A 48794-nucleotide genomic window follows, 5' to 3' on the forward strand; every position below is an offset into this window, starting at 1 on the left:
AGTATTCCACCGCGCTAGCGGAATCCGGAATCCGTCCGAGTGTGGGAACAGTCGGCGATTCTTATGACAATGCTCTAGCCGAAACAGTCAACGGTCTCTACAAGGCGGAACTGATTCATGCCCAAGGCCCGTGGACGTCGGCCGGAGAAGTCGAATTGGCTACCTTGCGGTGGGTGCATTGGTGGAACACCAAGCGACTTCACGAAGCATTGGACTACGCCACCCCACAAGAACTAGAAACCGAGTACTATCTCACCCAGCCCATCAACACAGGGGCGTAATAGAAGCGGAACTAAACCCAGGACGCTTCACAGAACGAGCTGTGGGAGTGCGCCCTGCAAGCACACGGGCCCTTAGATAGGGATAATGGGCAGTAGCTCAGCTGCCGGTTTCGTAGGCGGCTCTCAGATAAGGAGTTCTGCTATGTGCCGACCAGTCACCTGCCGGGTGTGCAGCAAAACCACGTGGGCTGGATGCGGTCAGCACGTGGCCGATGTCAAAAAGCAGGTGCCGGCCTCGCAGTGGTGCGACGGCAAACACTCGGACGCAGAAAAAGGGCAAGCGGGTTCGGGCGGAGTCTTCGCTCGCCTATTCGGCCGCTGATCCCCAGCCGGTCGGCTGGCGGTGAGCCGACCTCCACCTCGGTCGCTTTCGGGGCTCGAGGTGGAAGGTGAGGGAATAAGGCTCCCTCACCTTTCGTTCCCAGTTCAGCAAGACACCACGAGACTCTGCGTAAGGAGTGTTCATGTCCGACATCACCGAACCTTTCCTTCCTGAAGCCGGCGCAGTGACCATGTTCACCACATCGTGGTGCGGCTACTGCAAGCGTCTGATGCCTCAGCTGAAGCAGCAGGGCATTGAGTTCCGCGAAGTGAACATCGAAGAGATCGAAAACGGTGTTCAGGTCGTCGAAGCCGCCAATGACGGCAACCAGACCGTGCCTACTCTTCTCTATGCGGACGGCACCACCCAGACCAATCCGAGCATCGGCGACGTCAAGAAGAAGCTTGAAAGCCTCGCCTGATATGTGCGACTGATTCTTCTGCAGCCGCGCAGATCAGCCGCAGCGACCAGGGTCCTGGCGCTGCGGCTTTTCAGTGCCCGCAGCTTTGTGCGTCCACTTTCTGCGTCCACGTCAGCAAAACGCGATGTCCCAACTGCCGTGTCAGTGGCGCTTAGTACCCTAAATGCATGCGCTCCAATGATCGTTCCTCTGGTTCTGCGGACTCCAAGCGAGCTTCATCAGCAGCCGTGCTCGCACGCCGCTTGGCTATTCCGCTCTTCACGGTCATCGGGGCTGCGTTCGGCGCTTGGGCGCTGATCTTCACCGGCGCTACGAACCCTCTGCTCGTCGGCGATTCCGGTCCGCTTGGTCGCATTGGCCTGCCCATTGCCGAATTCTTCTTCCAAGCGGCTTCTGTTGTCGTCATCGGCGCCATCATCCTTATGATGCTCGTTCTGCCGCGCTCCAAACCACGGCGCCGTCGCGGGGCAGGGGCCCGGCGGGCAGAAAAGAAAGCCAAACAGCAGGCGCGGAAAGAAGCCGCCGCCGCAAACCGCTCTTCCGGTGCGAGCCCTGATTCTGAGACTTCTGCGTCATCCACAGCGGCCTTCAGCCTGGCAGTCGATGAAGCGACAACCGCCGCCGCTGAGGCTGAGCACGAGGCTTCAAGCTCGGCTGACCACAAAGCAGATGGCAATGCTGAACTTGACCCATCGTGGGCTGCGGCGCTGGTGGCAGCGCAGATCGGCTCGGTTGTCCTCGTCCTGTCCTCAGTTGCCACGCTGATCCTGCGCTATGTCAACACCGCGGGAACGGCGGCGACAAACGCAACACAGGCCGAATTCTCCGCCCAGCTGGGCGCCTACATCACCCAAATTGATTCGGGGCGACTGTGGTCGCTCGTTGTGATCTCCGCGATCATCATGTCAATGGTGCTCTTTGCCACCCGCAGCTTCGCGGGCATTGGCTGGTCGGCGCTTCTGACGGTGCTCATCTTGCTGCCGCAGGCGCTCATGGGGCACGCGGCAGAAGCCAAAGGGCACATTGAAGCCGTTAACAGCCTGGGCCTGCACCTGGTGGCGGTCATGGCGTGGGTCGGCGGGCTCTTAGTCCTCGCGCTCATTTCGCCCACACTCACGGCGCGCCCAGACCTCGGCGAAATCATCAAGCGCTATTCGACGATCGCACTGTTTTCGATCGTCATCATGGCCTACTCGGGCTTTGTCAACGCAACCCTGCGCGTCAAAACCTTCGATGACTGGATGACTCCCTACGGGCAGTTGGTCATCATCAAGGCGGTGCTCACCGTCATCCTCGGCCTGATCGGCTTCTGGCACCGCGAACGCATCATTGACCGTCTGGGTTCGAGCATGCGCGCCGCCGCAGAATTCTGGCGTCTGGTTCTTGCCGAGATCGCCATTTTCGGTGCTGTTGTGGCTATTGGCATTGTGCTGGCCAGTTCACAGCCGCCGGTCCCACAGGAACTTCGCGCCGAGCCCACCCCCTCGGAAATCCTGTCCGGCGAGCTCCTCCCACCGGAACCGCTGTGGTACAACTACTTCCTCCAGTGGCGCTTTGACCCACTGTGGGTGGTTGTCGGCATAGGTGCCTCGGTTCTGTACATCATGGGCTACCGCGAACTGAAGAAGCGCGGCGGACACTGGCCGCTGTGGCGCACCATTTCGTGGGTGGGCGGCATGGCCATGCTCATCTACGTCACGTGCGGCGGCCCGATGGTCTATGGTCGCACCCTGTTCTCCGGCCACATGATTCAGCACATGCTGATCGTCATGCTCGTGCCCATCCCCATGGTGGTGGGTGCGCCCATCACGCTGCTCATGCGCGCCATTCACCCGCGCCAGGACGGTTCACGCGGGGTGCGCGAATGGATTCTCATTCTGGTGCACTCGAAGTACATTCGCTTCTGGGCCCACCCGATCGTCGCTTCGATCAACTTCGCCGGATCACTCATCGTCTTCTACTACAGCGGGATCATGTGGTATGCGCTGAAGTACCACCTGGGCCACGAACTCATGCTCATCCACTTCCTGGCAGCGGGCTACTTGTTCGCACAGGCCATGATCGGCGTGGACCCGGGTGTCAAGCGCTTCCCCCACGCGGTGCGGTTCGTGGTGCTCCTTGTGACCATGACCTTCCACGCGTTCTTCGGCATTTCAATCATGACCACTGAAGTGCTCATCGAACCGGACTGGTACGGCAACATGGGCCAAACGTGGATCAGCGCGCTGGACGACCAACAGCTGGGCGGCGGAATCGCCTGGGGCATCGGCGAATTCCCCACACTTATTCTGGCGTTCATTGCGGCGGTCCAATGGTCGAAAGCCTCCGACCGTGAAGCCAAACGCAAAGACCGCGCCGAAGCACGCTCCGGCGACGCCGAACTGCGCGCCTACAACGACTACCTGGCCTCGCTCAGCCGCAAGCGGTGAGCGCCGGATTCATCACACGAGGCGCCGCCCGGCTCCACTGCGAAAAGTGCTCGCCACGGCTCACCACTCCCAAGTGGGTCGGCGGCTGCCTTTGCCCCGTGTAGGCAAGTAATGCTCACCGCCCCTGTGCGTCCTGGCACAGGGAGAGTGCGCATTCTTTCAGCGCCTCATTGCGATTCCTGGCCGTCCAATGCTCCGCCGCAGGCATATAGTGAGTCATCCCACAAATGCGTGAGCGACAGCCGCACGCAGCGTGGCGAATGCAACATGAGGCAAAGGAGCCGTTATGTCACAGGACGTTCAGGAGCGTCGCAGCCTGCAGAAGGTCGTCGCCGCTTCGATGGCCGGAACGGTCGTCGAGTGGTATGAATTCTTCCTCTACGGTTCAGCCGCAACCTTGGTGTTCAACCACATTCTGTTCCCACCGTCGGACAACCCGCTCACCCCGATTCTGGCGGCGTTCGTCACCTACGCGGTGGGCTTTATCGCCCGTCCCGTCGGCGGTATCGTGTTCGGCCACTACGGCGACAAGCTCGGCCGTAAGAAGCTGCTGCAGCTGTCGATCATCCTGGTGGGCGTGTCGACCTTCCTCATGGGCTGTCTGCCCACCTATCAGACGATCGGCATCCTCGCACCCCTCTTGCTGGTGTTCCTGCGCTTTGTGCAGGGCTTCGCCGTCGGCGGCGAATGGGGTGGCGCTGTGCTCCTGGTCGCAGAGCACTCGCCCAAGGAATCCCGCGGATTCTGGGCCTCTTGGCCCCAGGCCGGTGTTCCGTTGGGCAATCTGCTCGCCACCGCTGTCCTGTGGGTGCTTTCGACCACGCTCGATGAAGCCCACTTCATGTCGTGGGGTTGGAGGATCGCCTTCTGGCTGTCGGCCGTCATTGTGCTCATCGGCTGGTACATCCGCACGCAGGTCTCAGATGCACCGATCTTCCACGAAACCAAGGACGCCATCGACGAAGGCGCAGCTGACTACGGTGTTTTCTCGGTTCTGAAGAAGTACCCGCGCGGCATTTTCTGCGCTATGGGTCTGCGCCTGATCGAAAACATTCACTACTACCTGGTGGTGACCTTCACGATCACGTACCTGTCGGTTGAAGTGGACATCAAGTCCAGCGACATCCTCGGTTTGCTGTTGGGTGCACACGCCATCCACGCCTGTCTGGTGCCGCTTGTCGGCAAGGTCACCGACATTGTGGGCCGAAAACCGCCCTATATGGTGGGGATTCTGCTGTCGGCCTCCTGGGGCTTCTTCGCCTACCCCCTGTACTCGACGGCCGACCCGTTCAACATCTTCATCGCGATGCTCGCAGGCCTGGTGTTCCACGCCCTCATGTACGCCCCACAGCCGGCGATCATGTCCGAGATGTTCCCCACGCGCATGCGCAACTCGGGTGTTTCGTTCGGCTATCAGGTCACGGCTATCGTCGCAGGCTCCTTCGCACCGATCATCGCCGTGTTCCTGTTGGACACGTTCAAGTCAGCTGTTCCAATCGCCATTTACGCTGCCATCGCCGCGGTCATTTCGCTGATTGCACTGGCGTTCACCAAAGAGACCCGCGGCATCGACTTCGCGGATATCGACCGTGCCGACGCCGAGCGCTTCGGAGTCAAGCGCTGACCAAGTTGCACAATCGGGCACAGCCGACCGGCGCCTCCTTCTGCGGATAACGGACCCCGGTACTCGGTTCCCGGGTGACGAGGCGCCGGTTGGCATATCCGGGGTATGCCCGGTGTGGCTGCCGGGCGAGTACCGTGGGCTGCGGGCCCAGCCGGGCCCGCACTGTGCGGGCGCCGCTCGGCGCGAACCGAACCCCGAAAGCAGGAGGAGTACACGATGGCAGAAGCTCGACTGAATGGACGAAGAGCCCTTGTGACCGGGGGAGCGTCCGGCTTGGGCCAGGCGATCGCGGAAGCCTTTGCCGCCGAAGGCGCGACCGTTACGGTTGCCGACATCAACGGCGATGCCGCGAAGGACATTGCGGAAAAGATCGGCGGCAAGCACTGGCAGGTGGATCTGGCCGACACTGAAGCGCTCGATGCCCTCAATCTGAACTTCGACATTCTGGTCAACAACGCCGGAATCCAACACATTGACGCGCTTGAAGAGGTTTTCCTTGGACATTCGGCTGTGCCTCGTCTGCCCGAAGCCGACGAGGTGGCACAGCTGGCCGTCTTCCTGGCCTCTGAGGCCGCTGGGGTCATCACGGGATCGGCACATTCGATTGACGGAGGATGGTCTGCCGCGTGAGGTCTGACAAAGCCCCCAGACTGAAGCCCCAGCCCTGAAAGGGCGGGGCCCAGCCCTGAAAAACCCTCCATGGGCTCCAACCCAAGCTCAGCTGCTATCCGGCACTCTGAGGGCGCGCACAACAGCCTGCACGGCGGTCCGTCGCAGTGCTTCGGGCCTGACAACAGCCCAGTAGTGCACGGGCAGCGAAAAGTCGGGGATCACCCTGGTGAGGCCTTCACCGGCGAAGGTGGGCAGAAGAGCTACCCCAACGCCTCGGCGGCATGACTGAACATGAGCCAGTGCCGAGTTCGAATAGAAGTGCCCGGCTGGTTCCGGCAGGACGTTCCACGCGCTTTCCAGGCTGGCTACGCCCAGTGAGTGCTCGGCGTAGTAGATCAGCCGGTGCGCCCGCAGATCCTCCGTGGTCTGCGGTGCCTGTGCTGCCGCCAAGTAGCTGTCCGCGGCGAAGAAGCCCAGCTCATAGGGCCGCAGGTGGTGCACCGTGGCATTGGAAACATCCGGTTTCTCCACCACGATCTCAACATCGAAACCCGACCGGTGCTGGCGGGCTCGCTGCGTGGAAGTGGTCATTTCAATGTTGAGGCGCTTGTGTTCTGCCTGCAGCTGGGCGAGTGCATCGACCGCATAGAACATGGCAAAAGCCTCGGGACAGGCAATGCGCACATTGCCGTACATCGATGTGTCCGGTGAATCGACCTGTATTGAGCCGAGAGCCTTCTCGATCATTTCGGCCCCCGGCATGAGCCTGCGGCCAGCCGCACTCAGTTCCCACCCGTCCGGGGTGGCGGTCAGAAGGGTTTCGCCAACCGCCTTTTCGAGGTTCGCAATGCGCCGCGACACGGTTGTGTGCGTAACTCCCATACTCGCCGCGGCCGCCGTGTACTTGCCCAGGCGAGAAACCGCCAGCAGGGCCAGCAGATCATCTGGCGACACCGGGGGACGGGAGACGTTCATAGCGCCAGTCTACTGAGCGGCATGTGCGCTGACGCACTCCCACGGTGCGCAAGTGCCGTCCGAAAACCGGGCCGAACAGTGTGATCTGCGCAATTCTCGGCGCTATGCTGATCATGAATTTTCAGGAGTGTGTACTCACCATTTGCAAGGAGGCATGATGGCAATCATCGGTTGGGTAGGTCTGGGCAACATGGGACGGCCCATGGCCGCAAACCTCGTCAAGGCAGGCCACACTGTTCAGGGATTCGACGTTGTCGAAGCCGCAGTCACAGCGGCAGCAGAAGACGGCGTCACTCCGGCGAAGTCAATTGAAGAGGCCGTGAAGGATGCAGAAATCGTCTTCACCATGCTTCCCAAGGGCGAACACGCCCGCTCGGTGTACCTCACGGAAGGCGGCGTGCTCGAAGTCGCGGCAAAGGACACGATCCTCGTGGATTCGTCCACCATTGACTTCGACACCGCCCGGGATCTCCACAGCGCGGCCCGCGAAGCCGGCTACGTATTCCTCGACGCGCCCGTATCCGGCGGTGTGACAGGTGCGGCTGCGGGCACCCTGACCTTCATGGTCGGCGCAGAAGACGCAGACTTCGAAGCAGCCAAAAAGTACATCGAACCGATGGCCGGAAACATCTTCCACGCCGGTGGCGATGCCGCCGGTCAGGCCGCGAAGATCGTCAACAACATGATGCTGGCCATCAGCTCCCAGGGTGTTGTCGAAGGTGCTGTGCTTGCCGACCGCTTCGGTCTGTCGCCCGAAACGTTCCTCAACATCGCCAAGGTGTCCTCCGGGGATTCCTGGCCGCTGCGCACCTGGTACCCGATCCCCGGTGTAGTCGACACCGCCGCTGCCAACAACGGCTTCAAGCCCGGTTTCGCGGTTTCGCTCATGCGCAAGGACCTCGGCCTGGCGCTCGCCGGTGGGGAAACCCAGGGTGTTCCGCTGGATGCGGCACAGCTTGTCGCCGACAAGCTCGACAAACTCATTGACGACGGCTGGGAGCTGGCCGACACCATGGCTCTGATCCGCAACGTCGACCCCGACGCTGAAGGCCTTCCGAAGAACTGGAGCTGACGGGCTCCTACCTGACTCACTCCCGAGGTGGAGGTCGGCACTGTGCCGACCTCCACCTCGTTGTCTGTGGGCAAGTCAGCGGTCCAGGATGCAGCGGGGCAGGGTCGACCGTGGACCAGCCCCGCTGTGGCGGGCCCGGCTACCCTTAGAGCGGATTTGTCTGTCTATTCGAGGAGTGCCCGTGGAGAATGCTGACGAGTTGGTTCTGACTGATTCTGAGCGCGATGAGATTCGCGCACGACTGGACGATGTTGCCGAGCGTGCCTCAGCTGCTGCAACAACGGCAGGGCGCGAATACCGCGGCGGTGATCCAGAAGCTGATGCCGAAGCAGTCAAAGTGCTCCTGGCAGTGAAAACACAGCCGGTTGCGAAGATTCGGGCTGCGATTGAACACGGATACCGGCTGATCGGCGAGAATCGACAGCAGGAGCTCACTGCAAAGGAAGAAGGGCTGGCCGATCTGAACCCGGTGGCGCACCTCATTGGGCCGCTGCAGCGCAATAAGGTCAATCACACGCTGGCCGTTGAATCGTGTGCGTGCATTGAATCGCTTGACAGTATGCGTTTGGCCCAGCGGATTGACAACCGCCTGGAACTGCTGGAGCGCAGCAGCCTGGATGTCTTCGTTCAAGTCAACACTTCGCGCGAAGACAGCAAGTTCGGTGTTGCCCCGGAAGAGGCCGAAAAGCTCATTGAAGAAGTGCGCGGTTTGGAGCGACTGCAGATTCGCGGGCTTATGACCATTGGACTGCCCGGCACAACAGCCGACGAGATTCGGCCTTCCTACGCAGAGCTTCGACAGCTGTCAGAAGACTTCCGTGCGCGGGGAGTGTTGCCGGCGGATGCAAGTGAACTGTCGATGGGCATGTCCGCTGATTTCGAACTTGCTATTGCAGAAGGCGCCACAATCGTGCGCGTCGGTTCCAGCGTCTTTGGGGCGCGCAGCTGATTTCGGGCTGAAAGCCTTTCGATAACAAAGAAGTGCCCTCGCCGGTCAGTTTGACCAGCGAGGGCACTTCTTATGGGTTGAGCCTGTCAGCTCATGCCCTTATCACTTCTGCATGCGCTTGCGAGAAATGATCAGGGTTGCGGCACCAGCAGCGATCAGCAGCACGGCAGCGCCGAGAGCTACGCCGATGTTGGCACCGGTGCGCGGAAGCGCGGGGTTGTTGGTTTCGGTTTCAGGCGTGTTCGGAGTGTCCGAACCACCCGGAGCCGGGGTTTCCGAAGGCTCTTCGGAGGGCGCTTCAGAAGCACCAGGCGTGGGCTCTTCCGAAGGTTCATCCGAGGGCTCCTCAGACGGTTCTTCGGAAGGCGTTTCTGAAGGTTCGTCGGAGGGTTCCGGAGTCGGCTCTTCAGAGGGCGTTTCTGAAGGTTCGTCGGAGGGTTCCGGAGTCGGCTCTTCAGAGGGCGTTTCCGAAGGTTCGTCGGAGGGTTCCGGAGTCGGCTCTTCGGAAGGCGTTTCTGAAGGCTCGTCGGACGGTTCCGGAGTCGGCTCTTCGGAAGGCGTTTCTGAAGGCTCGTCGGACGGTTCCGGCGTGGGCTCTTCAGAGGGCTCGTCGGAGGGTTCCGGAGTCGGGTCTTCAGAGGGTTCCGGAGTCGGTTCCGGCGTGGGCTCCGGCTTCTCAGCTTTGTTGACGAGGTTGAGCTTGACCGGCTCATTCGTCTCGGGAGTCACGCTGAAGGATCCGTCGTCGTTCTTCGAAACACCTTCGCCGGTGATTTCGTAGTCGCCCCAGTTGATGCCGTCAATTTCCGGAAGGTTGACTTCCGTGATCTTGAACTCGGTGCCGATCTTGTAGCGCTTCGAGTTGACGCGGTTTTCTTCGCCAGCTTTGAGTTCGAGAGTGTCTTCTTCGTCGCCAGCGGTGTACTTCACGGTGTACTTGGTGTCAGCCGGGACCTGGTCTGCACCGTCGCCCTCAACCGACTTTGCGATCGAGAAGCGGGTGTATTCCTTACCGGAACCGGTGCCACCGCCGATTGCGGTGTACTCGTACTCGGCGTCGACGTCTTTTCCGTTGACCTTGGCGGTGTTCTTGTAGACGTCGCCTTCGAATGCCTTGCCGTCCATCTTCGTCCAGTAGAGGACGCGGTACTGAACGCGCTTATCGGTAGGAACGTTCTTCACCGTCACGGTGAAGTCCTTATCCCCTTCTTTAACGTCAGTCTCGAAGTCAGCTGGGTCAACGGATGTCCAGTCTTCACCTTCGACGAAGTTGCCATCGGCGTCGACGTTGCGGTACTCAACTTCAACGTCAAAGTCGTTGACCTTGTGGCGTTCGAATTCAGTGTCATCGACGAGCGCATCGGTGACCGTGACGGTGCCGTCTTCAGCGATGGTGTTGGGGAACTGAATGCCCCAAGCAATCAGGTCGCTGCCAAGCTTTGTGCGAGCGCTGTACTTGAGCGGGTCATTGGATGCGTGGCCAGGACCAACGGGACCGATGCCGCCGTCACCCGGAACCGGGACCGGGACAGCTTTGCCGTCGATGGTGAAGTCGACCGTGTTCTTGTCGGTTGTTTCGTCCAGGGTTGCGAGGAACCACAGTTCGCCGCCGACGTCTTCCTTGCCGTTGACAAAGTCAGTCAAGGTGCAGGTAACAGTCGGTGCAGGGTCGTTCGTGACTTTGCACTCAGCAACAGTTTCGCCGGTTTTTGTGTCCGGAACCGCAAATTCGCCGTTGGCGTAGTTGGAGAACTCCTTGGGCAGGGTCATGCCGAAGGTTTCGCCAGCTTTTGCTCCGTTGGGAACGTTCCACTTGGCCGTGACCTTGACTTCGTCATCGACCTTTGCTTGGCCGCCGTCCTTGCCGTTGAAGGTGACGTTGACTTCCGAAATAGCGCCAGGGTAGGTGAGGTCGTCCGCATTAGCCGGGGCGGCGCCTCCAACCAGGTATGACGCCGTCAGAAACAATGTTAAGAGCAGGCCGCCAAGGCTGCGCTTCTTTGTTTTCATACGTTTATCTTTCTGAGGTGACGAACCCTTCAGATGCTGGGACTTATGTGATTCGCCGAGCAGCTGAGGGGCGTGTTTAACTCATGGCAACAAGTAGCAGGCGATTCCTGTCAACGTAACTTGTTACCGCTTACAAGCGTACAGACTACTGTAAGTTTCATGAAGATGCACTAAATGTGCTGTGGGATACGGTATCCCGCGATCGTTACAGCTTCCGCAGTGCTGCGGCCATAGATTCGAGTGCCTCCTGCACAATCGGCCGCGGCGTTCCCATGTTGAAGCGCACCCAGCCCCGGCCTGCACGGCCAGTGGTGGCGCCGTCGTTCATGGCAACCCGAGCCTCTTCTACGAAGAACTGCTGAGGGCTCACACCGTCAGGCAGGCGAGGGATCAGCGAGGTCGCATCAAAGAATGACAGGTATGTGCCCTGCGGCTTGATGTAGCCCAGTTCTGGCAGTTCAGCAGCGGCGAACTCTGCAATGAAATCCCGTGTCTGCTCCAGGTAGCCAAGAGTGTCGGCCAACCATTCCCCACCTTCGCGGTAGGCGGTGATGCCCGCAATGACACCCGGAGTTGCCGCCGACCCCGAGAACTGCGTTCCGTGCTTCTTCCATGCGGCAATGTGATCCTCGTTCGTGAAGATCAGCTGCGCGCACTTCAGACCCGGAGTATTGAACGACTTGGTGTGCGATGTGGCAGTCAGCGTGTGCCGTGCGGCAGCTTCCGAAGTCGACGCGTAGGGAATGTGCTGGAAACCGCTGTACGTCAACGGCGCATGGATCTCATCCGAGAAGACCAGCGCACCGTTCTTTTCGACGATCTGGGTGATTCGCTCAAGTTCGGCCCTAGTGAACACCCGCCCCGTGGGGTTGTGGGGGTTGCACAGCACCAGCACACCACCGGGGCCGCCATCCGGTCCCGCTGTCGACAGTGCCGCATCGATCGCATCGAAGTCCATTTCCCAGTGCCGCCCAGCAAGCGGGCCAGGAACCGGCTGCCCATCAGACGAACCGGGAAGCAGTTCAGGGGACGGTTCGTCAACAATCTTCTGGGGCACTTCGACATGTTCGCGGAAGAACGCACCGGGGATTGTGAGGAACGGCATGTACGCCGGGGTGGGCACAACGAGTTTGGCCCCGCGGGGAACAAGAATGTCGAGAAAACCGCCCATGCCCAGCAGAACATCGGACACGGGGAACACGTTTTCAGCGGAGAATTCCCACCCGTAGCGCGAAGCGTAGAACTCCGCGGTTGCCTCACCCAGTCCCTTCAGCAGAGCGGGAGGGGTGTAGCCGTACAGCTGGTCTTCGTCGATGACTTTGAGCGCTTCGCGGATGACCGGCGCAATGCCGAAGTCCATTTCCGCAATCCACGCGCCGATCGCCCCGGGGTACTCCGTCCACTTCCGGCTGCCGCGCTCTTCGATCTGCTTGCGAGTGATGCTGTCATAGGGATGCATACGGCCAGCGTAGCGCCGCAGGACACCGCGAGCATTCAACAACGACACACGCGTTCACACCTCCGGCTCTCGCCGTCTCAGCACTTGCTGAGCACTCGCTCCATGGCTGCTCGTTCAGGTTCTGTGACCCACAGTGAGTACTTTTCCTTCACCCGAATCTGCAGACCCACATACGTGCACCTGTATGACTTATTCGGCGGCAGCCACGAAGCGGCGTCCTTGTTGCCCTTCGCGGAGTTCGTCGCCCCGTCGACTGCAATGAGGTTCAACGGGTCGTTGGCGAACTCGATGCGCTGTTCTTGTGAAATCTGCTGTGCGCCGGTGATCCACGCATTGTGCAGCGCAACAATATGGTCGATCTGCACTTTCTGGCTGGTGGTCTGCCCGTGTTTGAAGTCGATCCGCTTACCCGTATAGGCATCGACAAGCGTGCCCGATGTGACCTTGCAGCGGCCATCGCGGGTGATGTTGACCAGGTCCCTGGTCAGAATGTCGTCGCGGGTGCGGCATCTGTTGAAATCGGTGTCCGTCCACGCTTTGCCGAACTTTTCGACCCGCCCATAGCCGGTGGCCGGTGCTTTGCCTTTGACGGGCAGCTTTTTCAGTGCCGCCAGTGACTGTTGGGCGCCCGGGCTGCTGGGCCCGACATCCGAACCGTCGCCCGGCTGCTTCTTGGCCTGCGGTTTCTGCAGGGGTGCGGTGGGAGGAGCGCTTTGCCCTTCGGGTTCCGTTTCGGATGCCGTAGGGCTGGTGTTTGGGACAGGTGTTTTGCCGGGTGAGGCTTCCGGCAGCGGGGCACAGCCGCTCAGTGTGAGCAGTGTGACCAGCGCTGCACAAGCCCACCTGCGCGGTGAGCGCACAGAGCGTCAGCCTTCGCGCTGGAAGAACTCTTGACGCTGAGAGCCCAGTCCGTCACCTTCGAGCTCCACGACATCACCGGCGGTCAGGAACGGATGAGTTCCGGCCATTGCCACACCGGCGGGAGTGCCGGTTGACACGATGTCGCCCGGTTCGAGCGTCATGTACTGCGACAGTCTGTACACAATGGTGCCCACATCGAAGATCATCTTCGAGGTGTTGCCGTCCTGACGCACTTCGCCGTTGACCAAGGTGCGCAGACCAACATTGTTCGGGTCGATGGAATCAGCGGTCACGACCTTCGGACCCAGCGGGGTGGAACCGGGGATGTTCTTGCCCAGGCCCCACTGTGGTGTGAGGTTCTGGAAAGCGCGTTCAGAGACATCGTTTGCCAAAGTGAAGCCGGCAATTGCCTGCAGGCCCTCTTCCGGGGAATTCAGTGCGTGGACGCGCTTGCCCATGACAAAAGCGAATTCGACTTCCCAGTCGGTCTTCTCAGAACCCGGCAGAATGCCGACCGGATCATTCGGCCCGACGATCGTGTTGGGGTGCTTGAGGAACGTGACCAGGTTGGAGGGAATCGGCTGGCCAGCTTCTGCCGCGTGGTCGGTGTAGTTCAGGCCAATGCACACAACAGCCTGCGGGGAGGCGACAGGTGCGCCGATTCGCTTGCCGTCTGCATCAAACAACGGCAGCTGACCCAGTTCTACAAGCGACTGGAGCTTGGGCAGCCCCTCCGCCCAGAAGTGCGGACCGAAGTCCCCGCCGAATTCGGTGACCGCAGAGCTTGCATCAAAGAAGCGTTCGCCGTCCGTAACAACCGGGGTTTCCTGCCCGGGCTGACCAATCCGCATAAGCTGCATGAGTTCCTCCTGAGTTTTCTACAATCTAGACCAAGGCACTGACACGAGAGCTTCCGGGGAGCCGAACTCCGCCTCGGCGGCCGCAGAACCCCAATCTGGGCCGTGAAAAGGCGCAGCCCGCGCTGCAGAGCGGGCCCACGCCGAACGAGGCGAAAACCACATCGGACCGTGCGGCAAGCACACAGAAAAACACGGCATAGTATTGGGGAACCACAGAGAAGGAAACCCATGCTCGACACTCTTGACGCCGCCTCAGCCGGGACGGCTGACATCATCGCCGCCCCGGCGTTCCTCGACCCGCAGAAGATCATCGAATCAGCCGGCCCGTGGATGCTCGCGGTCGTGGCGCTCATTGTCTTCATCGAATCCGGAGTTCTGTTCCCATTCCTGCCCGGTGATTCACTGCTGTTCGTAGCAGGCCTCATGTCCCCGGCAATGGGCGTTCCCCTGTGGCTGCTGATCCCCGTCATCTGGGCGGCCGCCGTCTGTGGTGACCAAGTCGGATACTTCCTCGGCTACAAGTTCGGCCGCAGGTTCTTCAAGGACGACGCGCGCATCCTGTCGACCGCACACCTGCGCCAGGCAGAAGAGTTCTTCGTCAAACACGGTGGGAAATCGCTGTTCCTGGCCCGCTTCGTGCCGATCGTGCGGACCTACGTTCCGCTGGCTGCGGGCGTTGCGCACTACAAGTACCGCAAATTCATCTTCTGGAACGTCGCCGGTGGGCTCACGTGGGGCTTTGTCCTGCCGCTGGCCGGCTACTACCTGGGCACCTTCGCCATCATCCGCGACCACGTGGACCTGTGGGTCATCGTCATCATCGGCCTGTCGCTCATCCCCGTGGCCATCGAAGTCATCCGCGAACGCCGCGCCCTCAAGAAAGAAAAAGCCGCTCGCGAAGCTGCCGGTCCTGCTGAGGCCGCGGACACCGCTGACGACGTAAAATAATCACCCGGAGCGGGCATACAAGCCGTTTCAGAATCTATGCGCACAAGGCGCGAAGGAGTGAAACGATGACTCAGAAGATCAATGCCGCAATCGTCGGCTACGGCAACCTCGGCAAGAGCGTTGAAAAGCTGATAGCCATGCAGCCGGACATGGAGCTCTACGGAATCTTCTCCCGCCGCGACTCACTTGAGACCGACGCTGCCGTCTACCCTGTCGCAGAGGCCGCCGAGCACAAAGACAAAGTCGACCTGCTGTTCCTGTGCCTGGGCTCGGCCACCGATATGCCCCAGCAGGCCGCGTCGTTTGCCGAGAACTTCACAACGGTCGACACCTACGACAACCACCACCTCATCCCCGCCCACCGCGAAAAGATGGACGCCGCGGCAAAGGCCGGGGGCAACATCGCCATGATCTCCACCGGCTGGGACCCCGGCATGTTCTCCATCAACCGCACCATCGGTGAAGCCCTGTTCCCCAACGCCCAGCAGAACACCTTCTGGGGTCCGGGACTGTCGCAGGGACACTCCGATGCCGTGCGCCGGGTTGAAGGTGTCAAAGCCGGCGTACAGTACACGCTGCCGAAAGAAGAGGCCATGCAGGCGGCAAAAGAAGGCCGCGGTGAGGAGATCACCGGTGCGAACGCCCACCGCCGCCGCGTCGTAGCCGTCGCAGACGAAGCCGACCAGGAGCGCATCCGCCAGGAAATCGTGTCGATGCCCGACTACTTCGAACCCTACGAAACGACCGTCGAGTTCGTCAGCCAAGAAGTCTTCGACCGTGAACACCAGGGCATGCCCCACGGTGGCCACGTCATCACCTCGGGCGACCTCGGCGGCACACACCACTCCGTCGAGTTCACCCTCGAACTTGAGCGCAACCCCGACTTCACGGCGGCCGCGCAGCTGGCCTACGGCCGTGCCGCGGTCCGCATGGCCCGCGAAGGCCGCACGGGTGCTGTCACGGTTCTCGAAGTTGCGCCCTACCTGCTGTCGACTGCAAGCCTCGACGAACTCGTAGCCCGCGACATCTGATAGCCCACATGGCTCGTATTGTTCTGGCCCGCCACGGGCAAGCATCCGCGCACGCTGAAGACTATGACGTTCTGTCTGATCTGGGCCGTCAGCAGGCCCGGCTGTTGGGCAGCGCGCTTTCCGCGCTGAAGCTGCGCGAGCCCGTGGTGGCCACCGGCACACTCAAACGGCAGATCGACACGGCGCGGATCATCTTCGGCGCCAATGCTGAGGGTGACGGCGAGGCGGGCAGTGCTGCAGAGGGCGCCGGTGCTGAGGTTCTTCGTGACGAGCGGTTCAACGAATACGATCACCGGCGCGTCATGGCCGACTACACCCCGGAGATGAAGCCGGGTGAGGCCGGGCGGCTGGACCGTGCAATGGCCCTGTGGATGGCCGATGCACAGTCGGACTTCCCGCCCTTTATGCGCAGGGTCATTGCCGCGTACCGGGAGTTCTGTGACCGGTTGCCCGAAGGTCGCGATGGGCTGATCGTCAGCTCCGGGGGTGTGTCCGCGGTGATCTTCGCCTGGCTCATGGCGGGCCGGCCGGAGGTTTTCGCAGGACACGCTCTCGAAGCGCCATCGGCTGAATCTTCCACCGCCGGAATTCTGGACTTCGGTCTGGAAGGGCGCGACTTCACCCAAGAAACAGGGCCGGCAGCGTTTCTCGACTTCGGCGCGGGCATCCCGCTGGACATTGTGGCAGGCCGTCGAAGTGGTGGGTCTGGTCGCGGCTCCGCTGGTGGTTCTGCGCTGTCGGCTGCTGAAACGGCAGACGCGGCGCGGGCTGTTCGCGAAATCGAGCAGGTGGTGCTGTTCAACAGCGAATTCGTCAACGCCTCACTGGGCCAGACGGACGGACGCAGGCTCATCACGTTCAACGAACACGCCCACCTGGGCCCACCCGAAGAAGGCCGCATCACCCCGCACTGATCGGTAAGACGGCAGCCACGTGTTTGTGTACCCCATGCTCGTCTCCTGCAAAAGAGAATCAGCCCGCGCCTTGCGGCTACGGGCTGATCATGATGGTAGAAAGCATAGCACCAAAATGGTGGTGAGCTGATAGTGACAATCGACAACGAGCTTCACTGGCGCCATAGGTCGAGCAAGTGCCGATTCACCTCGCACCAGGCGGCGCGTCTTGCCTAGCGGGTCAGCTGCACTCGGCTGTGGCGTTGTTTGGAACAATGAACGCTATGACTGACCTTTCCTCACCCCGTCTGCGCGCACCCGAACTCGTGGGGCGGCGTTGGATCAACACCGGCGGCAAAGACCTCTCACTGCAGGATCTGCGCGGCAAAATCGTTCTGCTGGACTTCTGGACGTTCTGCTGCATCAACTGCCTGCACGTGCTGGATGAACTGCGCGAAATCGAAGAAAAGTACCACGACGAACTTGTGGTCATCGGCGTGCACTCACCGAAGTTCGAATTCGAGCGCACCGTGGAGGCCGTCGACCAGGCGGTCGAGCGCTACCAGGTGGAGCACATCGTGCTTGACGACCCCGACCTCGTCACCTGGCAGGCCTACACCGCCCGGGCGTGGCCCACACTGGCGCTCATCGACCCCGAGGGCTACCTGGTGGCGAAGATGTCCGGTGAAGGCCACTCGAAGGGCATCACCAGCCTCATCGAAGACCTCGTCGAAGAACACCGCGCCAAGGGCACCCTGCGCTCCGGCGACGACCCTTACGTGGCACCGGAGCCGCGCGAAGGTGAACTGTTCTACCCCGGCAAACTCATCCGCCTGGAAACCGCCGGCCACGAAGGCAATATCCTCGTCGGCGATTCCGGCCACCACAGCCTTGTCGAATACGCCCCTGACGGTGTGACAAAACTGCGCCGCTTCGGGGCCAAAGAACGCGGCTTCGCTGGCGGCCCGGCGTTCGCGCCTGCCACCTCGACAGGCGTCTCAACAGACGCAGCCAACACTGAAACCGCCCAAGCGCGCTTTTCCGAGCCCGGCGGCATGGCTGAGCTCAGCCCAGAACTGGCCGCCAAAGTCGGCTACCACGTGGTTGTCGCCGACACCGTCAACCACGCCCTGCGCGGCCTGAACCTGGACACCGGCGAAGTGACAACCGTCGCGGGCACCGGCGAACAGTACATGGTCGGCGCTGCAGACAACACCGTCGAAGGTCGCAGCACCGAACTGCGCTATAACGGCCCAGCCCGCGGCATCAAGCTGTCCAGCCCGTGGGACGTGCAGTTTGTGCCCGCAACCGGCGACGTCATCATCGCGATGGCCGGCAATCACACCATCTGGGCGTTCAACCCGGAAAAGGCCACCGTCCGCCTGTTCTCCGGCACCATGAACGAAGGCCTCACCGATGGCGGACCGGAAGAAGCGTGGTTCGCTCAGACGTCCGGGCTGGCTCTCACTGCCGAAGGCAAGGTGCTTCTCGCAGATTCGGAAACCTCGGCTCTGCGCAGCCTCGACCCGGCAAACGGCACGGTTGAAACCTATGTGGGCACCGGCCTGTTCGACTTCGGCTTCCAGGACGGACCGTCAGCCGAAGCCCGCCTGCAGCACCCGCTGGGTGTGGCGGAACTGCCGGACGGCTCGATTGCGATCGCCGACACCTACAACGGCGCCATCCGCCGCTATGACCGCACGAGCGACGAAGTCTCCACACTCGCCCGTAACCTGCGCGAACCTTCCGACATCCTCGTGGTCACCCCGGAAGACGGCGACCCCTATCTGCTGGTTGCAGAATCTGCCAACCACTCACTGACCGCCGTGACAATCCCTGCCGAAGCGCTCGAAGTCAATGAAGGCCAAAAACAGACCAAGCGGCCGCCCACGGAAATCGGCGCGGGAGCTATCGACGTTGAAGTCCACTTCACCGTCCCGCAGGGCCAAAAGCTCGACGACCGCTGGGGTGACCCCACCTGGCTGCAGATCTCATCAACCCCACCCGAGCTCATCGCCGACGGCGCCGGGGGAGCGGAGGGACAGACACGCACCATCACCCTGGCCGAGGGGTACGGCGAAGGCGTTCTGCACGTGACGGCCCGCGCGGCATCCTGCGACGGCGAACCGGGCGGCGAAATCCCGCTGCACGCCGCCTGCCACCTGTACCAGCAGGACTGGGGTATTCCGCTGGTCATCCGCGAAGGCGGCCCAAACCGCCTCGACCTGGACCTGCGCGGGGTCTGAACACACTCCTCAATGACGAGGCGCCGCTCAGGTGAGTTAGGAAGCTCGCCTGACCGGCGCCTCGTCATTTCAGGGTTCGATCTGCTCTACCTCTACCTTGCCGTCTTCGCAGGGGGCACTCAGAGCCCGTCACGACCGTGATCACGCGGGCTCTGCGGCTTGGCCAGACCCTGCCAGAATGCAGAATTCCGCCCGTAGTCGGCAACGAGCCTCGGAAGAAGCGGGTCAGCAACTCCGGTTCGGCACGCAATATCGTCGAGCGAGGCGATCACGTCGAGGACGGACCGGGGTTCGAACTGTCCGGCTACCCGCTTTGCCTTGTTGCGCACGTTGTTCGGGGTCGGCCCGGCATCGAGGACAGAATGGTGCCACAGGCGGCTGTGGTGCGCACAGCGGTTTCGAAGATAGACCATTGCCCGCACACGGTAGGCGAATCCCGCTTTGGCGATCCCGGTGCTCGTCGCAACCGCATCGGCAAGTGTGCCTTGGCCGCCGCGTTCGATCACTTTCGACAGGGTGCCGAACGACCAGGCCTCGACGGCTGACCACACAGGCAGTTTGCTGTAGTCTGCTCGGTCGATGCCGGCCTCCCGATAACGGAGGATATGACGATCCTTGCTCCGATCGATGTCGCGCAAACAGAATTCGACGGTCGATTTGCGGTCGCCGATCTCGGTGTAGAAGTCCTCGTCGAGATACCGGCCGTAGGCGCCATGATTGTCGGCGATGACGCGGGCAACGTGTGACCGGAGCACAAGCTCAACGCGGGCGAGAGGAATAACCAGCCGGGCGCGCAGTGCTTCGTCGGCGTCGTAGATTGCCCGAATCTCGTCGAACGAGGAGCCCTGCCGAAAATCATCGTCACCGAGATGAGGGGCCCTCTGGAAATATCGAGCGTAGCCGGAGAACCGGTAGTAGTTTGTCGCTGCGAGGAATTGGGCGCATTCCGCCTTGTCAGGGATAGTGAGGCCTCGGTTGTCTAGAAGGGCGACTTGCTCGTCCCACGACAGCGAAGGTTTCATGCGGCACCCCAGAAAGATAAAGGCCCCTCCCATTTGAGCTTCCACGAGAGGCTTGGGAGGGGGTCGATCAGTCTCAGCATAGCAGGATCGTTTGACAAGTCGCCATCTACGGACGAGGCGCCACTCGGGCTAGTTCAAAAGCTCGCCTGAGCGGCGCCTCGTCATTTCAGGGTTCGATCTGTTCTACCTCTACCTTGCCGTCCTCGGTGAGGATGATGCGGGCAGAGATGAGCGCGGTGACTTCTTCGCTGAAATCGGTTTCGGTGCCGGTGACGGCGTCGCGGTAGTTGCCGGAGACTGTGAACTTCGCTTCGGCTGAGCGCATGAGCAGACCGCCCGACTGTTGGTCCTGCTGACTGCTGCTGCCAGCACTTTTGCCGTCTGTGTTCTCACCGCTGCTGAGCGAGGCCGACCCGTTCGAACTGGAATCGTTCACAAGCTCAACATCCGGGGCGGACACAAGTTCCCACTGAACATCGCCGAGGATCGTGTTGTTCGTTTCATAGCCGAAAGTGCAGCCGGTCGGCATGAGCACTTTCTGCTTTGTGCAGTCTGCAAGCTGTTTGTGCAGCTGAGCCTGAGCCTCTTCGCTCAGCGCTTGGGTGGGCTGAGCCTCGACCGTGACACTGTGCTCTTCACCGGGTTCTACGACGTCAACAGTCTCATAGTCGGCCTTCATATATTTCTGGTTGAAGCCGATCCCGTATTGCAGGGGAAAGAGAACCGGAACGGCGTTCGTGCCGTTTTCCATGGGCTGATTGTTGATGTTGGCAGCCTGCGCCTGGGGACCCCGGACCGACAGCGTGGGCCATTCGTCAACTCGGATTCTCCACTGGCTGTACAGGCCCCACGAACGCGGAAGCCTTTCGACTGTGAACACCGTGGAGTGCGGACTCGACCCGAGAACATAGTCCGCGCGGACCCTTGCCGTGTTCTTTTCAGACTCCTCAACCTTCGTTTTGACCTGGGTGGGCACACCCTGAGCGCCGTCAATGACTTCGTCGGTCATGCCGTCAGTGCTCTGCAGATCGGGTCCAATGACAAAGCCGCGGGCCCGTGCGCCGTCACCATCGGCCAAAGCGCCAAGATAGCGGCTGACAACAGTCGCGGGGGAGTAGCGGGTCAGATTGAAAACCGGCACACTCAAGCCCGCCAGAACAAACAGGACGACAGCCGCACTCAACCATCTGCGCATATCATTCCTTTGCGCTCATAACAGCGGTCGGTGCGGCGTCTGACACGGGATAGGCGCGCATCTGCGCGGTGTCCACTTCGACCCACAGGCGAGTGCCGGGGCGCACAGCCTCATTCTGCTTGGCGATGTCCGCGCCCAGGTCCGGGTGGAGAACACCCCACGCCAGCTCGGTGTTCTCAGCAGCTTCGGCGCTGAAGTCGAACAGGTCGCACTGCAGAGCCAGCCCCACCTCGGTATCGGATGGAGAAAGCGTGATCTGCACTTTCGAATCCTTGTCGTGCAGACCTACGACGAGGGCTTCGAAAACAGCCTCGCCGTCGAAAATCGGTGAGAATTCGTCAAAGGACAGACGGACAGCGCCGGTGGGAATCGTGACGAACACCTTGCCGTCCAGTTCCGTTTTGGCGCGAACCTGCGAATGCCCAATGGAAAGCCAACCGCGCCTGGCCAAACCGGAGAACACATTCACCCCGGCGAGATCCGCGGCCAGGTTAGAGCGCGGAGTGCGAAGCTGCTGGCCGAAATTACCGGCATCAGCAACCTGATCAAGTTCCAAAACGACTGTTCGGCCGCCGATGATTCCCGCATCGACGGCCGAGTCGAGAGCAAAAACAGCCCCCAGTTCGAAGTGATCCAGTGCGTCCAGCAGTCTTCCTCGTATACCTGCTCGGGCACGTGTGGGGATCCCTTCGAACGGCCGGTCTAAGACCAGCCAGGGGCTGTTCCGCGTAAGTGCGGCTGCGATCGTGACAGCTAAGCGCAGTCGACCGCGGTCCGCGGGGTCGAGTTCCTCTGCCCGCCGCCCGTCGACGGTGATGCCGAAGAAGCGGGCTGCCGTATGCACATGCTCAAACCCTGACCGGGCAGCCGCACGGCTGTAGGTCAGGGCGCGAAGCTGGTGCTTGGCATAGCGGATGAGGCTGTCTGACGCTGTGGCTTCCCCCGCCATAGCGCAGACCTCAGTTTTGGTGCAGACGGCCCGAAGGGCAGTCCCCACGTCCTCGCTTTGCCCCATTATGACGAGGCGCTCCGAGGTGCCGATCGGGCCGTCTGTCAGTGGTGTTCCCGAGAACACGACATCGCTGAGGTCAAGTTCAGTCATGTACTCAAGATACCGCTGTTTTCAGACGCCGCTCACCTTGCGTCGGGTCACGACGATCGATGCTGCACCGACTACAACGAGTCCAGCACCGAGCGCAAGTCCGGTGAGATCCCCGCCGGTGCGCGGCATCTGCGAACCTGACTGCTCCTGGGACTGTGCGTAGTCGTCACCGGGAGTGGTGTTGGGAAGTTCGCGGCCCTGCTGCGAACCCGAGGTGTCTGCCTGGCCCCAGTCGACCGCTGCAGTCTGATCGGACTGGTCAGCCTGGTCGGTCTGTTCGGCTTCCGGCACGGTGTCCTCTGCCTGGTCGTCTTCTGCCGACTTCTGTTCCGCGTCGCCTTCAGCCGCCGGCTTTTGAGCTTCCGGTGCTGCTGGCGTCTTGTTCATACCCTCAGCTTCGGACTTAGGGGCCGGGCTGGGAGATTCGGGGGGTGCGGGCTTTTCAGCGTCGGAGGTCTTCTTCTGCGGTTCCGTTTCCTTCTGTTCCGAAGCTGCCTTCTGCTCCGGACTCGTCTTCGCGGACGCCGAGGCAGATCGTGTGGCGTATACCGTGAACGTTGCAGAAGCAACCTGCGCCTTGTCTTCAATCCCGACGCCGGACTGCTCGTTCTTAGCCAGCTTCGTAGCCTCAGCCCAGTTCAGCTGCCCGCCGGACTCGGCTTTGGCTGCTTCAGGCGTGGCAGCCTTGGACTTGCTGGACTCAGATTTCTTGGCGTTGCTGGTTTCAGACTTCTTGTTGTCGGCCTTGTCAGCAGTCTTGTTGTCGGCCTTGTCACCAGCCTGTTCGGTCACGACGGCCTTCTTGCCTTCGACGGTCACCTTGTAGGTGCCCGCGGCGGCCTTCTCTGAAGCGTAGATCCACACCGAGGCATTGCCTGCCGCATCCGTCTTGGCCTGAAGCTCAAACGGCTTCGAAGCCCCGGGTTCCTGCACCTTGAAGGTGTATGTGGCGCCGGGCAGACCGTTCTTCAGGGTCAGGGCTGCACCCTTGCCAGCCTTGGCAAATTCAGCTGACTTCTTCTGAGCGGCGTCCTTCTGCTTCTTCGAAGCGCTGCCGGGCACCTTGACCTGGGCGATTTCTTCCTTGGTCAGGGCAAAGTCAGAGTCCTTGATGCGCTTAGAGCTGAACGACACGGTCGAAGTGGGCAGCTGTTCCTGAGTGACCTTCGGAGTGCTGTCTTCGGCCTTCTTGTCGTCGGACTTGTCTGCCTCAGCCTTGTCGTCCTTCTTGTCGTCTGCCTTTTCGGCAGGCTTCGAGGACTCGCTGGAAGTCGGGCTTTCGCTGGGCTTAGGCGACGGGGAAGCCGAGGGCGTCTCGGACGGAGTGGGCTGTGCCGACTTGGTGCTTTCGCTGGGAGTCGGGGAAGGCGTTTCGCTCGGCTGTGCCGACTTGCTCGTCGGGCTGGGGGTCGGCGAAGGAGTCTCAGACGGCGTCGGCTGCGAGGACGGGCTGGCCGACTTCGTCTCAGCCTTGTCGCCAGCCGGAGTCGAGGGGGATTCGCTCGGCTGGGCCTGGCTGGCCTTCGCTGCCTCGGCGGTCTTTTCGCCGCCTTGACCCGCGGGGGCCTTCGATGCGCCTGCCGGCTTTGCCGAGCCCTCCGGCTGCGGCTTCTGGTCAGACTCTGCAGGCTTGTCGGCTTTGTCCGCGGCCTTGCTGCCGACGGTGAACGCAGCCAGTTCGGTGGCTTCGTTCGTCTTCACGTCCGTGAGGAACAGGCGGTAGCTGCCTTCGGGCACCTTCGAATCCTTCTCGGTCGAGAAGAAGTAGGAGCCCTTAACCACACCGGCTTTCGAAACCGCCAGCTGGGTGTCAGGGGTGTAGGAGATTCCGTCGGTGCCGATGACCGTGACGGTTGCCTTGTCTCCGGGGGTGAAGCCCGTACCGGTGAACTTCAGACCCTGTTTGCTGTCGGCGATCTGCTCGGCAGGAATCGAACTCTGCGCGAGTGAGACGCTGACCTGGCCGGTTTGAGAGTCAGATGACGGAGTGGAGTTCTGGCCGGTTGATGTATCCGGGGCCTGATCCCCGGGAGCGGCAAAAGCGGGAACGGCTGCAAAGCCTGTAACCGCGGCCACTGCGGGGGCAAGAACAAGACTGGGAAGAGTCTTCACAGTTAGCCTTTCGGTTGTGTTGTGAACACACCCAACAAGGCGACGACACCTACCCGCCCAACGAGGTTGAAAGGGGAAGGCACCATCGGTGCGGGGTGTAGGTCAGGTTCAACTGTAAACGATTTTTGCCCCGATGTTAAGAATCTGCTCAATGCGCGTGGTATAAGGCCGATGTAGCCTGGTGACGTGAGTCTCCTATCTGATGGCGAAATCCGGGCCGAACTTGCCGAAGGCCGCATCCGCTTGGACCCGCTGGATGAAAGTCTGGTTCAGCCGGCTTCCGTCGACGTGTGCTTGGATCGCAGCTTCCGGCTGTTCGACAACCACAAGTACTCGGTCATCGACCCATCCCAGGAACAGCCCGAACTGACCCGCCTGGTGGAGACCCACGGCAATGAGCCCTTTGTGCTGCACCCCGGTGAGTTTGTGCTCGCCTCGACCCTCGAAGTCGTGACCCTGCCAACCGACATCGCGGCCCGCCTGGAAGGCAAGTCGAGCCTCGGCCGCCTGGGGCTGCTCACCCACTCCACCGCAGGCTTCATCGACCCCGGGTTCTCTGGCCACGTGACCCTCGAACTGTCGAACGTCGCCACTTTGCCCATCACCCTGTGGCCGGGCATGAAGATCGGCCAGCTGTGCTTCTTCCGTCTGGGCGCGCAGGCTCAGCGCCCCTACGGAGCCGACCCGGCAACCGCGAACCGCTACATGGGACAGCGCGGCCCCACGGCTTCGCGGTCCTTTGAGAACTTCTACCGCGCACCTATGAACCAGGAGGACCCACGCTGATGTCCCAGGTCGCTGATCCGCAGACCCTGCGAAGCCAACACCTGCTGCTTGTCGACAACACGATTCTCGACAGCGACATCGACGTTCTCCTGTCAAACGTGCTGCCGCGTGTCGAAACCGACGGCGCTGTGCGAACGCTCAGCCGATACTCCACGCTGACCGGACCGCTGAAGATCACTGCCAGCGCTGCCGCAGAAGCCCAGATCCCAACCATTTTCCGCAAGGCCTACGCGCTGTCCACTCCGCGAGAGCGCGAACCAGAGCCTCCACCGGAATGGTTCTTCCACTCCGAGGGAATCGAAAAGCTGTTTCCGAACGGGCTGCCGATTCGCGAAGAAGAGCGCGGCATCGAACTGCTCATAGCGCTCGCTCGCCGCCTGCACTCTGCTGTGCGGATAGCCGACGATGCCGAACCCGGCGGGCACGAGCGGATCATCGCGCCCGATCCCAGCGCTCACCCCGCAATCACCGTGTTCTCCCCTTACTGGATCACTTCGGACCTCCTGATGCCCCACATCAAAAACGCGGTGCCGGAAGGCAAGGTGGTCGACACCTCGGCCTATGTTCCCGAAGACCAAGAACTCGACGGCTACTCCCTCGACGTCGATCTGGGCGAGGGGCGAGGGCTGATCGAACTGGGCGTCATCGTCGAAACCGCCCTGCCGACAATCGTGGAGCGCTTCGCCGACGGCCCCCAGGTGGCCTACTCGATCCGCTGGCACGCAGATGATGACGACGATTCTTCGCGCGCGCACCGGCGGATTCGCAAAACCGCCGGAAGCATCATCGGCGACCTCGCCGCAGCGGTCGTCGAAGCCACTGGTGGGGCGGCGGTCGACCGCGACGGCTTCCTGCTCGCGGAACACCAGCTGAAGGGGTGATGCTCACGCGGCAAAGCCGGGTATGCAAAAATATTCACTGATTTTCTAACCCCGGGGGGGCGCAATGGCGACGATTCTTCTGAGTTTCTTTGCCGCCGCCCTGCTCGCCCCGATGCTGTTTCGTGTTTTCGAACGCGGGGCGTTCTTCATTCTCGCCGCAGTTCCAGCGGCAGGCTTCCTCTACACGATCCTCAATTCGGCCCCGGTGCTCGATGCTGCCGGTGCGCCGCCTGTGCGCCAGGAGTTTTCGTGGCTTCCCGAACTCGGGATGAGCATCGTCTTCCAACTAGATGCTCTGTCGTGGATCATGTCGCTCATCGTCACGGGTGTAGGCGCACTCATCTTTATCTACAGCGCGCGCTACTTCGAAGCGGACGACTGGTCGCTCAGCCGGTTTGCCAGCGTCCTCATGGCCTTTGCCGGCATGATGTACGGCCTGGTGATTGCCGATGAGCTGCTGGTCATCTTCATCTTCTGGGAAGGCACCACGGTCTTCAGCTACCTGCTGATCGGCCATTTCAACACGCGCGTGCAGTCCCGCCGTTCCGCCCTGCAGGCTCTCATCGTGACCACGTTCGGCGGTCTGGCAATGCTCGTGGGCATTGTGTTCCTCGCCGCCAGCTACGGAACCATGAGCCTCACCCGGATTGTCCAGACAGGCTACCCGGACTCCGGAACGTACCCCATGGTCATTGCGGGCGTTCTTCTGCTGCTGGTCGGAGCGATGGCGAAATCCGCCCTGCTGCCCTTCCACTTCTGGCTTCCCGGCGCGATGGCCGCCCCCACCCCCGTCAGCGCCTATCTGCACGCCGCCGCGATGGTCAAAGCGGGCATCTACCTGATCCTGCGCTTGGCGCCGGGCTTTTCGACAATGCCCGGCTGGCAGCCCGTCTTGCTGACGGTCGGCATCAGCACCATGCTTTTGGGTGCGTGGCGGGCGCTCAAACAGTACGACCTCAAACTCATTCTGGCCTACGGCACCGTGTCCCAGCTTGGACTTCTTGCCGTCATGGCAAGCTTCGGCACAGCCAGCATCACGATGGCCGCTCTGGCGATGCTGGTCTCCCACTCCCTGTTCAAATCGACGCTGTTCCTGGTGGTCGGCATCATCGACCACTGGGCGGGAACCCGTGACCTGCGCAAACTCTCCGGCTTCGGGCGCGAAGACCCACTGCTTGCGGCAGTCGGAACGATCGCGGCGGCCTCCATGGCCGGAGTGCCCCCGCTGTTGGGCTTTGTGGCAAAAGAAGCCTCCTACGGAACCCTGCTGGACGACGGTTCCACCGGGGCGACTATCGCGCTGATCGGCATTTTTGTGGGATCGGTGTTCACCTTCGCCTACGCGGTGCGGTTCGTGTGGGGTGCGTTCTTCAGCAAACCAGAAGTCGAAGCCGTCGCACCGGGCAACACCCACCCAATCCTGATTCTGCCGACCGTGGTGTTGGCCGCGGGCATCGTTTCGTTTGGCCTGTTCCCGGGTGCGCTGCAGGTCCTCCTGCAGACCTACGTGCTGTTCGTCCCACCGGCTGCCGGGGAGTCCGAACTCGTCGAACTCAGCCTGTGGCACGGCTTCAACCCAGCACTCGGCCTGTCGGCAGCGACCATCCTCTTGGGCGCGCTGACGGCCTGGATCTCCGGCCGAGACGCACGCCTGCACAAGTACGTGCCCGAAATCGACTTCAACGAGGGCTACCGTCGTGCAATCCAAGGTCTCGAACGCACCGCCGCGTTCGTCACCGCCCGCACACAGCGCGGTTCGCTGCCGTTCTACCAGGCGGTGATCCTCCTGGTGACAGTCGGATCGCTCATCGCTGCGCTCGCGCTCAACCGCACGTGGCCCGACCGGCTGACCCTCGCAGACAGCTGGCAGCAGTGGGCTGTTGCGGCCACACTGATAGCCGCAACCATCGGCGTGCTCATGATGAAGAAGCGCTTTGCCGCGGTCGTCGTCGTAAGCATCTCCGGCTACGCGATGGTGGCTTTCTTCGCCTTCCAGGGTGCTCCTGACCTCGCCCTGACCCAGGGGCTGGTCGAAACGATCACTCTCGTCGTCTTCATCCTCGTGCTGCGTCGACTGCCCGGTGACATGTCCAGCGGACAACCCAAGCGGAAGCTCAAACAGACAGTGCGCATCACCCTGGCAGTGGCCTTCGGCGCTGTTATGGCAGTCGGCACGATTGTGGCGATGGCCGCCCGCACTGAACGGCCGGTCTCATCGGACTGGGGCGTTCTGGCGTGGCTCGGCGGACACGGCAAGAACATCGTCAACGTGACACTCGTCGACATTCGCGCCTGGGACACCCTGGGCGAACTCGCCGTGGTCGTCGTGGCCGCCACCGGCATCGCCAGCCTCATCTTCATCAACAACCGGGGAGCCTCGCTGCAGCGCATGCAAGCAGACAGCGCCCGCGGCCGCCAGCGGGGCATCCTGTGGCGCTTCAACCCGGTTCACGACGCCGTGTCCAGCGAAGGCGCCGACGTGTCCCGCTACCCGCAGAACTACCGAAACGCGCCGGAAGCTGCCGATGAAGTCAGCAGCCGAGGCGCCTGGCTTCTGGCCGGCCGAACGCTCAACCCGCGCAACCGGTCAATCATCCTCGAAGTCACCGTCCGGCTGCTTTTCCACCCCGTCATGGTGTTCTCCGTCTACCTGCTGTTCGCCGGTCACAACCTGCCCGGCGGCGGCTTCGCAGCGGGGCTGGTGGCCGGCATCGCCTTCATCATGCGCTACCTGGCCGGTGGCCGCTGGGAACTGGCAGAAGCCGCACCCATCAATGCGGGAGTTCTGCTGGGCCTGGGCATGACGCTTGCCGCTCTGACCGCCCTGGGCGGACTCCTGTGGGGCGATGCAGTGCTCTCCAGCGTGTTCGTGGAAATCCCGCTGGGCTCCCTGGGCGACATCGCATTCGGCACCTCGACGCTCTTCGACATCGGCGTGTACCTCATCGTCCTGGGACTCATGCTCGACATCCTCCGCACCCTCGGCGCACAGGTGGACCGCCACCAGGAAGAAGACGAACGCCGCCTGACCCAGGCGCTGTCGGACGTTGACGAAAGCTTCGACACTTCCCGCATGCACGCCATCATGGGCCGCATCGACCGGCTGGACGGTGCCGGCCAGCACAGGGGTGATTCGCTGTGACCGTACCTCTCATCATGGCCGCAGCCATGGGCGTCATGTTCGCAGGCGGCGTCTACCTCATGCTGTCGCGCTCGCTGACCCGCGTGCTGCTGGGAATCGTGCTCTTCGGCAACGCCGTCAACCTCCTGCTGGTGCTCACCTCCGGAAAACCGGGACGCGCACCCCTGACAGACGGAGAGAACCTGTCCACGGCGGGAATGTCAGACCCCCTGCCGCACGCACTGACGCTCACCGCAATCGTCATCACCTTCGGTGTGACCGCGTTCATGCTTGCAATGATCTACCGGTCCTGGAGGCTCATGAGGCGCGAAAACCTCGACGACGACCTCGAAGACATCCGCATCGGGCTGCAGTCGCGCGCCACCATGGGCGATGAGGGAGATGTTTCCGAAGAACAGGACGACACCGAGTTCGGCGGTGACGCGGAATTCCCCGTCACCGGGGCCGTCAAACTGCTGGACCTCGACGGCGAACCAGACGATCAGCGAACAGCACACGATGAGCCAAACGGCACCTCGGCACAGCAGCGGGAAAGGGGAGAGGACTCATGACACTCGCAGCCCTTGTTCCGCTGCCGGTTGTGCTGCCGCTGCTGGGAGCCGGCATCAACCTGCTGGCGGGAATGCGCGTGCGCCTGCAGAACCTGGTGACAGTCGTGACGCTGGTGGCCATGCTCGGCATCAGCGGTGTGCTCCTCTGGGCCACAGACAACCAGGGCATCCAAGTGGTCGCAGTCGGAGCATGGGAACTTCCGTTCGGCATTGCGCTCGTAGTCGACCGACTCTCAGCGCTCATGCTGGTGGTCTCAATGTTCGTCACCCTCAGCGTATTCATCTACGCAGTCGGCCAGGAGATGACCGACGACTCCGACCAGTCACCCGTGTCGGTGTTCAATCCCGCCTACCTCATCCTTTGCGCTGGTGTGGCAGCTTCGTTCATAGCCGGCGATCTCTTCAACCTCTACGTGGGCTTCGAGATGCTGCTGGTGGCGTCATTTGTGCTCATCACAATCGGCGTGACCCCAGAGCGCGTGCGCGTAGGCGCCACCTACATCGTCGTATCCCTGCTGAGCTCGCTCATCTTCCTCGGCTCCATAGGCTTCATCTACGCGGCAACCGGAACCGTCAACATGGCCGACCTGGCCGTCAAACTCAGCATGCTGCCGGACGATGTCCAGCTGTTCCTCCACATAGCGCTCCTGCTGGGCTTCGGCATCAAAGCCGCGGTCTTCCCGCTGTCCTTCTGGCTTCCCGACTCCTATCCGACGGCACCGGCGCCGGTCACCGCGGTGTTCGCCGGGCTGCTGACAAAAGTCGGCATCTACGCCATCATCCGCACCGAAACCCTGCTGTTCTTCAGCCAGTCGCTGCGCACTCCGCTGCTCATAGTCGCAGGGCTGACGCTCATAGTCGGCATCCTCGGCGCCGTCGCCCAAACCGACCTCAAGCGAATGCTTTCTTTTACGCTCGTATCCCACATCGGCTACCTGCTGTTCGGCGTCGCCCTGGGAACGGAATTGGGACTGGCCGCTGCGCTGTACTACACCGTCCACCACATCGTTGTGCAGACCACGCTGTTCCTCGCCGTCGGACTCATCGAACAGCGGACCGGAACCACAAAGATCAGCGCACTCGGCGGTCTTATGACCCTGTCGCCAGCACTGTCGTGGATCTTCCTGATACCCGCGCTCAACCTCGGCGGCATTCCTCCGCTGTCAGGGTTCATCGGCAAGGTGGCCCTGTTCTTCGCCGGTGTCTTCGACGCAGACTGGCTGACCATCACACTCGTGGCCATCGGCGCGCTCACCAGCCTGCTGACGCTCTACGTCATGGGCCGCACGTGGAACCAGGTGTTCTGGCGCTCCCCGGTCGAAGCCCCCGAACGGCTGCCGGAAACCGAACAGCTCATCAGCCAGATCAAAGCGATCAAAGGCGCACGGGCAATCGGTGCGACTGAACCCGACCGTGAGAAGCTGCCCGGCCCCATGGCCCGGCCCGCAGTGCTGATGCTCGCGGTGTCAATTGCGCTGACGGTTTTCGCCGGACCGCTGTGGAGGACAGCCGAAAACGCGGCAGCCAACCTCATCGATCCGCGCATCTACGTGTCAGCAGTGTTCGAAGTCGGACAGGACGAAACACCGAACCCGGACGGCAAATCCGTCCCGCCGGGCTACTCCGACGACATTTCCGAAGCCTCCGACCAGTACGAAGGTGCCCACGAAAGGGGAGGTGAGCAATGACGAACCGACCCACACCCAAACCGGAAGGGACCGCGCACAGCGGCCCCGGCACCTCGGCCGGTCAGCCGCCGAAAAAACAGAAGCCGGGAAAGCAGGAGCCTAAGAGCAAGGCGGCGCGCATCGCCGACAAAAAGGCTCTGCGGTGGGCGCTGCTGCGGCAGCTTCTGCTGACCACCGGACTGGTTGTTCTGTGGATCATGCTGTGGGACGCCTGGTCAGTTGTGCACATTGTCGCCGGCATTATCGTCGCGGTCATTGTCACGCGCCTTTTCTACCTGCCGCCGATCGAACTTTCCGGCCGCATCAACCCGTGGTATTTCGCGGTGTACCTGGCATGGTTTGCCGGGCAGCTGGTTCGGGGCGCTCTCGAAGTGGCGGCCGTTGCGCTTAGGCCGCGCAAAACCGCTCCCGGCAGTGTGATCGCAGTCGATCTGCACACCAGATCAGACCTGCTCATCACAGTCATTGCGCAGACTGCCGGACTGATCCCCGGCACATTCGTCACCGAGGTTGACCGCGCTCGCGGCGTCATCTTCCTCCACGTGCTCGACTGCAACACGGACGAACAGATTGAGCGCGCCCGCGAACTGGCCTTGGAAATCGAGGTGCATGTCATCAAGGCGATCGGCTCGGAACATGACATCCACGTGCTCAACGAATCACGCATCGCCCAGGGGCAGAAGCCCGTTCTGGGTGGACGCACAATGGATGACCTCAAAGCGAAGCAGGGTGCTGAGAAGTCCGGCGCGACACACCCAGCCGACAATCCCGCGGCCGGAAAGTCAGCCGGTGCTGAGAACAGCAGAGAGGGCGGTGCCTGATGGAGTTTGATCCTCGCGTTGCAGTAGTCGTCCTGCCCGCAGCCTTTGTGCTGTTCTCCATTGCCGCAGCGGTCGCCATTGCGCGGATCGTCCGCGGCCCTGCGATCCTCGACCGCATGATCGCCACCGATGTTCTGCTGTCGACCATGCTGTGCTCTTTCGCCGTGTTCATGGCCGTAACCGGTCGGACTGACCTGCAGTTCATCCTGCTGGCCATGGCGTTCTTCGGCTTTGTCGGTTCAGTCGCGGTGTCGCGCTACGTGGCCCGCTCCGAGAACACGGCACAGCTGGCCCCTCCCGCAGACTCGGACCAGGGCGCCTCGGCCGACAGCACAGCAGACCCCAGCCCAACAGAAGAGGGCCGCCCATGAGCCTCGTCATTTCGATCATTCTGAGCGTGCTCATCCTCCTGTCCGGCGTCCTCTCGATTGCCGCGGCAGCCGGGCTCATGCGCTTTCCCGACCTGCTGTCGCGCCTGCACTCAGGATCAAAACCGCAGGTGTTCGGCCTCATTTCGGTGCTCATCGTCGTTGCGGTCACCCATCCGAGCTTCGGGCTGATCACCACCTGCCTGCTCATTGCGTGCTTCCAGATGGCAACCGCCCCGGTCGGCGCCCACATGATCGGCCGCGCGGGCTACCGGACCCGTCACCTGCGGCGTGCACAGCTGTACCGTGACGAGCTTGCCGATGCCGTGTCCCGCGCCGAAGCTCGCGAAGTGACCGCCCGCACCGAAGCCTTCGGGCAGGGGAGTGCGGATGATGATTCTTACGATGCGCCGCATGCCTCCCCGGACGAAGCCGCCGGTGGGCTGGACGTAGGCGGAACGGACCCGTCGGGCCCTGAAAGCCAGGCTGAAGCCGCTCGCGGTGAGGACCGGTCGGAGGACCGGGACGCAGGCGAACCCCGCGCTGATTTCGATGATGAGCCCAGCGAAGGAGAAAACCGTGAGTGAAGCAGACACCAGCCGCGAAAACCCGCTGCTGCGTACCGCGCGGACCCGGCCCGTGTTCGGCACTTTCGTGATCGAGTTCTTCAGTCCCGGACTGCCGACCCTGCTGAAACAGGCGGGAGCGGACTGGGTGCTGCTGGATCTCGAACATTCGGGCCTTGGCCTGGACTCTGCGCGAGCCCCCATCGCGGTGGGCCGACAGGCGGGCATCACGACGGTGGTGCGAGTTCCCGGCCCGCACCAGCACTTGGTGTCTACAGCGCTCGACGCGGGCGCTGACGCCATCATGGTTCCGTGGGTTGAATCGGCTGAAGAAGCCGAGCGGATCGCTTCGTGGACCAAGTACCCGCCTGTGGGCGTGCGCGGTTCGGCTTTTGGAATTGCCGGAGACCAGTACGTGGGCGGAACGGCGGAAGTCGCACAGCGCGCAGCAGACGCCCGCACGTTCTTCCTCCCGCAGATCGAAACCCCCGGCGCTTTGGACGACGTCAGCGCTATCGCCGCATTGCCCGGTGTCGACGTGCCGTTTGTCGGTCCGCTCGACCTGTCGACGAATCTGGGGGTGCCCGGAAACTTCACCGCTCCCGTGCTCGAACGCGCCCTCGAACAGGTTCTGGAAGCGTGTGCCGCGCACGGCAAGGTACCCGGCATCTTCGCCCCGACCGTCGAACTTGCCCGCCGTTGGTCCGACATGGGCTTTCGGATGGTGTCGCTGGCCGCGGACACGGCTCTGCTGCGCTGGGCCTTTGCCGACGGCCTGGAGGCGCTGCGCAGGGGCAGTGCTTCCGAGGGCGCTGTTTCGGAAGGGCCCGCCTCAGAGGCGTGACAAAATGGGGGCATGGATGCTCTCATGCTCATCAACACGCACGAATCAGCGGTTCCCGTCACACCGCTGATCCAGCTTCTTGACAAAGCCCGTATGGCCGACGGCGTCATTGCCTACGTGACTGCTCCGGCAGAAGAGTCCGCTTTTGCCGAACCGATTGAAGGCGCTGATCCGGTTGCTGCCGCTCCCACGGCAGACGATCTTATTCTGGCCTCACCCACCCTGGACGCCTTTGAGTCCTATGACGACCTCGCCCTGGGACTGCAGGACATGGGCATTGAGAGGCTGATTGTGGCAGGCGCCGATTCAGAGCCGGACGCAGAGGGTCGAGGCGCCGTCTGGGCTACCGCTGTTGCCGCTCTGGCGCACCAGTTCAGCGTTGTGTTCGCAGAAACGGCTGTTGTTCTGCCCGACACCGGAGATCGCCCGGCCTGGATGCACGATGCCCTCCAGCTGGGTGCTGTCGAAAAGCCCGCCGAGGATATCTGGCTCAAGATGTAGCTGCGTGCGCACACAGCAGTGGGGCCGCGGAAAATTCCGCGGCCCCACTGCTGTCTAGTAGAAGTTCAGCCTGTCGGCTGAATCAGACGTCTGCGATCAGGCGTCAGGGTTGGGTTCGCCCTTGAGCTCGCCCTTCTCCCACTGTTCGACCCAGTCCTTGTTGTCGTCCATCCATTCGCGGGCAGCCTTGTCCTGTTCCTTGCCGCCGTAGTTGTCTTCGGAGAACATGACGTTTTCAAGGCTGGACAGGTGCTCGTCGTCCAGAACGAGGTTCTTCAGCAGCTGGGCGACCTTCGGGTTCTGTTCGCCGAAGCCCTTCGACGAGAACGAGTAGATGACCTCAGCCTTGCCCATAACGCCCTTGGGGTCTTCAAGGTCGCGGACGGGGAAGGCATCGTAGGCCCAGTGCGGACGCCACAGGGTCACGGCGACGTCCTTCTTGTCTTCGGTCGACTTCTTCAGCTGAGCCAGCATTGCAGGCGTCGAGCTGAGCTTGAGGTCCATGTCGGACAGTTCGTAGTCTTCAACAGCCTGCTTGGCGGCCTTGGACAGACCGGCACCGGGCTCAATGCCGTAGATGGTGTTGCCGTAGTCGCCGCTCATCGACTTGAGGTCTTCGATGGTCTTGGCCTTGGAGTCCTCGTTCACGGCGATCGTGAGTTTGGCGTTGTTGTACCAGCAGCCCTGCTCTTCGAGCTTGTTGCCGAACTTCTTGATGTAGTCGGCGTGGGTCAGCGGCAGCCAGCCGTCAACGAGGAAGTCGACATCGCCGTTGGCAACTGCGGTGTAGCCCGGACCAGCATCGAATGCCTTGATTTCGACGGTGTAGCCGTCGTCTTCGAGCTTGTTCTTCAGCAGGTTCGACACGGCGAAGGACTCGTCCCAGCCGTTGAACGCGCCGATGGTGAGCTCTTTGTTGTCGTCAGCATCTTCGCCGGAAACGTCCTTGGCTTCGGACCCGGGAATGCAGTCGGCCCAGTTCTTGTCTCCGGCAGCGGTGTCGCCGCCGTCGCCGCTGTCCGCGCTGCCGCAGCCGGTCAGTACGAGTGCGGAAGCGGCAAGCGCAGCTCCCACCTTTGCAATTCTCGGAAACTTCATGTTTCTCTCCTTTTTCACATCAGTCCGCTTCGGTAGCGGCGCGCCGTGCGCGGCTTTCGCTCTGCACGGCTCTTTCATCGGTCGGTCTGGGTCAAACTGTGGTGTGCTCGCTGTTGCGGCTGCCCAGTGCTGCGGTCACGCGGTCCAGGAAGATGGCAAGTACGACCACTGCGACACCGGCGTCAACGCCGATGGCCACGTCCAGCTGGGAAATAGCGCCGATGACAGCGCCGCCGAGGCCTTCAGCACCGGCCATACCGGCAAGGACAACCATTGACAGGGCCAACATGATGACCTGGTTGATGCCGGCCATGATCGTTTTGAGTGCCAGGGGCAGCTGCACCTTGAACAGAATGTGGCTCGGTGTTGCACCGAACGCCTGGGCTGCTTCGACAACCTCGCCGTCAACCTGGCGGATGGCCAGTTCGGTAAACCGCACGCCGGGAGGCAGCGCGAAGATGATCGTTGCGATCGCACCGGGCACCTGACCGACGGAGAACATGACGATTGCCGGAACAAGGTAGGCCAGAGCGGGCATCGACTGCATGAAGTCGAGGATCGGCCGGACAATGGTCGAAACAACGCGGGATTTCGCGGCCCACACGCCGATCGGCAGTGAGATGAGAAGAGCGAAGATCACCGCCACAATCACGAGCGCGAATGTGCTCATGGCGTTTTCCCACTGGCCCAGAGCCAGGATGAGGTAGAAGCCGATCACCGTGACAAGGCCCAGACGCCACGTGGCGGCAGCCCAGGCGATCGCCGCGAAGATCAGGATCATGATGAACGGGTGCGGAGTTTCCAGAACCCAGTTCAGCCCGGAGTACATGCTTGACAGCACATCGGTGATGGCTGACAGAAGCCAGTCGAAGTGCTGCTGGAACCAGATGAGGAAATCGTCAACCCATTCGCCCAGCGGCAGGTGGGGTTCAAGCGGGTTCATGCTCACGCTTCCTTTCCGGTTGCGGTATCTGCGTCTTCGTCATCGTTCGTCTCTGGCTGCGGTACCGGTGCGACTGCGGGAAGTTCGCCGGTGGCGGTGGACTCAGTGCCCATTGCCTGCAGCAGCTTGACTCGGGGAACAACGCCCAAGAGCTTCCACTTGTCATCGACAACGCACAACGGCACCGGGGCTTCGGCAGACGGAGCGAAAAGGTCAGCGATCTGAGCATCCGGCTGGCAGGTGAGGATGTCCTGGGTGCGGATGATGTTGTCCAGGGTGCGTTCGCCGCGGTTGGCAGCACCGACGGCGTCCTCGTCGGTGACGAGCCCGAGCAGCTTTCCGCTGCGGTCGGTGACGAGAACGGCCGATTCCTGGGCTTCCTGCATTTCCCTGATCGCCACGTTCGGACCCGCGGTGTTGTAGATCGATTTCGTGGGCGGGCGCATGACCGACTGCGCGGTGTAGACGCGCGAACGGTCGACGTCCTGAATAAAGGAGCGGACGTAGTCGTCAGCAGGGTTGGACAGAATGTCCTCAGCCGTGCCGATCTGAGCGATCCGGCCGTTGCGCATAACCGCGATCCGGTCGCCCAGGTACATGGCCTCGTTGAGGTCGTGGGTGATGAAGATGATCGTCTTCTTCAAGGTGTGCTGGAGTTCAGCCAGCTGCTGCTGCATTTCCCGGCGAATAAGCGGGTCGAGAGCTGAGAACGCCTCGTCCATCAGCAGAATGTCGGTCTCCGCGGCAAGGGCGCGGGCCAGGCCGACGCGCTGCTGCATACCGCCGGACAGTTCGGACGGGTACTTGTCCTCCCAGCCCTTCAGCCCTACGGTCTCAAGCCATTCGTCTGCCTTCTTCAGGCGCTCATCCTTGTCCACACCCTGCAGCTGAAGCGAGTAGGCGGCGTTTTCGCGCACCGTGTGGTGAGGCATGAGGGCAAAGTGCTGGAAGACCATAGAGATATGGTCACGGCGAACCGCCCGCAGCTCGGTGGCGTTCATCTTCGAGATGTCTTTGCCCGCGATCTCAACGGAGCCGGAGCTGGTGCTCCACAGCCCGTTGAGGGTGCGGATGAGGGTCGACTTTCCAGAGCCGGAGAGCCCCATGACGACGAAGATTTCACCGCGTTCGACTTCGAAGCTCGCGTCGATGACGGCCGCGGTTCCCAAATCGCGCAGGTCGTCGCGGTCTTCGCCGTTCTCAATGCGGCGAATGACTTCTTTTTCGTGTTGGCCAAAGACTTTGTAGACGTGCGATGCACGGACTAATGCCACTGGGTGGCCACCTTCCGGTTGACTGTGCACATCCGCGCCGGGTGGCGCGGGCATTGGCGCCGACGGCCGAAAATCGGACGACGGCAACGTTCCACTGTAAACACAGAGCACTTTCAGGCGGCTGGAAGTGCGTGATCAGATTCGGCTCACTTTTTGGACAATTGTCTGAATACCCCATCTGACCAGGGGTTATGCAAGCGTTTCGTTGTTATTGAAACGTTACCCCAAGCTCCCCTCTATTCCGCGCGCACAGACGACGGGCACTGCCGCGCAGAAATGAGGCTCTGCGGACATCTGCGGACAAGAGGGGCTGTGGTCGACTGAATTCGGCAGGCCGTGGAGAGCAGTCTGCCGCTCGATAGAATGCGAGCATGACTGCTGAACAGAAGCTCAGCATGCGGCGTGCTCGCATGCTTCGCGGTTGCGCCGCGGCCTTCTTTTCTGTGTTCAGCGGTCTGGTGTTCCACACCGGTGCCGGCGGCGCAGCTTCGGCGGCAGCGTGCTTGTTCGCTTTTCTCGTCGCCGCTTGGCTGGGAATCGTCCTTTCGGCCCTCCGGCTGCGTATCTTCTCGGTCGTTGCCGTTGTCGCAGCAGGACAGTGGCTGCTGCACGTTTTCATGACCTTCGCCTCGACCGCCGCACCGACACCTCGCGGATCGGGTTCACTCCTGGAGACTTCCGCCCATGCGCTCTGCATGGGGCTTGTATCACCTGAAGGGGGCACTGCTGCGCCCTCCGCCGCGAGCCACGCAGACCACTCCGCTCCGCTCATGCTGGCCGCCCACATCGCTGCCGTTGTCCTCACGGCAGGCTTTGTGCTGTTCGGCGAACAATCCATCGAAGCGGTGCTAACCGAAGTCGTGGGCCCGCTCGTCTTCGTTCTTCTCGCCGGTGCGCTGCCCCAAGTCCGCCGCGTTCAGCGCCCCGGTGTGTTTCGCACCCGCAATCCAGGCACCTCGGAGCGTTTCAGCTCGGTGTCGGTGCGCGGTCCTCCCGCTGCCGTGTGACACGCAAGGGACTTTCTGCTGGAAGCCCTCATCCCGCCCCGCGGCAACGGACCGCGAGCAGGCCTTAAAATTCCGCGGCCGCGCGCCGCTTCCCTGGGCGTATGCCCCCCCCTATTTGTGCACCCATGAGCGGGTGCGAAAGGACAATCATGAAACTCCGCAAGACCCTTCTGGCTGCTTTCGCTGCCGCAACCCTGGCCCTGGCCGGCTGCGGTGCGGACTCTGTTGCCGCTGACGTTCTCAAGGTCGACGAACCGTGGACAAGGGCCGTGTCCAAGGACAAGGGCATGACCGGTGTCTTCGCCACAATCGATAACGAAGGCAAACAGGAGATCATCATCGCTGATGCTGAAACCGATGTTGCCGGAACCGTAGAACTGCACGAGACCACGTCCGACGGCAAGGGCGGAATGAGCATGAAAGAAAAAGAAGGCGGCTTTGTAATCCCCGCCGGTGAAAAGCTTGAGCTCAAGCCCGGTGGCGAGCACATCATGCTCATGGACCTCAAGAAGGACATCAAACCCGGCGACGAAGTCAAGATCACCCTCAGCACCTCGGCCGGCGATGTTGAGATCACCGCTGCCGCCCGTGAATTCACCGGCGCCAAGGAAGAGTACGCACCGGGCGAAAACGATCACGGTGAGCACATGGACCACGGCGACGACGAAAGCAGTGACGACAAGGGCGGCGACGACAGCCATGGCGAACACGGTGACCACGAACACGGCGACGGCAAAAAGTAACAATGACTGAGATCTCCAGACGCAGACTCCTCGGTGCCTCGGGCATTGGGGCCGGCGCTGGACTCGCAGCGGGAATCGGCGGCACCTATGGGGTCATGGGTGCCGCCGCCCGCGGCGGTGAAGACAGCGCAGGCTTTTCCGGCAAACAGACGGTGCCGTTCTATGGGCCGCACCAGGCCGGGGTGGAAACACCTCCGCAGGCGCACGCCGTCTTCCTTGCCGTCGAACTGAAAGATCACGTTGACGCAGCTGCCATGCGCCGGTGGCTGCGCATCCTCAGCGACGCTGCGGCCGCACTCACCGACGGCCGGGCACCGCTGGCGGACACGGAACCCGAAATGGCAGCCCAGCCGGCATCGCTGACGGTCACCTTCGGCTTTGGCAGGAAAGTCGTTGAACTCGCCGGTGCCGACAAGGTGCCGGGGTGGCTGAAGCCGCTGCCGAAATATCCGATCGACCGGCTGCGCCCCGAACTGTGCGGCGGCGATCTGCTCATGCAGATCTGCTCTGATGACCCGCTGACACTCGCCCACGCATCGCGCATGCTCATGAAGGATTCGCGCGCATTCTCTGAGATCGCGTGGTCCAAGGAGTGCTTCCGCCGGGCCTATGGCACCGACCCGAAGGGAACCACGGTGCGCAACCCCTTTGGCCAGGTGGACGGCACCGTCAACCCTGAAATCGACACCGACGACTTCGCCGCACTCGTATGGGGTGATCCGAACGCACCCGAAAGGCCCGGCAGTTCAGGGCGCAAGCAGGTGGAAACGCCGCGCGGTCAAGCGCCTGCGGACCTGGATTCGGCGCACCCCGACTGGATGGCAGGCGGTACGACGCTCGTTCTGCGCGACATTGTGATGGACCTGGAAAGCTGGGACTTGGCAGACGAACCGGCCCGCGATTTCTCGGTGGGTCGGCGTATGAAAGACGGCTCGCCGCTCACGGGCGAACGCGAGCACGACGTCCCAGATCTTGAGGCCGCCGGCAGCGACGGCTTCAAGAAGATCTCTCCGGCCAGCCACGTGGCACGCTCCCGCAATGACAAAAAGCCCGAAGAGCAGATCTTCCGTCGGGTGTACTCCTACCAGTCGCTGACCAAGGGGCCCATCCGGGACGACGTAGAGGGTGTCCGCCAGATCAACGATGCCGGGCTCATGTTCGCCAGCTACCAGGCGGACATCGAACGGCAGTACAAGCCGATTCAAAAGCGGCTGGCAGAAGGCGACCTGCTCAACGAATGGACGTTCCCGGTCGGTTCGACCGTTTGGGCAATTCCGCCCGGAGCGTCTGAGGGCGGCTATATCGGCGAGACTCTGTTCGGATGATTGCCTAAGCTGAGATCATGCTCAGCCTTCCGTTCATTCCCGCCACCGCGCAGAACAACAATCGGCCGAAGGTCATTGTGCCGTTTTCGCCGCGCACGCTTGATCAAGCGTGCGCGGTAGTTGATTGGGCTGGGCGCGCCCGAGAGGCTGGCGCCGATGCCTTCGAGTGGCGGGTCGACGCGCTTGTGGGCGGCGCTGGTCAGCACAGCGCCGAAAGTGCCGAGCTGTTGAAGATGGCCCAGCGTGCCATTCAAGACCAATCTGAACTTCCTGTGCTCATCACACTGCGGTCGGCAGCAGAAGGTGGGCAGGCTGACCTCGACGAAGCAGGTTACGCGGGCGTCGTCTCCGAAGTCATCAGCTGCGCCGAATCTGCTCAGGCCAGCAAAGCGCACCCGAGGATCGCTGTTGACATTGAAATCGATCGCGAAGCAGCAGATCAGCTGTGCAAGCACGCGGGGGAGGCAGGCATTCCGGTGGTGGCATCACACCACGATTTCGACCGCACCCCGAGTACCGGGGTTCTGCTGGCGAAGATCCGCGACATGATCGTCATGGGGGCAGATGTCGCAAAAATCGCCGTCATGCCCCAGGACCCGAGCGACGTTGCGCGGGTCTTGGAAGTCTGCTCGTCAGCTGTCGAAACGGCCGAGGTGCCTATCATTGCAATCTCAATGGGCGCCCTGGGTCGGACCACTCGGGTATTCGGCGGGGACTTCGGCTCCGCTGCGACTTTCGCCCCACTGGACGACGAACCGACAGCACCCGGCCAGATTTCCGTGGCAAAGCTGCGTTCAATCTGGACTGAAGTTCGCTGAAGAATCTGAAGGCACCTCGGCAGGGGTCCTGGGCGGCAGGCATCGCCAAAGCACACCCATCAGCCGGGATCTGCGCTTTAACCGTAAGAAAACTCCCGTCAGCAACAGAAACTCCCGAAAACCAGTACTGCTATCGGGTGTTTTTGTTGCTGAGCGGTGTGTGGGTGCAGACGAGGTGCCGGGTGCGGTTGGATGTTGTGGACCGAGGGGGCGAGGCGCCGGGCAGCTTGCTGGCTGGCTGATTGACGAGGTGTTCGGGCGCAGACAACGTGAAGGGCGCCACCGAAAATCGGTGGCGCCCTTCATACGTGAGTGAGCTGATCAGACCTCAGCGGGTTCCTGTTCGGATTCCGTTCCGCCCTGACCGCGCTTGACACCGGCCAACAGCATCTGCGCGACGTCGAGGACTTCGACGCCTTCGGAAGCATTGCCCTCAGACTGTTCGGCGGTCAGACCGTCAGACAGCATGACGCGGCAGAACGGGCAGCCGACCGCAATCTGCTCGGCACCGGTGGCCACGGCTTCCTTAGTGCGGTTGACGTTGATGCGCGAACCGATGGTCTCTTCCATCCACATGCGCGCACCGCCTGCGCCACAGCAGAAGCTCGTTTCCTTGGAGCGCTCCATTTCGCGGTACTCCACACCGGGCAGCGAACCGATGAGTTCACGCGGCGGTTCGTAGATCTGGTTGTGGCGGCCCAGGTAGCAGGGGTCGTGGTAGGTGACCGGGGTCTGCACCTTTTCGCCTTCGGACGGAGCGATCGGGGTGAGCTTGCCTTCGCGGACGAGCTTGTTGAGCAGCTGCGTGTGGTGGACGACTTCGAACTTGCCGTCCAGCTGCGGGTACTCGTTGGCGATCGTGTTGAAGCAGTGCGCACAGGTCACAACGATCTTGCGCGCCTTCATTTCGTTGAGCACTTCGACATTGGCCTGAGCCAGCATCTGGTACAGGAACTCGTTGCCGGCGCGGCGGGCAGGGTCACCCGTGCAGGATTCGCCGTCGCCGAGGACTGCGAAGTCGACACCGGCCATGTTGAGAAGCTCCGCAGTTGCCTGGGTGGTCTTCTTGGCGCGGTCTTCGAACGCACCGGCGCAGCCAACCCAGAAAAGGTATTCGACTTCGCCGAGGTCTTCGATGTCGGCGCCGACCTGCTTGACTTCGAAGTCGAGGTCCTTTGCCCACTCGAGGCGCTTGCGCTGGGACATGCCCCACGGGTTCTGCTTGTTTTCGAGGTTCTTGAACAGACCGCCGAGCTCGGTGGGGAATGCCGATTCGATGAGCACCTGGTAGCGGCGCATGTCAACGAAGTGGTCGACGTGCTCAATGTCAACGGGGCACTGCTCAACGCAAGCACCGCACGTGGTGCACGACCACAGGGCGTCGGGGTCGATGACGCCGAGCTCTGCGAGTTCTTCAACGTCCTGTGCGCCTACGAGCGGGCGGACTGCCTCAGCCTGTGCGGCTTCTGACAGGGTGCCCAGCAGGTCGAGGTTTTCGTGCGGGTCGGAAATGCCTTCGTAGGCGTCCATTTCTTTCTGCCACGCGCGCTTGGCCTTCTTGTCGGCGTCTTCGGCAAGAGGTGCCGGCGGCTGTGCTTCGGCCTGCGCTTTTTTGGCGGCTTCCAACCACGGTGACTTGGCCGCGGAGTGATTGCGCAGGTTGATCATCATGAGCTTGGGGCTCAGCGGCTTTTCCGTGTTCCAAGCCGGGCACTGGCTTTGGCAGCGACCACACTCGGTACAGGTGGAGAAGTCCAGCAGGCCCTTCCACGTGAAGTCTTCGACCTTGCCCACACCCATTGTGGTGGAGTCGTCCATGGCGTCGGGGTCGGAGAAGTCGAGTTCTTTGCCGTCGGAGACCATCGGCTGGAGGGCGCCGAGCGAGGTGCGTCCGTTTGCGTGGCGCTTGAACCAGATATTGAAGAAAGCGAGGAAGCGGTGCCAGGCAACACCCATCGTCGGGGTGAGGGCAACCGTGACCATCCAGGCGTAGGAGATGAGGATCTTCGCCAGTGCGATGGCGACGATGAGACCCGACACCACCGGAATCGACAGGCCGGAGAGGATCTCACCGATCCAGAAGGTCAGCGGGAAGTGCAGGATGAGGTTCGCCTGGCCTTCGTGACCCTGCAGCACGTATTCGAGGCCGCGCAGCAGGGCAATGCACAGGCAGACACCCAGAATGGTGAACTCAACGTAGTAGGCCTGCCAGAAGCTCGAACCGTAGAAGCGCGACTTGCGCTGCTCATCGAGCGTTTCGCCCTTGGGCTTCTTGGACTGGCGGACGAGGATCAGGACGATGATGCCGATCAGGCCGGTCATCGCAAACAGCTCCGTGATCCATTCGTAGGGCACGAAGTGGCCGATGATCGGCAGGGTCGCAGCCGGGTTGAACAGCTGCATGGTGGCCTGAGCAAGCGTGAGCGTGAGCACGCCGAAGGAGATCATGGTGAACCAGTGGGCGATTGCCACAACGGGCAGTCGCGCCATTCGGGTGTGCCCCAGGAACTCCTTGATGAGGGTGCCGGTGCGGGCGCCGGCGTCGCTGGTGCGCTCACCGGCGCGCGTGGGTGCGCCGAGCTTGAAGAACTGGACGAACTTGCCGATCCGGGTCAAGAACATCGTCCAGCCGACAATGGTCGCAGCAACACCGATGATCGCTGCGACGATCTGCAGGGCTGTCATGTGTGTTTTACCTCCAGGGGGCCCTTTCGCAAGGGCGCTGAAAATCCATCAGAAAGATGGACAGAAAAGGGTGCTCAGTTGGATTCCGCAACAGCTTCGTTGCCGAATTGGCTGCGGATGGCCTGAGCGGCGTAGCGCTGAACGACGATCTGGGCGATGGCGACTCCGACGCCCGAAACGATGGTCCAGGCGATGACTTCGGCCATGTCCGTGTCGGTGTCATTGGGGTCGTTCGGGGCGGGACGGCCAAGCGATTTCTCCCACGCCAGGCCGATTGCCTTGCGTGCTGCGATAGCGGCGAGTGTGCCTCCGCCGACGCCGATGACCTTCCAAGCGAGTTTGCCCATGATGTCTCCTCAGATCAGTGTGAACTTCTGTGTGTCTTCTGTCTCAACAGGATACGACACAGGCAGTTCACAGTGCGGCTTTGAGCTGCTGCCAGGAATGCTATCCCCGCCCACTGACACACGCCGAGGTTGTGAAAGCAACGCGGGGCCGCGCGGCGGAAGATCAGCCGGCAACAGATCCGAACAGCATGCCCAGCGCGTAGGTGACGGCGGCCGCTCCCAGGCCGATTGCCAGCTGCCGCAGTGCGCGCGGCATCGGGGCCTTGCCTGAGAGCACACCGACCACACCTCCCGTGAACAGCAGGGCCATGCTCACCAGCACGGCGGAGATCAGCAGCGGCAGCGTGCCGTCGAGGCCGAAGAAGTACGGAATGATCGGAATGACGGCCCCGGCGCTGAAGAAGAGAAAAGAGCTCACCGCCGCGCCCAGGCCTGACCCGGTGCCCTCGTGTTTTTCCTGCGCAATCGAGTTCGGCAGGAAAGTGGCGCCGTGGGGAGTGCGCGCCCTGCCGATGGCGGTGCGGGCGGCAAGCTCCGCCTCGTCCTCCGCCATACCGCGAGCCTGGAAGACCAAGGCGAGCTCATTGGCGTTGATGTCGAGGTCCCGCAGGATCGAATCGGCGTCGGGTTCGGGGTTCGAAGCGTCAATCAGCTCGTGCTGAGAGCGCACCGAAATGTATTCGCCAGCACCCATGGAAAGCGCACCGGCCAACAGCCCCGAAATGCCGGTCAGCAGCACCTGTCCGCTGGTCAGGCCGGCTGCGCCGACGCCCATGACAAGTGCCAGGTTGGACACCAGGCCGTCGTTTGCGCCGAAGACCGCGGCGCGGAAGTTGCCGGACATGTCAGAGCGGCTCTTGGTGGCCAGAGCCCGCACAACTTCGGCGTGCACGCGCTCGTCAGCGGCCATCTGCTCCGTTGCGTACTCATCGACGATGTACGGCGAGCTGCTTTCGGCCTGCTGGGCAAGTGCGAGTACGAAGATCGACCCGAACATGCGGGCGAACATGGCCAGAATGACCACGCCGAGGTCGGGGCGGCCCGGCTTGTCGGCGTGATGGCCCAGGAGTGTGCGCCAGTGCTGTTGGTGGCGTCGCTCGGCGTTGGCGATCGCAATGAGGATCCGCCGCTCATCGCCGGTCTTCTTCATGGCGAGGCTGCGGTAGACCCGCTCTTCAACGAGTTCGTTTGCCAGGTAGCGGCGCCACTGTCTGATGAGGCGGGGGTCGTCGGTCGCGGGAGCGTTCCCGCACGAGGTCGAGGCGCGGTCGGCCGAAGCCGCCGCCTCGCCGGTGCCAAAGCCCGAATCGGCACTGAAGTCAGCAGAATTCTGTTCCACACAGGCAATGGTAGAAGGGTGCTCAGGCGCAGTATTTCTTAGCGCGGCTTAAGTCCGCGGGGTTCTCAGGAGCGGCTTTGCCCACCGTCGGGGCCGATTCATACTTTTGGCTGACGCCTGCGCACTGCGCAGCCTGGAGAATCAGAAGTATCATCGCCTGGTCCGGCTTCTGTTCCGGCCTCGGCGCAGGAGCACTCCACACAAGGAAAAGGTCAATGTCACCGAAACGGCTGTTTTCGATTCTCGCAATTGCCGAGGCGATCACCTGGACCATGCTGATCATCGGCATGGTGCTCAAGTACGTCACCCAGACCACTGAACTGGGGGTGCGCATCGGAGGAGGTGTTCACGGCTTCGTGTTCCTGGCGTACTGCGTTGTCACGGTGCTCGTGGCGACCTCGGAGCGCTGGGGCAAAGCCCGCGGTCTGCTGGGCCTGGGTTCGGCCGTCATCCCCTACGCCACGGTTCCGTTTGAGATCTGGGCGCGCCGCAGGGGGCTGCTGCCGGAAACCTGGAGTCTTGGATCGCAACGGCAGCCGGCCAACCCGTTTGAGCGCCTGTGCCTGTGGGCTCTGAAGAATCCGGTCCGGGCTGTTGTGGTCGGCATTGTGCTGGTCTCGGCTCTTTTCGCCTTCCTGCTGTTCCTGGGTCCGCCGGTCCCGCAGAGCTGACCGTCCCGGGTTGTTGCCCGAAGCGGCTCTGGCGAGGCGCGGCGCCGCTCTGGCTGGTTGAAAGGCCGGGTTTGTGGTTGGCTTGATCTATGGGAGACGCAGTATCACGAGAGCGCTACACCCCGCGTGAGCGAACCGACTACCGGCGTGCGCTCAACGATGACCTCGAAACCTTTGATGCCTATCTGCAGCAGGCGGAGTTCGTCAGCCGCGGAACCATAGGGATGGAGCTTGAGCTCAACCTGGTCGACGCGCAGATGGCGACGGCCCCGGTGAACCTCGACGTGCTCAAGACTCTCGATGACGACGACTTCCAAAGTGAGATCGGCTCGTTCAACTTCGAAATGAACCACCCGGTTCTGTCAGTTGAGGGAGACGGGCTTCAAGATCTTGAAGACGGACTGCGCGAACGCCTTGACCGCGCGGCCAGTGCCGCGGCTGAACACGACATTTCGGTCGCGATGATCGGCACGCTGCCGACGCTGACCGAGCAGTTCCTCGAAAGCCCCGATTGGGTTACCCAAGAGAACCGCTATAAAGCGCTGAGCAATGCGGTGATGGACAGCCGGGGCGAGCTTGTCACGATCGATCTTGCCGACCGCGAAGAGCTCAAACACGATTTCGAGGACATTGCACCGGAATCGTCGTGCACATCCATGCAGCTGCACCTGCAGGTGTCGCCGCAGCGCTTTGCTCAGGCGTGGAACGCCTCGCAGGCCATTGCCGGTGTGCAGACGGCGCTGAGTGCGAACTCTCCGCTGTTCTTGGGTCGGAAAGTGTGGCACGAAAGCCGTATACCCGTTTTTGCCCAGGCCATTGAAACCCGCCCACCGGAGCTCATCGTCCAGGGAGTGCGGCCGCGCGTGTGGTTCGGTGAACGATGGATCACGAGCATTTTCGACCTGTTTGAAGAAAACGTCCGCTACTTCCCGGCTCTGCTGCCGGAATCCCGCGAAGACTCGGGTGCGCCGATCATGCGCGGTGAAGCGCCGGCTCTGCACTACCTCAATCTGCACAACGGAACGGTGTGGCGGTGGAACAGGCCCATCTATGCACCCAGCACCGACGGTTTGGCGCACGTGCGAGTTGAGAACCGACTGCTTCCGGCAGGGCCGACCGTTGTCGACATGGTCGCCGATGCGGCGCTGTACTACGGCTTGGTCAAGTTCCTGGGGGAGCAGACCCGGCCCGTGTGGTCGCGGCTTCCTTTCAGAACAGCCGAAAAGAACTTCATGACGGCCGCCCGCTCCGGCCTGTACGCCCGGCAGGAATGGCCGACCCTCGGTGCAATTGACGTGGCGAAGCTCGTGCACGAGCACCTGGTGCCGCAGGCGCGCAGGGGGCTCGAAAAGCTCGGTGTGAACGACAAGCTCATCGAGCGCTATATGGGAATCATCGACGGCCGGGCTGTCTGCAGGCAGAACGGTGCTCTGTGGCAGCTGCGGACGCTGAGCAGCATCAGGCCGAAGAAGACCGGTCCGGGCAGTCCCGAAAGACAGCGAGCTCTGGCTCTCATGCTCGAACAGTACATGGAGAACCAGGCAAAAGGTGAGCCGGTTCACACGTGGCAGATTGGCGAATAAGCCCTGCTGCGCGTCCGCGGAAGGGTCGTTTTGGCGCGAGAATCTGCGGATCTTCTGGTCTCAGAAAATGCTTTCGGCGCAAAGTTGCATCCCGCGCTGAACTGTGTGTAAAGTAGTCCTCGTTGCTCGGACGGAAAACACCGAAGCGAGCGGGCCCCAGGCCGAAGATAAGATCTTCTAAATGGTGCGGCCCCGCTTCCACTGGAACCGAAGTCTCTGCAGCAGAATCAATCTGATTCGGACTGCCCTCTGGGGTAGTGAGCTTTCACTTTTGATGATGTGCCTGCGTGTGTGGGTGTGGATTCTTTGTGTGTCTGTTCTTTGTCAACTCAATAGCGTGTTTGTTTGTTTCGTGGTGCCAGATTTTTTGTTTTCTGGCCATGGATTTT

At 62.0% G+C, this 48794-nt stretch carries 43 protein-coding genes; 28 read left to right on the plus strand and 15 right to left on the minus strand.

Features of this window, described 5'->3' with window-relative positions:
- The 6 genes from GC119_RS10170 to GC119_RS10195 all read left to right on the plus strand — a co-directional run.
- Positions 1–281 (plus strand): integrase core domain-containing protein (locus GC119_RS10170; protein ID WP_151953083.1); only part of this gene is annotated, 281 nt, incomplete at its 5' end.
- Between the two features lie 142 nt (positions 282–423).
- Positions 424–603: a hypothetical protein gene (locus GC119_RS10175; protein WP_070424784.1), complete on the plus strand. Its 180-nt coding sequence runs from the start codon at positions 424–426 to the stop codon at positions 601–603.
- 142 nt (positions 604–745) lie between these two features.
- Positions 746–1024 (plus strand): mycoredoxin, encoded by a 279-nt coding sequence (locus tag GC119_RS10180; protein ID WP_070575404.1) that lies wholly within the window; start codon positions 746–748, stop codon positions 1022–1024.
- A gap of 167 nt (positions 1025–1191) precedes the next feature.
- On the plus strand, positions 1192–3453 hold the full coding sequence (locus tag GC119_RS10185) for a cytochrome c oxidase assembly protein (protein ID WP_226829403.1): 2262 nt from the start codon (positions 1192–1194) through the stop codon (positions 3451–3453).
- 286 nt (positions 3454–3739) lie between these two features.
- Positions 3740–5077 (plus strand): MFS transporter, encoded by a 1338-nt coding sequence (locus GC119_RS10190; protein ID WP_070777083.1) that lies wholly within the window; start codon positions 3740–3742, stop codon positions 5075–5077.
- 216 nt (positions 5078–5293) lie between these two features.
- Positions 5294–5707: an SDR family oxidoreductase gene (locus GC119_RS10195; protein ID WP_151953084.1), complete on the plus strand. Its 414-nt coding sequence runs from the start codon at positions 5294–5296 to the stop codon at positions 5705–5707.
- An 87-nt stretch (positions 5708–5794) separates the two neighbouring features.
- Here GC119_RS10195 and GC119_RS10200 read toward each other — a convergent pair whose 3' ends face one another.
- Entirely contained in the window at positions 5795–6664 is an 870-nt protein-coding gene (locus GC119_RS10200; protein ID WP_070575410.1) for a LysR family transcriptional regulator, read from the minus strand.
- A gap of 157 nt (positions 6665–6821) precedes the next feature.
- Here GC119_RS10200 and mmsB point away from each other — a divergent pair, with 157 nt between their 5' ends.
- Positions 6822–7736: a 3-hydroxyisobutyrate dehydrogenase gene (gene mmsB, locus GC119_RS10205; protein ID WP_070575505.1), complete on the plus strand. Its 915-nt coding sequence runs from the start codon at positions 6822–6824 to the stop codon at positions 7734–7736.
- Positions 7737–7917: 181 nt separating this feature from the next.
- A complete protein-coding gene (locus GC119_RS10210; RefSeq protein ID WP_151953085.1) occupies positions 7918–8685 on the plus strand; it encodes a YggS family pyridoxal phosphate-dependent enzyme in 768 nt (255 codons plus the stop codon).
- 102 nt (positions 8686–8787) lie between these two features.
- On the opposite strand, the gene GC119_RS10215 is transcribed toward GC119_RS10210, so the two are convergent.
- From GC119_RS10215 to GC119_RS10230, 4 genes are all read right to left on the minus strand, one after another.
- Positions 8788–10695 carry an Ig-like domain-containing protein gene (locus GC119_RS10215; RefSeq protein ID WP_151953086.1) on the minus strand — a complete coding sequence of 636 codons (1908 nt, stop codon included), beginning with the start codon at positions 10693–10695 and terminating at the stop codon, positions 8788–8790.
- A 205-nt stretch (positions 10696–10900) separates the two neighbouring features.
- On the minus strand, positions 10901–12154 hold the full coding sequence (locus tag GC119_RS10220) for a MalY/PatB family protein (RefSeq protein ID WP_070777088.1): 1254 nt from the start codon (positions 12152–12154) through the stop codon (positions 10901–10903).
- Between the two features lie 77 nt (positions 12155–12231).
- Positions 12232–13014 (minus strand): HNH endonuclease family protein, encoded by a 783-nt coding sequence (locus GC119_RS10225; protein ID WP_070777089.1) that lies wholly within the window; start codon positions 13012–13014, stop codon positions 12232–12234.
- Between the two features lie 6 nt (positions 13015–13020).
- Positions 13021–13875: a fumarylacetoacetate hydrolase family protein gene (locus GC119_RS10230; RefSeq protein ID WP_151953087.1), complete on the minus strand. Its 855-nt coding sequence runs from the start codon at positions 13873–13875 to the stop codon at positions 13021–13023.
- A 228-nt stretch (positions 13876–14103) separates the two neighbouring features.
- Here GC119_RS10230 and GC119_RS10235 point away from each other — a divergent pair, with 228 nt between their 5' ends.
- From GC119_RS10235 to GC119_RS10250, 4 genes are all read left to right on the plus strand, one after another.
- The gene (locus GC119_RS10235; protein ID WP_151953088.1) at positions 14104–14823 is read left to right on the plus strand and encodes a DedA family protein; all 720 of its coding nucleotides are present in this window, start codon (positions 14104–14106) and stop codon (positions 14821–14823) included.
- 65 nt (positions 14824–14888) lie between these two features.
- Positions 14889–15854, plus strand: a complete 966-nt coding sequence (locus GC119_RS10240; protein WP_151953089.1) for a diaminopimelate dehydrogenase — start codon at positions 14889–14891, stop codon at positions 15852–15854.
- Positions 15855–15862: 8 nt separating this feature from the next.
- A complete protein-coding gene (locus GC119_RS10245; protein ID WP_151953090.1) occupies positions 15863–16768 on the plus strand; it encodes a histidine phosphatase family protein in 906 nt (301 codons plus the stop codon).
- Positions 16769–17031: 263 nt separating this feature from the next.
- Positions 17032–18993: an NHL domain-containing thioredoxin family protein gene (locus tag GC119_RS10250; RefSeq protein WP_151953091.1), complete on the plus strand. Its 1962-nt coding sequence runs from the start codon at positions 17032–17034 to the stop codon at positions 18991–18993.
- Between the two features lie 119 nt (positions 18994–19112).
- On the opposite strand, the gene GC119_RS10255 is transcribed toward GC119_RS10250, so the two are convergent.
- The 4 genes from GC119_RS10255 to GC119_RS10270 all read right to left on the minus strand — a co-directional run bounded on the left by GC119_RS10255 (position 19113) and on the right by GC119_RS10270 (position 24424).
- Positions 19113–20015: an Abi family protein gene (locus tag GC119_RS10255; protein ID WP_070777095.1), complete on the minus strand. Its 903-nt coding sequence runs from the start codon at positions 20013–20015 to the stop codon at positions 19113–19115.
- A 166-nt stretch (positions 20016–20181) separates the two neighbouring features.
- Complete coding sequence (locus GC119_RS10260) at positions 20182–21210, minus strand: hypothetical protein (protein ID WP_070777096.1); 1029 nt, start codon at positions 21208–21210, stop codon at positions 20182–20184.
- 1 nt (position 21211) lies between these two features.
- Positions 21212–22312 (minus strand): hypothetical protein, encoded by a 1101-nt coding sequence (locus GC119_RS10265; RefSeq protein ID WP_070777097.1) that lies wholly within the window; start codon positions 22310–22312, stop codon positions 21212–21214.
- A 21-nt stretch (positions 22313–22333) separates the two neighbouring features.
- A complete protein-coding gene (locus tag GC119_RS10270; RefSeq protein WP_151953092.1) occupies positions 22334–24424 on the minus strand; it encodes a hypothetical protein in 2091 nt (696 codons plus the stop codon).
- Positions 24425–24610: 186 nt separating this feature from the next.
- Here GC119_RS10270 and dcd point away from each other — a divergent pair, with 186 nt between their 5' ends.
- The 10 genes from dcd (at position 24611) to GC119_RS10320 (ending at position 34572) form a co-directional block, all read left to right on the plus strand.
- Entirely contained in the window at positions 24611–25210 is a 600-nt protein-coding gene (dcd, locus tag GC119_RS10275) for a dCTP deaminase (RefSeq protein ID WP_070575450.1), read from the plus strand.
- Positions 25210–26091: a hypothetical protein gene (locus GC119_RS10280; RefSeq protein WP_070575452.1), complete on the plus strand. Its 882-nt coding sequence runs from the start codon at positions 25210–25212 to the stop codon at positions 26089–26091. Before dcd ends, GC119_RS10280 begins: the two co-directional genes overlap by 1 nt.
- Positions 26092–26155: 64 nt before the next feature.
- Complete coding sequence (locus GC119_RS10285) at positions 26156–29233, plus strand: Na+/H+ antiporter subunit A (protein WP_151953093.1); 3078 nt, start codon at positions 26156–26158, stop codon at positions 29231–29233.
- Positions 29230–29784, plus strand: coding sequence for a Na(+)/H(+) antiporter subunit C (locus GC119_RS10290; protein WP_070575459.1), 555 nt, complete (start codon positions 29230–29232; stop codon positions 29782–29784). The genes GC119_RS10285 and GC119_RS10290 overlap by 4 nt, the downstream gene beginning before the upstream one ends.
- Positions 29781–31472 (plus strand): Na+/H+ antiporter subunit D, encoded by a 1692-nt coding sequence (locus tag GC119_RS10295; RefSeq protein WP_151953094.1) that lies wholly within the window; start codon positions 29781–29783, stop codon positions 31470–31472. The genes GC119_RS10290 and GC119_RS10295 overlap by 4 nt, the downstream gene beginning before the upstream one ends.
- Positions 31469–32293: a Na+/H+ antiporter subunit E gene (locus GC119_RS10300; RefSeq protein ID WP_151953095.1), complete on the plus strand. Its 825-nt coding sequence runs from the start codon at positions 31469–31471 to the stop codon at positions 32291–32293. Before GC119_RS10295 ends, GC119_RS10300 begins: the two co-directional genes overlap by 4 nt.
- Positions 32293–32664: a monovalent cation/H+ antiporter complex subunit F gene (locus GC119_RS10305; protein WP_151953096.1), complete on the plus strand. Its 372-nt coding sequence runs from the start codon at positions 32293–32295 to the stop codon at positions 32662–32664. The genes GC119_RS10300 and GC119_RS10305 overlap by 1 nt, the downstream gene beginning before the upstream one ends.
- Positions 32661–33248 carry a monovalent cation/H(+) antiporter subunit G gene (mnhG, locus tag GC119_RS10310; protein ID WP_070575469.1) on the plus strand — a complete coding sequence of 196 codons (588 nt, stop codon included), beginning with the start codon at positions 32661–32663 and terminating at the stop codon, positions 33246–33248. Before GC119_RS10305 ends, mnhG begins: the two co-directional genes overlap by 4 nt.
- On the plus strand, positions 33241–34071 hold the full coding sequence (locus GC119_RS10315; protein WP_193215657.1) for an HpcH/HpaI aldolase family protein: 831 nt from the start codon (positions 33241–33243) through the stop codon (positions 34069–34071). The genes mnhG and GC119_RS10315 overlap by 8 nt, the downstream gene beginning before the upstream one ends.
- Positions 34072–34083: 12 nt before the next feature.
- Positions 34084–34572, plus strand: a complete 489-nt coding sequence (locus tag GC119_RS10320; protein ID WP_151953098.1) for a hypothetical protein — start codon at positions 34084–34086, stop codon at positions 34570–34572.
- A 96-nt stretch (positions 34573–34668) separates the two neighbouring features.
- Here GC119_RS10320 and GC119_RS10325 read toward each other — a convergent pair whose 3' ends face one another.
- From GC119_RS10325 to GC119_RS10335, 3 genes are all read right to left on the minus strand, one after another.
- Positions 34669–35670: a glycine betaine ABC transporter substrate-binding protein gene (locus GC119_RS10325; protein WP_070575473.1), complete on the minus strand. Its 1002-nt coding sequence runs from the start codon at positions 35668–35670 to the stop codon at positions 34669–34671.
- 91 nt (positions 35671–35761) lie between these two features.
- Positions 35762–36613, minus strand: a complete 852-nt coding sequence (locus GC119_RS10330; RefSeq protein ID WP_151953099.1) for an ABC transporter permease — start codon at positions 36611–36613, stop codon at positions 35762–35764.
- A gap of 2 nt (positions 36614–36615) precedes the next feature.
- Positions 36616–37887, minus strand: coding sequence for a quaternary amine ABC transporter ATP-binding protein (locus GC119_RS10335; RefSeq protein WP_151953100.1), 1272 nt, complete (start codon positions 37885–37887; stop codon positions 36616–36618).
- Between the two features lie 371 nt (positions 37888–38258).
- Here GC119_RS10335 and GC119_RS10340 point away from each other — a divergent pair, with 371 nt between their 5' ends.
- From GC119_RS10340 to aroD, 4 genes are all read left to right on the plus strand, one after another.
- Positions 38259–38894 carry a hypothetical protein gene (locus GC119_RS10340; RefSeq protein WP_151953101.1) on the plus strand — a complete coding sequence of 212 codons (636 nt, stop codon included), beginning with the start codon at positions 38259–38261 and terminating at the stop codon, positions 38892–38894.
- A gap of 149 nt (positions 38895–39043) precedes the next feature.
- Positions 39044–39637 (plus strand): copper chaperone PCu(A)C, encoded by a 594-nt coding sequence (locus GC119_RS10345; RefSeq protein ID WP_193215658.1) that lies wholly within the window; start codon positions 39044–39046, stop codon positions 39635–39637.
- Positions 39638–39639: 2 nt separating this feature from the next.
- Positions 39640–40962 carry a Dyp-type peroxidase gene (locus GC119_RS10350; RefSeq protein ID WP_151953103.1) on the plus strand — a complete coding sequence of 441 codons (1323 nt, stop codon included), beginning with the start codon at positions 39640–39642 and terminating at the stop codon, positions 40960–40962.
- A gap of 17 nt (positions 40963–40979) precedes the next feature.
- Entirely contained in the window at positions 40980–41780 is an 801-nt protein-coding gene (aroD, locus tag GC119_RS10355) for a type I 3-dehydroquinate dehydratase (RefSeq protein WP_151953104.1), read from the plus strand.
- Between the two features lie 321 nt (positions 41781–42101).
- Here aroD and GC119_RS10360 read toward each other — a convergent pair whose 3' ends face one another.
- The 3 genes from GC119_RS10360 to GC119_RS10370 form a co-directional block, all read right to left on the minus strand.
- Positions 42102–44465 carry a heterodisulfide reductase-related iron-sulfur binding cluster gene (locus GC119_RS10360; RefSeq protein WP_070575492.1) on the minus strand — a complete coding sequence of 788 codons (2364 nt, stop codon included), beginning with the start codon at positions 44463–44465 and terminating at the stop codon, positions 42102–42104.
- 74 nt (positions 44466–44539) lie between these two features.
- Positions 44540–44812 carry a DUF4235 domain-containing protein gene (locus GC119_RS10365; protein WP_070575493.1) on the minus strand — a complete coding sequence of 91 codons (273 nt, stop codon included), beginning with the start codon at positions 44810–44812 and terminating at the stop codon, positions 44540–44542.
- A 163-nt stretch (positions 44813–44975) separates the two neighbouring features.
- Positions 44976–46151, minus strand: a complete 1176-nt coding sequence (locus tag GC119_RS10370; RefSeq protein WP_370919394.1) for a VIT1/CCC1 transporter family protein — start codon at positions 46149–46151, stop codon at positions 44976–44978.
- Positions 46152–46366: 215 nt separating this feature from the next.
- On the opposite strand from GC119_RS10370, the gene GC119_RS10375 reads away from it, so the two are divergent.
- Positions 46367–46822 (plus strand): DUF3817 domain-containing protein, encoded by a 456-nt coding sequence (locus GC119_RS10375; protein ID WP_070575496.1) that lies wholly within the window; start codon positions 46367–46369, stop codon positions 46820–46822.
- Between the two features lie 89 nt (positions 46823–46911).
- A complete protein-coding gene (locus GC119_RS10380; protein ID WP_151953105.1) occupies positions 46912–48405 on the plus strand; it encodes a glutamate-cysteine ligase family protein in 1494 nt (497 codons plus the stop codon).
- Positions 48406–48794 lie beyond the last annotated feature (389 nt).

Origin of the sequence: Brevibacterium sp. Marseille-P9724 (assembly GCF_902500275.1) — a bacterium.
GTDB lineage: Bacteria > Actinomycetota > Actinomycetes > Actinomycetales > Brevibacteriaceae > Brevibacterium.

Excerpts from the sequence above, each read along its gene's own strand:
- GC119_RS10380 (WP_151953105.1), top strand. The coding sequence starts at position 46,912 with ATGGGAGACGCAGTATCACGAGAGCGCTACACCCCGCGTGAGCGAACC.
- GC119_RS10250 (WP_151953091.1), top strand. The coding sequence starts at position 17,032 with ATGACTGACCTTTCCTCACCCCGTCTGCGCGCACCCGAACTCGTGGGG.
- GC119_RS10190 (WP_070777083.1), top strand. The coding sequence starts at position 3,740 with ATGTCACAGGACGTTCAGGAGCGTCGCAGCCTGCAGAAGGTCGTCGCC.
- GC119_RS10330 (WP_151953099.1), bottom strand. The coding sequence starts at position 36,613 with ATGAACCCGCTTGAACCCCACCTGCCGCTGGGCGAATGGGTTGACGAT.
- GC119_RS10185 (WP_226829403.1), top strand. The coding sequence starts at position 1,192 with ATGCGCTCCAATGATCGTTCCTCTGGTTCTGCGGACTCCAAGCGAGCT.
- GC119_RS10345 (WP_193215658.1), top strand. The coding sequence starts at position 39,044 with ATGAAACTCCGCAAGACCCTTCTGGCTGCTTTCGCTGCCGCAACCCTG.
- GC119_RS10280 (WP_070575452.1), top strand. The coding sequence starts at position 25,210 with ATGTCCCAGGTCGCTGATCCGCAGACCCTGCGAAGCCAACACCTGCTG.
- GC119_RS10305 (WP_151953096.1), top strand. The coding sequence starts at position 32,293 with ATGGAGTTTGATCCTCGCGTTGCAGTAGTCGTCCTGCCCGCAGCCTTT.
- GC119_RS10365 (WP_070575493.1), bottom strand. The coding sequence starts at position 44,812 with ATGGGCAAACTCGCTTGGAAGGTCATCGGCGTCGGCGGAGGCACACTC.
- aroD (WP_151953104.1), top strand. The coding sequence starts at position 40,980 with ATGCTCAGCCTTCCGTTCATTCCCGCCACCGCGCAGAACAACAATCGG.
- GC119_RS10245 (WP_151953090.1), top strand. The coding sequence starts at position 15,863 with ATGGCTCGTATTGTTCTGGCCCGCCACGGGCAAGCATCCGCGCACGCT.
- GC119_RS10260 (WP_070777096.1), bottom strand. The coding sequence starts at position 21,210 with ATGCGCAGATGGTTGAGTGCGGCTGTCGTCCTGTTTGTTCTGGCGGGC.
- GC119_RS10325 (WP_070575473.1), bottom strand. The coding sequence starts at position 35,670 with ATGAAGTTTCCGAGAATTGCAAAGGTGGGAGCTGCGCTTGCCGCTTCC.
- GC119_RS10360 (WP_070575492.1), bottom strand. The coding sequence starts at position 44,465 with ATGACAGCCCTGCAGATCGTCGCAGCGATCATCGGTGTTGCTGCGACC.
- GC119_RS10300 (WP_151953095.1), top strand. The coding sequence starts at position 31,469 with ATGACGAACCGACCCACACCCAAACCGGAAGGGACCGCGCACAGCGGC.
- GC119_RS10235 (WP_151953088.1), top strand. The coding sequence starts at position 14,104 with ATGCTCGACACTCTTGACGCCGCCTCAGCCGGGACGGCTGACATCATC.
- GC119_RS10375 (WP_070575496.1), top strand. The coding sequence starts at position 46,367 with ATGTCACCGAAACGGCTGTTTTCGATTCTCGCAATTGCCGAGGCGATC.
- GC119_RS10340 (WP_151953101.1), top strand. The coding sequence starts at position 38,259 with ATGACTGCTGAACAGAAGCTCAGCATGCGGCGTGCTCGCATGCTTCGC.
- mnhG (WP_070575469.1), top strand. The coding sequence starts at position 32,661 with ATGAGCCTCGTCATTTCGATCATTCTGAGCGTGCTCATCCTCCTGTCC.
- GC119_RS10350 (WP_151953103.1), top strand. The coding sequence starts at position 39,640 with ATGACTGAGATCTCCAGACGCAGACTCCTCGGTGCCTCGGGCATTGGG.
- GC119_RS10295 (WP_151953094.1), top strand. The coding sequence starts at position 29,781 with ATGACACTCGCAGCCCTTGTTCCGCTGCCGGTTGTGCTGCCGCTGCTG.
- GC119_RS10200 (WP_070575410.1), bottom strand. The coding sequence starts at position 6,664 with ATGAACGTCTCCCGTCCCCCGGTGTCGCCAGATGATCTGCTGGCCCTG.
- GC119_RS10320 (WP_151953098.1), top strand. The coding sequence starts at position 34,084 with ATGGATGCTCTCATGCTCATCAACACGCACGAATCAGCGGTTCCCGTC.
- GC119_RS10255 (WP_070777095.1), bottom strand. The coding sequence starts at position 20,015 with ATGAAACCTTCGCTGTCGTGGGACGAGCAAGTCGCCCTTCTAGACAAC.
- GC119_RS10220 (WP_070777088.1), bottom strand. The coding sequence starts at position 12,154 with ATGCATCCCTATGACAGCATCACTCGCAAGCAGATCGAAGAGCGCGGC.
- GC119_RS10230 (WP_151953087.1), bottom strand. The coding sequence starts at position 13,875 with ATGCAGCTTATGCGGATTGGTCAGCCCGGGCAGGAAACCCCGGTTGTT.
- GC119_RS10180 (WP_070575404.1), top strand. The coding sequence starts at position 746 with ATGTCCGACATCACCGAACCTTTCCTTCCTGAAGCCGGCGCAGTGACC.
- GC119_RS10265 (WP_070777097.1), bottom strand. The coding sequence starts at position 22,312 with ATGACTGAACTTGACCTCAGCGATGTCGTGTTCTCGGGAACACCACTG.
- GC119_RS10195 (WP_151953084.1), top strand. The coding sequence starts at position 5,294 with ATGGCAGAAGCTCGACTGAATGGACGAAGAGCCCTTGTGACCGGGGGA.
- mmsB (WP_070575505.1), top strand. The coding sequence starts at position 6,822 with ATGGCAATCATCGGTTGGGTAGGTCTGGGCAACATGGGACGGCCCATG.
- GC119_RS10240 (WP_151953089.1), top strand. The coding sequence starts at position 14,889 with ATGACTCAGAAGATCAATGCCGCAATCGTCGGCTACGGCAACCTCGGC.
- GC119_RS10215 (WP_151953086.1), bottom strand. The coding sequence starts at position 10,695 with ATGAAAACAAAGAAGCGCAGCCTTGGCGGCCTGCTCTTAACATTGTTT.
- GC119_RS10175 (WP_070424784.1), top strand. The coding sequence starts at position 424 with ATGTGCCGACCAGTCACCTGCCGGGTGTGCAGCAAAACCACGTGGGCT.
- GC119_RS10285 (WP_151953093.1), top strand. The coding sequence starts at position 26,156 with ATGGCGACGATTCTTCTGAGTTTCTTTGCCGCCGCCCTGCTCGCCCCG.